Annotated in this window: 51 protein-coding genes, 4 pseudogenes and 1 riboswitch (2 of these 56 running past the window's edge); of the genes and pseudogenes, 36 read left to right on the forward strand and 19 right to left on the reverse strand. The window is 62.7% G+C overall.

Translation table 11 applies throughout. The features are described 5' to 3' along the window. Positions 1-289, forward strand: partial view of an NAD-glutamate dehydrogenase domain-containing protein gene (locus AC3WQS_RS10270; RefSeq protein WP_492712767.1) — the final stretch only. The gene continues 2918 nt to the left of window position 1, outside the view; the window shows 289 of its 3207 coding nt (coding positions 2919-3207); its start codon lies off the left edge, out of view; its stop codon occupies positions 287-289. On the opposite strand, the gene AC3WQS_RS10275 is transcribed toward AC3WQS_RS10270, so the two are convergent. Further along, complete coding sequence (locus AC3WQS_RS10275; protein WP_019746725.1) at positions 266-1783, reverse strand: PucR family transcriptional regulator; 1518 nt, start codon at positions 1781-1783, stop codon at positions 266-268. The two genes, AC3WQS_RS10270 and AC3WQS_RS10275, sit on opposite strands and share 24 nt — an antisense overlap. A 128-nt stretch (positions 1784-1911) precedes the next feature. Between AC3WQS_RS10275 and gabT the strand changes: the two genes are divergently transcribed. Both gabT and AC3WQS_RS10285 read left to right on the forward strand, forming a co-directional pair. Beyond that, positions 1912-3276 carry a 4-aminobutyrate--2-oxoglutarate transaminase gene (gabT, locus tag AC3WQS_RS10280; RefSeq protein ID WP_007727077.1) on the forward strand — a complete coding sequence of 455 codons (1365 nt, stop codon included), beginning with the start codon at positions 1912-1914 and terminating at the stop codon, positions 3274-3276. A gap of 1 nt (position 3277) precedes the next feature. Beyond that, entirely contained in the window at positions 3278-4723 is a 1446-nt protein-coding gene (locus tag AC3WQS_RS10285; RefSeq protein ID WP_020968315.1) for an NAD-dependent succinate-semialdehyde dehydrogenase, read from the forward strand. Between the two features lie 52 nt (positions 4724-4775). Here AC3WQS_RS10285 and dszD read toward each other — a convergent pair whose 3' ends face one another. From dszD to AC3WQS_RS10300, 3 genes are all read right to left on the reverse strand, one after another. Further along, positions 4776-5354, reverse strand: coding sequence for an NADH:FMN oxidoreductase DszD (gene dszD, locus AC3WQS_RS10290; protein WP_003941189.1), 579 nt, complete (start codon positions 5352-5354; stop codon positions 4776-4778). A 208-nt stretch (positions 5355-5562) separates the two neighbouring features. After that, entirely contained in the window at positions 5563-6036 is a 474-nt protein-coding gene (locus AC3WQS_RS10295) for a YbaK/EbsC family protein (protein ID WP_019746727.1), read from the reverse strand. A gap of 15 nt (positions 6037-6051) precedes the next feature. Then, positions 6052-7155: a membrane protein gene (locus AC3WQS_RS10300; RefSeq protein WP_003941129.1), complete on the reverse strand. Its 1104-nt coding sequence runs from the start codon at positions 7153-7155 to the stop codon at positions 6052-6054. 126 nt (positions 7156-7281) lie between these two features. Here AC3WQS_RS10300 and AC3WQS_RS10305 point away from each other — a divergent pair, with 126 nt between their 5' ends. The 3 genes from AC3WQS_RS10305 (at position 7282) to AC3WQS_RS10315 (ending at position 11840) form a co-directional block, all read left to right on the forward strand. Further along, positions 7282-7866, forward strand: coding sequence for a TetR/AcrR family transcriptional regulator (locus tag AC3WQS_RS10305; protein ID WP_029254386.1), 585 nt, complete (start codon positions 7282-7284; stop codon positions 7864-7866). A gap of 45 nt (positions 7867-7911) precedes the next feature. After that, a riboswitch (M-box (ykoK) riboswitch) is annotated at positions 7912-8085 on the forward strand. 347 nt (positions 8086-8432) lie between these two features. After that, entirely contained in the window at positions 8433-11126 is a 2694-nt protein-coding gene (gene mgtA / locus AC3WQS_RS10310; RefSeq protein WP_492712766.1) for a magnesium-translocating P-type ATPase, read from the forward strand. A gap of 9 nt (positions 11127-11135) precedes the next feature. Next, positions 11136-11840 (forward strand): MgtC/SapB family protein, encoded by a 705-nt coding sequence (locus AC3WQS_RS10315; RefSeq protein ID WP_003941187.1) that lies wholly within the window; start codon positions 11136-11138, stop codon positions 11838-11840. An 18-nt stretch (positions 11841-11858) separates the two neighbouring features. On the opposite strand, the gene AC3WQS_RS10320 is transcribed toward AC3WQS_RS10315, so the two are convergent. The 4 genes from AC3WQS_RS10320 to AC3WQS_RS10335 form a co-directional block, all read right to left on the reverse strand. Further along, complete coding sequence (locus AC3WQS_RS10320) at positions 11859-13220, reverse strand: lipase family protein (protein ID WP_041814613.1); 1362 nt, start codon at positions 13218-13220, stop codon at positions 11859-11861. A gap of 64 nt (positions 13221-13284) precedes the next feature. After that, entirely contained in the window at positions 13285-14229 is a 945-nt protein-coding gene (locus tag AC3WQS_RS10325; RefSeq protein WP_492712765.1) for a GNAT family N-acetyltransferase, read from the reverse strand. 174 nt (positions 14230-14403) lie between these two features. Continuing rightward, entirely contained in the window at positions 14404-15525 is a 1122-nt protein-coding gene (locus tag AC3WQS_RS10330) for a DUF475 domain-containing protein (protein ID WP_020906048.1), read from the reverse strand. A 137-nt stretch (positions 15526-15662) separates the two neighbouring features. Next, a complete protein-coding gene (locus AC3WQS_RS10335; RefSeq protein WP_020906049.1) occupies positions 15663-16238 on the reverse strand; it encodes a TerD family protein in 576 nt (191 codons plus the stop codon). Between the two features lie 243 nt (positions 16239-16481). Here AC3WQS_RS10335 and AC3WQS_RS10340 point away from each other — a divergent pair, with 243 nt between their 5' ends. The 9 genes from AC3WQS_RS10340 to AC3WQS_RS10380 all read left to right on the forward strand — a co-directional run bounded on the left by AC3WQS_RS10340 (position 16482) and on the right by AC3WQS_RS10380 (position 26731). Continuing rightward, the gene (locus AC3WQS_RS10340) at positions 16482-17627 is read left to right on the forward strand and encodes a hypothetical protein (protein WP_141487831.1); all 1146 of its coding nucleotides are present in this window, start codon (positions 16482-16484) and stop codon (positions 17625-17627) included. Positions 17628-17719: 92 nt separating this feature from the next. Beyond that, complete coding sequence (locus AC3WQS_RS10345; RefSeq protein WP_492712764.1) at positions 17720-18877, forward strand: HpcH/HpaI aldolase/citrate lyase family protein; 1158 nt, start codon at positions 17720-17722, stop codon at positions 18875-18877. Further along, positions 18874-20163 carry a phosphoribosyltransferase family protein gene (locus AC3WQS_RS10350; RefSeq protein WP_019746736.1) on the forward strand — a complete coding sequence of 430 codons (1290 nt, stop codon included), beginning with the start codon at positions 18874-18876 and terminating at the stop codon, positions 20161-20163. Before AC3WQS_RS10345 ends, AC3WQS_RS10350 begins: the two co-directional genes overlap by 4 nt. Continuing rightward, positions 20160-21269: a cysteine protease StiP family protein gene (locus AC3WQS_RS10355; RefSeq protein ID WP_019746737.1), complete on the forward strand. Its 1110-nt coding sequence runs from the start codon at positions 20160-20162 to the stop codon at positions 21267-21269. The genes AC3WQS_RS10350 and AC3WQS_RS10355 overlap by 4 nt, the downstream gene beginning before the upstream one ends. Continuing rightward, positions 21266-22123 carry a hypothetical protein gene (locus AC3WQS_RS10360; RefSeq protein ID WP_019746738.1) on the forward strand — a complete coding sequence of 286 codons (858 nt, stop codon included), beginning with the start codon at positions 21266-21268 and terminating at the stop codon, positions 22121-22123. The genes AC3WQS_RS10355 and AC3WQS_RS10360 overlap by 4 nt, the downstream gene beginning before the upstream one ends. A 27-nt stretch (positions 22124-22150) precedes the next feature. After that, a complete protein-coding gene (locus AC3WQS_RS10365) occupies positions 22151-23542 on the forward strand; it encodes a TerD family protein (protein ID WP_134998466.1) in 1392 nt (463 codons plus the stop codon). Positions 23543-23700: 158 nt separating this feature from the next. Then, a complete protein-coding gene (locus AC3WQS_RS10370; RefSeq protein WP_019746740.1) occupies positions 23701-24594 on the forward strand; it encodes an SGNH/GDSL hydrolase family protein in 894 nt (297 codons plus the stop codon). A 40-nt stretch (positions 24595-24634) separates the two neighbouring features. Further along, the gene (locus AC3WQS_RS10375; RefSeq protein WP_492712763.1) at positions 24635-26191 is read left to right on the forward strand and encodes a TerD family protein; all 1557 of its coding nucleotides are present in this window, start codon (positions 24635-24637) and stop codon (positions 26189-26191) included. A gap of 84 nt (positions 26192-26275) precedes the next feature. Beyond that, entirely contained in the window at positions 26276-26731 is a 456-nt protein-coding gene (locus tag AC3WQS_RS10380) for a tellurite resistance TerB family protein (protein ID WP_003941110.1), read from the forward strand. A 56-nt stretch (positions 26732-26787) separates the two neighbouring features. Here the strand turns inward: AC3WQS_RS10380 and AC3WQS_RS10385 are convergent, their stop codons facing one another. Together AC3WQS_RS10385 and AC3WQS_RS10390 are read right to left on the reverse strand one after the other, a co-directional pair. Then, positions 26788-27309: a 2-oxo-4-hydroxy-4-carboxy-5-ureidoimidazoline decarboxylase gene (locus tag AC3WQS_RS10385; RefSeq protein ID WP_092765452.1), complete on the reverse strand. Its 522-nt coding sequence runs from the start codon at positions 27307-27309 to the stop codon at positions 26788-26790. Positions 27310-27797: 488 nt separating this feature from the next. Further along, positions 27798-28004: a recombinase family protein gene (locus AC3WQS_RS10390; RefSeq protein ID WP_319802096.1), complete on the reverse strand. Its 207-nt coding sequence runs from the start codon at positions 28002-28004 to the stop codon at positions 27798-27800. 225 nt (positions 28005-28229) lie between these two features. On the opposite strand from AC3WQS_RS10390, the pseudogene AC3WQS_RS10395 reads away from it, so the two are divergent. Further along, a pseudogene (locus tag AC3WQS_RS10395) lies at positions 28230-29494 on the forward strand (IS256 family transposase). Between the two features lie 114 nt (positions 29495-29608). Here the strand turns inward: AC3WQS_RS10395 and trpS are convergent. The 3 genes and pseudogenes from trpS to AC3WQS_RS10410 form a co-directional block, all read right to left on the reverse strand. Continuing rightward, positions 29609-30649, reverse strand: a pseudogene (gene trpS / locus AC3WQS_RS10400) (tryptophan--tRNA ligase). An 813-nt stretch (positions 30650-31462) separates the two neighbouring features. Next, entirely contained in the window at positions 31463-31585 is a 123-nt protein-coding gene (locus AC3WQS_RS10405) for a hypothetical protein (RefSeq protein WP_003941095.1), read from the reverse strand. A gap of 10 nt (positions 31586-31595) precedes the next feature. Then, positions 31596-32045, reverse strand: a complete 450-nt coding sequence (locus tag AC3WQS_RS10410) for a hypothetical protein (protein WP_029254397.1) — start codon at positions 32043-32045, stop codon at positions 31596-31598. 519 nt (positions 32046-32564) lie between these two features. Here AC3WQS_RS10410 and AC3WQS_RS10415 point away from each other — a divergent pair. Continuing rightward, positions 32565-33568 (forward strand): annotated as a pseudogene (locus AC3WQS_RS10415) (NYN domain-containing protein). Between the two features lie 248 nt (positions 33569-33816). Here the strand turns inward: AC3WQS_RS10415 and AC3WQS_RS10420 are convergent. The 3 genes and pseudogenes from AC3WQS_RS10420 to AC3WQS_RS10430 form a co-directional block, all read right to left on the reverse strand. After that, a complete protein-coding gene (locus AC3WQS_RS10420; protein WP_029254398.1) occupies positions 33817-34023 on the reverse strand; it encodes a hypothetical protein in 207 nt (68 codons plus the stop codon). A 277-nt stretch (positions 34024-34300) separates the two neighbouring features. Next, positions 34301-34582, reverse strand: a pseudogene (locus AC3WQS_RS10425) (amino acid transporter); the annotation flags it as partial. A gap of 130 nt (positions 34583-34712) precedes the next feature. Further along, positions 34713-35531: a polysaccharide deacetylase family protein gene (locus tag AC3WQS_RS10430; protein WP_047889824.1), complete on the reverse strand. Its 819-nt coding sequence runs from the start codon at positions 35529-35531 to the stop codon at positions 34713-34715. A gap of 122 nt (positions 35532-35653) precedes the next feature. On the opposite strand from AC3WQS_RS10430, the gene AC3WQS_RS10435 reads away from it, so the two are divergent. The 3 genes from AC3WQS_RS10435 (at position 35654) to AC3WQS_RS10445 (ending at position 38484) form a co-directional block, all read left to right on the forward strand. After that, positions 35654-37183 (forward strand): LCP family protein, encoded by a 1530-nt coding sequence (locus AC3WQS_RS10435; protein ID WP_223257993.1) that lies wholly within the window; start codon positions 35654-35656, stop codon positions 37181-37183. Positions 37184-37316: 133 nt separating this feature from the next. After that, on the forward strand, positions 37317-37523 hold the full coding sequence (locus AC3WQS_RS10440) for a hypothetical protein (RefSeq protein ID WP_124568973.1): 207 nt from the start codon (positions 37317-37319) through the stop codon (positions 37521-37523). Positions 37524-37653: 130 nt separating this feature from the next. Then, the gene (locus AC3WQS_RS10445; protein WP_153211372.1) at positions 37654-38484 is read left to right on the forward strand and encodes a crotonase/enoyl-CoA hydratase family protein; all 831 of its coding nucleotides are present in this window, start codon (positions 37654-37656) and stop codon (positions 38482-38484) included. Between the two features lie 108 nt (positions 38485-38592). Here the strand turns inward: AC3WQS_RS10445 and AC3WQS_RS10450 are convergent, their stop codons facing one another. Next, entirely contained in the window at positions 38593-39084 is a 492-nt protein-coding gene (locus AC3WQS_RS10450) for an inorganic diphosphatase (RefSeq protein ID WP_020968339.1), read from the reverse strand. Between the two features lie 103 nt (positions 39085-39187). On the opposite strand from AC3WQS_RS10450, the gene dacB reads away from it, so the two are divergent. The 5 genes from dacB (at position 39188) to AC3WQS_RS10475 (ending at position 44605) form a co-directional block, all read left to right on the forward strand. After that, positions 39188-40597, forward strand: a complete 1410-nt coding sequence (gene dacB / locus AC3WQS_RS10455; RefSeq protein ID WP_029254401.1) for a D-alanyl-D-alanine carboxypeptidase/D-alanyl-D-alanine endopeptidase — start codon at positions 39188-39190, stop codon at positions 40595-40597. Further along, positions 40597-41670, forward strand: coding sequence for a zinc-dependent metalloprotease (locus tag AC3WQS_RS10460; RefSeq protein ID WP_019746776.1), 1074 nt, complete (start codon positions 40597-40599; stop codon positions 41668-41670). The genes dacB and AC3WQS_RS10460 overlap by 1 nt, the downstream gene beginning before the upstream one ends. Next, complete coding sequence (gene tilS / locus AC3WQS_RS10465; protein WP_492712762.1) at positions 41671-42648, forward strand: tRNA lysidine(34) synthetase TilS; 978 nt, start codon at positions 41671-41673, stop codon at positions 42646-42648. A gap of 3 nt (positions 42649-42651) precedes the next feature. Next, a complete protein-coding gene (gene hpt, locus AC3WQS_RS10470) occupies positions 42652-43206 on the forward strand; it encodes a hypoxanthine phosphoribosyltransferase (RefSeq protein ID WP_019746778.1) in 555 nt (184 codons plus the stop codon). Positions 43207-43990: 784 nt separating this feature from the next. Further along, positions 43991-44605, forward strand: coding sequence for a DUF2510 domain-containing protein (locus AC3WQS_RS10475; RefSeq protein ID WP_029537491.1), 615 nt, complete (start codon positions 43991-43993; stop codon positions 44603-44605). A 358-nt stretch (positions 44606-44963) separates the two neighbouring features. Here the strand turns inward: AC3WQS_RS10475 and AC3WQS_RS10480 are convergent, their stop codons facing one another. Both AC3WQS_RS10480 and AC3WQS_RS10485 read right to left on the reverse strand, forming a co-directional pair. Continuing rightward, entirely contained in the window at positions 44964-46373 is a 1410-nt protein-coding gene (locus AC3WQS_RS10480) for an acyl-CoA synthetase (RefSeq protein WP_492712761.1), read from the reverse strand. Between the two features lie 28 nt (positions 46374-46401). Next, on the reverse strand, positions 46402-47742 hold the full coding sequence (locus tag AC3WQS_RS10485) for an SLC13 family permease (RefSeq protein WP_003945503.1): 1341 nt from the start codon (positions 47740-47742) through the stop codon (positions 46402-46404). Between the two features lie 99 nt (positions 47743-47841). On the opposite strand from AC3WQS_RS10485, the gene AC3WQS_RS10490 reads away from it, so the two are divergent. From AC3WQS_RS10490 to panD, 11 genes are all read left to right on the forward strand, one after another. Further along, positions 47842-48489, forward strand: coding sequence for a FadR/GntR family transcriptional regulator (locus tag AC3WQS_RS10490; RefSeq protein ID WP_007727006.1), 648 nt, complete (start codon positions 47842-47844; stop codon positions 48487-48489). Positions 48490-48756: 267 nt separating this feature from the next. Continuing rightward, a complete protein-coding gene (gene ftsH, locus AC3WQS_RS10495) occupies positions 48757-51321 on the forward strand; it encodes an ATP-dependent zinc metalloprotease FtsH (protein ID WP_166501757.1) in 2565 nt (854 codons plus the stop codon). A gap of 59 nt (positions 51322-51380) precedes the next feature. After that, on the forward strand, positions 51381-51998 hold the full coding sequence (gene folE, locus AC3WQS_RS10500) for a GTP cyclohydrolase I FolE (RefSeq protein ID WP_019746783.1): 618 nt from the start codon (positions 51381-51383) through the stop codon (positions 51996-51998). 5 nt (positions 51999-52003) lie between these two features. Then, entirely contained in the window at positions 52004-52864 is an 861-nt protein-coding gene (gene folP / locus AC3WQS_RS10505; RefSeq protein WP_166502896.1) for a dihydropteroate synthase, read from the forward strand. Between the two features lies 1 nt (position 52865). Then, a complete protein-coding gene (gene folB, locus AC3WQS_RS10510) occupies positions 52866-53231 on the forward strand; it encodes a dihydroneopterin aldolase (protein WP_003945780.1) in 366 nt (121 codons plus the stop codon). Next, positions 53228-53731 carry a 2-amino-4-hydroxy-6-hydroxymethyldihydropteridine diphosphokinase gene (gene folK / locus AC3WQS_RS10515; RefSeq protein ID WP_030534807.1) on the forward strand — a complete coding sequence of 168 codons (504 nt, stop codon included), beginning with the start codon at positions 53228-53230 and terminating at the stop codon, positions 53729-53731. Before folB ends, folK begins: the two co-directional genes overlap by 4 nt. A 17-nt stretch (positions 53732-53748) precedes the next feature. Further along, positions 53749-54216, forward strand: coding sequence for a DUF3180 domain-containing protein (locus AC3WQS_RS10520; protein WP_153213529.1), 468 nt, complete (start codon positions 53749-53751; stop codon positions 54214-54216). Between the two features lie 68 nt (positions 54217-54284). Next, positions 54285-55397, forward strand: a complete 1113-nt coding sequence (locus AC3WQS_RS10525; RefSeq protein WP_279218985.1) for a DUF6779 domain-containing protein — start codon at positions 54285-54287, stop codon at positions 55395-55397. A gap of 110 nt (positions 55398-55507) precedes the next feature. Continuing rightward, complete coding sequence (locus tag AC3WQS_RS10530) at positions 55508-56449, forward strand: Rossmann-like and DUF2520 domain-containing protein (protein WP_492712760.1); 942 nt, start codon at positions 55508-55510, stop codon at positions 56447-56449. Then, positions 56442-57374 carry a pantoate--beta-alanine ligase gene (panC, locus tag AC3WQS_RS10535; RefSeq protein WP_170320391.1) on the forward strand — a complete coding sequence of 311 codons (933 nt, stop codon included), beginning with the start codon at positions 56442-56444 and terminating at the stop codon, positions 57372-57374. The genes AC3WQS_RS10530 and panC overlap by 8 nt, the downstream gene beginning before the upstream one ends. A gap of 27 nt (positions 57375-57401) precedes the next feature. Next, positions 57402-57671, forward strand: the 5' portion of a protein-coding gene (panD, locus tag AC3WQS_RS10540; protein WP_003945761.1) for an aspartate 1-decarboxylase. The gene runs 177 nt beyond the window's last position; only the first 270 of its 447 coding nucleotides appear in the window; the start codon lies at positions 57402-57404; its stop codon lies beyond the right edge, outside the window.

The following is a 57671-nucleotide window of genomic DNA, read 5'->3' on the forward strand; positions in this document are numbered from 1 at the left end:
GGTCATGGGCAGCGCTGCCGTCCACGCCAGGTTGACGGCGCGTTTCGCGGACCTCGTGTCCGGAGCGCTCGGAGAAGGTATTCCGGAGGTCGTCGAGTTGTGGACCGCCGCCAATCCGCAAGCGGTGCGCCGGTTCACGGCTTTGATGTCGAGCGTGAGCCGCAGTGGAGCGCTGGACACCGCCCGTCTCTGCACGGTCGACGCCGAACTCGAACTACTCGTTCGCGGTGCGTCCAGTTTCGCTTCGGTGCACGCCGCGGAGCGTTCAGCGACCCTCCCAGGCGAGTAGCGATAGCAGCAGTTCGGCTCTGACCCTGGCCTGTCCGAGGTCGCATTGCAGCAGTTCCTCGATGCGTGCGATGCGACCTCGGAGGGTGTGCCGATGAACACCGAGTTCGGCTGCGGCCGATTCCCATTGGCCGTTCGCCTCGAGATAGGCGCGCAAAGACGCGACCAGCGCGGTCCCGTGTGCCTGGTCGTGTTCCGTCAGCACCGGGATGGTGTCCGCAGCCATTGCGATCAGTGCCTCACGGGCAGGCTCGGATGCCAGAATCGTCGAACCACTCAGAGCGTCGAACTCGAGAATGCGGGCAGTGGCCGTCGTGAGATTGGCCGCGGCGCGGGCCTGGACGAGTGCGCGCGGTGCGTCCAGAAGACGGTGAGGGGTGCTGATTCCGGCACGCACCGTCTTCGCCTCGGTGGGGGAGAGCTGCGCCAGTAGTGTTTTGGCAGTGTCGATTGTGTCGGTTCCGCGAAGGAGGACGGTCAGCGAACCGTCCTCGGATTGCGCGAACAACGGCCGGCCTGCTCGCGCGAGAGCGTTGTCGAGTTCGCGAAGAACAGGGCCGAGTCCGGATCCGCGAACGTGGACGACACGGACATTGCCGTGCGTATCGCTCGCTTCGTCCAAGTACGACGGCACACCGTCCTCGGGGATTCGGCCGTCGAGTAAGAGCCCGAAAGCCATGGCGTTGAGTCGAGTTCGCTCGGCCCGTAGTCGAACCGGTTTCTCGAGTTCGAGAGTGAGCAGCGAGACCGCATGCCCGAGCAACACTCTGTCGATATTGCTCAGGGGCCCGGCGCCCGCCATTGCGAGGTAGCCGTGCCAGCTGTCGGTGACGCCGACGGGGGACAGTGTCAGCGTCCGTTCGGGTGTGCTCTGCGAGATCGACGCCGGAGCGTTGGGATCGCGGGTGGTCGCCGCGACCGCGCGAACCTCGGTGATCAACGACTTCTGGTTTGCCGGATGCACCGCGGTGATCCGATCTCCGACAAACGCCACCGAAGTTTTTGTGGCCGTGGCCAGTTCACGCACGATGGCAGACACGCCTCCGCGCAGCGCAACGCGGGTGATGCGTGTCTGTACTTCTGCCGCGCGGAGTACCGATTCGTATTCCTGCTGGCTCAGACGGGTCATCACCGCGCGCGTGACCGCCGCGAACGGGGTCGTGAACGGCACTTCCAGCAGGGGGAGCCCGCGACTGCGGGCGGCGGCAATCAGGTCTGCGGGCACACTCTCGTGGGAAAGGCCGGTCCCGAATCCCAGAGCCGATACTTCTGCGGCGGCCAGACGGTCGATGTACTCGCTGTAGTCGGTGGCGTCCGCGCCCACCAGTGCCAGCCCGGTGGTGAGCACCAATTCGCCGCCGGAAAGCCACGGGGTGGGGTCCGTCAGCTCTGTGGCCTGCGCAAACGTGACGGGGTGGGTGGCAGCTGCTCGGTCGGTGAGCAGAGCCAGCGAGAGGTGTTTCTGGCGCAAGAGCCACGAGATCGGAACCGTCACCTGATCCAGGCTAGCTGTCGTTGCCGATATGGAGTAGCCCTGAAGCTTCGGGTATCCATTTCGGCAGTGCTTGCGATGCTTCGCGCGTCGCATACTCGAATGCAATACACAACCGAGAGGGTGGTCACATGAGTGCAATCGAATACCGGCTTCCGCAGGAGCGTCGCATCGTCACGGAGTTCCCGGGCCCGCGCTCGGCTGCGCTCGCCGAACGCCGTAAGAAGGTCGTCGGCGCCGGCGTCGCATCCACCCTCCCGGTCTACGTCGCCGACGCAGACGGCGGAGTCATCGTCGACGTCGACGGCAACTCGCTGATCGACCTCGGTGCCGGTATCGCGGTGACCAGCGTCGGCGCTTCCAACCCGGCCGTCGTGTCCGCAGTTCAGGATCAGGTCGCGCACTTCACCCACACCTGTTTCATGGTCGCTCCGTACGAGGGCTACGTCGAGGTCGCCGAGCGTCTCGCCGAGCTCACCCCCGGTGACCACGAGAAGCGTTCCGTGCTGTTCAACTCCGGCGCAGAAGCCGTCGAGAACGCCGTCAAGATCGCCCGTCACGCAACCGGTCGCGACGCAGTCGTCGTCTTCGACCACGCGTACCACGGCCGCACCAACCTCACGATGGCACTGACATCGAAGTCCATGCCGTACAAGAGCGGCTTCGGTCCGTTCGCCCCCGAGGTCTACCGCGTCCCGATGTCCTACCCGTACCGCGAGGGCCTCAACGTCGACGGCTCCAAGATCACGGGTGAGCAGGCCGCACAGCGCGCCATCACGATGATCGAGAAGCAGGTCGGTGCTGCCAACACGGCCGCCATCCTCATCGAGCCCATTCAGGGCGAGGGCGGATTCATCGTTCCCGCAGAAGGATTCCTCCCGACGCTCGTCGCGTGGGCCAAGGAGAACGGCGTCGTCTTCATCGCCGACGAGGTTCAGGCAGGCTTCGCTCGTACCGGCGCCTGGTTCGCCAGCGATCACGAGGGTATCGTCCCCGACCTGGTCACTCTCGCCAAGGGCATCGCAGGCGGCATGCCGCTCGCCGCTGTCACGGGCCGCGCCGAGCTCATCGACGCCGTCCACCCCGGCGGCCTCGGTGGCACCTACGGCGGTAACCCCGTCGCCTGCGCCGCTGCATTGGCGTCCATCGACCAGATGCGCGAGCTCGACCTCTGTGGCCGCGCACGCACCATCGAGTCGACCGTCGTCGGCCGAATGAACGCACTGGCAAAGGAACTCGACGTCATCGGTGACGTTCGCGGTCGCGGCGCCATGCTCGCCATCGAGCTGGTCAAGCCCGGTGGGCAGGAGCCGGACGCCGATATCACCAAGAAGATCGCCGCCGAATGCCTCGCTGCCGGCGTCGTGATCCTCACCTGCGGTACCTACGGCAACGTCATCCGTCTGCTCCCGCCGCTGGTCATCTCCGAAGAGCTGCTCGACGACGCGTTGACCGTCCTCGAGACCGCTATTCGCACTGCAGCACAGGGGAACTGACATGTCCAACGTCTCGGATCTTCTCGACTCGGTACCCAAGGGTCTCTGGCTCGGCGGCAAGCTCGTCCCGGCCGAGAAGACCTTTGCGGTCTACAACCCGGCAACGGGTGAGGAACTCGCCCAGGTAGCCGACGCCACCGCTGCCGACGGTATCCGTGCGCTCGACCTCGCCGCTGCGGCGCAGGAAGACTGGGCGGCCACGCCGGCACGTGTACGCGGCGAGATCCTGCGCACCGCCTTCGAATTGCTGCACGCCCGCGCCGAGGACTTCGCGCTGATGATGACCCTGGAAATGGGTAAGTCGTTGGCAGAGAGCCGCGGTGAGGTCAACTACGGCGGCGAATTCCTGCGCTGGTTCAGCGAGGAAGCAGTACGCATCGGCGGACGTTTCACGCAGGCTCCGGCCGGCAACGGTCGCATCCTGGTCACCAAGGAAGCCGTCGGACCGGTCCTTGCGATCACCCCGTGGAACTTCCCGCTCGCCATGGGCACACGCAAGATCGGACCGGCGCTGGCTGCCGGTTGCACCATCATCGTCAAGCCCGCCGAGGACACGCCGCTGACCATGCAGCTCCTCGGTCAGGTGTTCGCCGATGCCGGTCTGCCCGACGGTGTGCTCTCGATCCTCCCGACGTCCGACGCGGCCTCCATCAGTGGACCGCTGATGGAAGATGCGCGTCTGCGCAAGGTCACCTTCACCGGCTCCACTGGCGTCGGAAAGTTGTTGGTGCGCAACGCTGCTGACAAGCTGCTCCGTACGTCGATGGAACTCGGTGGCAATGCACCGTTCATCGTCTTCGACGACGCCGACATCGACGCAGCTGTCGACGGCGCAATGCTCGCGAAGATGCGTAACGGCGGCGAGGCCTGCACCGCGGCCAACCGCATCTACGTCGCCAACTCGGTGCGCGAGGAGTTCACCGACAAGTTCACCGCCAAGGTTGCGGCCTTGAAGGTGGGCGCCGGTGACGCCGAGGGCACCAACATCGGACCGCTGATCAACACCAAGCAGCTCGCAACCGTCACCGGACTCGTCGACGACGCCGTGTCCAAGGGCGCTCGCGTTCGCACCGGTGGATCGGCGCCCGAAGGAGCCGGCTTCTTCTTCACCCCGACCGTTCTGGATCAGGTGCCCGCCGATGCGCGCCTGCTGAAGGAAGAGATCTTCGGACCCGTTGCGGCAGTGGTCGGTTTCGACACCGAAGACGAAGCGATCGCGGCTGCGAACAACACCGAGTACGGCCTCGTGGCGTACTTCTACACCCGCGACATCGACCGTGCGATGCGCGTCTCGGCCAAGCTGGACACCGGCATGGTCGGCGTCAATCGCGGCGCGATCTCCGATGCTGCGGCGCCGTTCGGTGGCGTGAAGGAATCGGGCTTCGGCCGTGAAGGCGGAACCGAGGGTATCGACGAGTATCTCGATACCAAGTACGTAGCGCTGTAACTTGCTGTGCGCCTTTATTAACCGCGGGCGGTTAATAAAGGCGCACAGTTGTCTATTGACCTAACGGAGTGGGGCGGTAGTACTTGCCCTCGTGGTAGAGCAGCGGTGCGGCAGCGGATTCGTCGTCCTCTTCGGCGTGAACCCGCGTGACGAGTCCGATGACCAGCGTGTGGTCGCCGACAGGGATCAACTGGTCGACCTTGACGCGCATCCAGCTGGGGGTGCCGTGCAGAACCGGCTCCCCGGTGTCGAGCACTGCCCACAGAGACTCGTCTGCAAAACGCTGATCGGCACTACGCGCAAAGCGCTGGGCCAGATGCTGCTGATGTTCGCCGAGAAGGTGGATAACCAAAGACTCGGCGGCCTTGAGTGCATTGATGCTCGACGACGTCTCCGCGATGTTGAACGAGACGAGCGGCGGCTCGAGGGAGACGGACGAGAACGAGGTGGCGGTGAAACCCACCGGGCCGGTACCCGAATCGAGGGTCACGACGGTGACACCGGCGGGGTGGCGGCGAAGCGCTGCACGGTAGTCACCGGCGCAGATGCCGGTGGACAACTCGGGCGTCGCTGCTACTTCGGGGACGTCGGGGGTGGTGTGGCTGGAAACGGCATTCGGCTTGTCAGACAACGGGAACTCTCCGGCTGGAACTCGAGGTGTGCGGTGTGGTCGAGGTGACTGCGCTCGGCATACACAGACATGCGTCGGTGCGGCACAGATCTACGTGTCGTCGACGCCAGTGGTTACCGGCCGGGGTCCTGGTTGCAGTGCACATGGTGCGTCCAACTATAGGTGGACGCACGTCTGAGTGGGTTCGGACCGGGTTGGCTGAAGTGCGTCAGTCCATGTCGACGGCGAGGCCGGCCGTGATTCGAAGGAGTTCGGAGTACGTCGTGCGAAAGACCGTGTTCGGGTGCCCGGCAGCAGCCCACAATTCGGGGTACTGCTCGAGGGCGGTATCGATGTAGGTGGGCAGGTTGGTGGGATGCCCGAGCGGAGCGACCCCACCGATCGGCTGGCCCGTTGCCGACTTCGCCATTTCCAGCGGCGCCCGCGTGAGCTTGCCTTCGAGGCGTTCGCCGGTGGCTTTCAGATTGACCTGATGTGCGCCGGAGACCAGCAGTAGGACCGGGTCGTCGTCGAGAAGGAACACGAGCGACTTGGTGATCGCGCCTACCTCCACCCCGACGGCCGCCGCTGCCTCGGCCGCGGTGTGCGTGGCTTCGGGCTGCGTGACGATGACGCCGTGGTGACCCCGTGAGATCAGTGTTTCGGCGACGTGCGAGGCGTTGGGGTGGAGGAGGCTCGTCATGAGTTCAGACTAGGACTAGTCGGCGTTCGCCACAGCTGGAGTCGGCGTCGTGTCGGTGGACTTTCGGTTACGACGGATCGTGAAGCCGAACAGCATGACCGCACCGATCAGCGCGTACAGGAAAAGCGTCAGAGCAGGCTGGCCGACGCCGACGTTGTTGAAGTAGACGATGCTCCGCACGCCTTCGGTGCCGGCGCCAGGTGTGATCCATCGGCCGATGGCGGCATAGAACGAGGGAATCACGTTGGAGCCGAATGCGCCTCCCGCACTGGGATTGCCGAGAATCACGAAGACGGCGATAGCCAGCGGGACTGCCAGAACGCCGATGGCAGCGCGCAATCCGAGTGTGAACATGGCGGTGCCGAACACCACGGCTGTTCCCAGGATCCACAGCGGGAACCAGTGGCCCGCGAAAGTTCCGAGCACGTGTGAGGTGATGAGTGCGCCGAGGGCTCCCGAGATGATCGAGTAGATCGCGATCACGCCCGTGTGCGCGCTTGCCTGGCGGAGGGTCTTCGGCGCACCGATGAACAGTCCGATGGCTGCCGCAAGGAGATAGCCGCCGACGACCCAGCCGACCGAGAGGTAGAAGCCGGAGAGGCCGCGGTTGTCGTGCGCTCCGACGGGGATCTCGTCGCGGACGACGAACTGTCGGTCCTGCGTCGCCTCGACCTTCGTGAACACCGCTTCGAGTGATGTCGCGATGGAGCTGCCGCCCGCGCTCGCGGTGATCAGGGTGTCCGGTCCGGCCGGATTGATGACAAACGCGCCCTGGATCTCGCGGTCGTTGATCATGCGGCGAGCGGTCGCCGTGCTGTCGACCACCTGAGCGTCGAGCGGGCTGCCGTCGATGGCATTGAGTTTGTCGGCGATCTGCTGATCCATGCCGTCCGGTGTGCCCTGATCGGCGATGACCGCGATTTCGATGTCTCGCGGAGTCGGCTGATGGAAGGCGGCGACGTAGCTGAGGATGAAGCCCATCTGCAGCAGGAGCACGCCGACGAACAGCGCGGCCATCACCTTGGGTGCGCCGTATTTCACGAGCAGATTGTCGTGGTGGTGTTCGTCGTGGGTGGAGCTGTTGTCTGGTGCGGCGTGTGCCGGATGCGTAGTGGTCACGAAAGAGTCCTGATCTTGTCGAAAGTAAAGAGCTTGTCAATACCCGAGGTATTGAATACTCTAGGTATCGTGACTGAATCTCGTCAACCGGACTGGACGCCGGTAACCCGCCCCGGACGTGACGTGGTGCGGCAAAGACTGCTCGACGCTGCGGCGGAAGAGTTTGCGGAGCGCGGATTCAGTGCTGCACGTCTCACTGAAGTTGCTCGCCGAGCGGGCTTCACCAAGGGGGCTGTCTACTCCAACTTCGAGTCGAAACAGGATCTGTTCGCCGAACTGTTCGCGCAACGGTCTCTCGAACTGGCCGGCCGTGTGCTCGCCGAGATCGCCGGGATGAACCCCGCCGACGCGGCGGGCAAAGGTGGCGAGGCCATTGCAACGTGGATGGTCGACGACCCGGGGTGGTCACTGCTCGTCCTCGAATTCGGAGTGCTCGCCGGACGTGATCCGCAGATCGCTCAGGCGTACTTACGTGAGCGTCGCCACTTGCGCAGTCAACTCGTGGAGTTGATCGGTGAACGTGCCCGCGAATGGGGAGTGGACGATTCCTTCGATGTGCGGACCACTGCAATCTCGTTGATGGCCTTGATATCCGGGCTCGTTCTCGAGCACTCGGTGGATCCGGAAGAAGTTGATCAGAGCGTGATGGGTGCCGCCGTGACGGCACTCTTCGCCGGCGCCGTCGCACGGGCAGGATTGCCCGCCGTCTGAGTTGCTCGGTTGACAGGCAACAGATTTGAGAACTACCCTCTGGGTGCAGTACCTCGTTAGGTGAGGCTTCTGCACGAACACAGGCCACTGATCTCACGACGTCGAGAGACGCCCAAGGTTAGGACAGATCTCCCCGGCTTAAGGGGTGATCCAAAGTGGCTTCCCGGTCTTGATCGGGACACGTCGTGCAGTGCCAAAACTCGGACGTGGAGGTGTTTTCGCAGCTTGATGCCGGTTTCTTCCGGCGAAGGCGAGAGTACGTCGATATTCGGTTCTCCTGGCGTGTGCTGTGCGCATGTACTTTGTGTGGCGTCAACGGACGCCCCGAACTTTCAGGAGGTGACCATCGTGGACGACCCGCCGAGTCGATATTCGACCCATCCTTCTGTTCTTACCGACGGTGCTCACCCCGGCATTTTGCTCGTCAGTCTCTGACCTTCGCACCCTCGGTTTCATCTGCGCGACTTTGTCGCGTCCGCTGACGACTTCCGTTGTCGTTCAGCGCATTCTGCTGCCCTCATGCACTGGCACTGTCCCGTGCACGCTGGCAGTCGAGGAGATTCGTCATGTCATTTTCCGTTCTCGCATTGCGGCCACGGCCCACGAGAAACAGTGCACAACAAACACCTTCAACGGTCCTGGCAAAAGAAAGCGCACAGGAATTGGTCGACTACTCGGCCTCGGACACGCGCACCGTTCTCGCAGATCTGACTACGACGGCCAACGGCCTTCGTGGCGATCAGATCGACGATCTTCGTCGGCGATACGGGCGCAACGATGTCCGCCACGACCGCCCGGCACCGGCGATCGTGCAGTTCGCGCAAGCTTTCAAGAATCCGTTCATCTTGATCCTGGTGTTCCTCGCCCTGATCATGGTCGGGACCGACGTGGTGTGGGCAGACCCGGAAGACGGTCCCTCCTACGAGGGCATCATCACCCTCGGGCTGATGATCTTTGTCAGTGTGTCCCTGAGGTTCTGGCAGGAATACCGTTCGACTCGGGCTGCCGAGGCACTCAAGGCCATGGTCACGACAACTGTCGCGGCCACCCGCAAGATCAACAACACCGTGGTCACGGCTGAGATTCCGATCGAGCAGCTACTGCCAGGTGATGTAGTCCAGCTTGCCGCCGGCGACATGATCCCGGCCGATGTCCGCATCATCCGGGCCAAGGATCTACAGGTCAATCAGTCAATGCTCAGCGGTGAGTCGATGCCGGCCGAGAAGTCGGCGGAACCGTCGACGGGGATCGACGTCGATCGGCTGCTCGAGGCCGAGAACATCGGGTTCATGGGTACTTCCGTCGTGTCGGGCAGCGGCACCGCCGTCGCGGTGCACACCGGCAAGCGGACTTACTTCGGTGCCATGACAGCACAATTGGCGTCCAAGCGACCCGAAACCAGCTTCGACGTCGGGGTGCGCAGTGTCAGCTACCTGCTGATCAAGTTCATGCTGATCATGGTTCCCGCGGTGTTCATCATCAACGGACTGACCAAGGACTGGAGCCAAGCACTACTCTTCGGCGTCGCCACTGCGGTGGGGTTGACCCCCGAAATGTTGCCGCTCATCGTGACTGCGAACCTGGCCAAGGGTGCGCTCCACATGTCGCGCAAGAAGGTGATCGTCAAGCAGATCAACGCGATTCAGAACTTCGGCGCCATGGAGGTTCTGTGCACGGACAAGACCGGAACTCTCACCGAGGACCGCATCGTTCTCGGTGAGCATCTCGATACTGCCGGACGCAAGTCCGAGGACGTATTGCGGCTAGCGGCAGTCAATTCCGTGAATCAGACCGGATTGCGCAGTCTTCTCGACGACGCGGTGATCGAGGCCGCCGGTCCCGAAGTGGTCGAGGAGATCTCGCGTCGGCACGGGTTGGTGGACGAGATTCCCTTCGACTTCAAGCGCCGTCGACTCTCCGTGGTGGTCGACCACGGCGACGCCGATCTGATCGTCACCAAAGGTGCAGTGGAAGAGCTCCTTTCGGTCTGTGAATCGGTGGAACTGGACGGGGTGACCCACCAATTGACGCCGGGATGGCTGGCCCGAGTCGACCGTCTGGTCGCGGAACTGAACGGTCAGGGCAAGCGAGTGCTTGCGGTGGCAACCAAGACAGTCGTCGAAGAGCAGCGCCGTGAGTACTCGACGGCCGACGAAGAGGGTATGACCCTGGTCGGACTGCTGGCCTTCCTCGACCCGCCGAAGGAATCTGCGGCCGGGGCGATCGAAGCCCTCGCGAGCCACGGAGTCGCGGTCAAGGTAGTGACGGGTGACAACGAACTGGTCACCGAAACCGTCTGCGGCAAAGTCGGTATCGACGTGGGAACTGTTGTATCCGGCGCCGAGATCGAAGCGTTGAGCGACGACGCCCTCGACGAGTTGGTGCAGCGGACAACCGTCTTCGCGAAGACGGATCCGATGCAGAAGGCACGCATTGTCGAATCGCTGCGCCGGGTCGGCCACACGGTTGGTTTCCTTGGTGACGGTGTCAACGACGCACCCGCACTTCGGGCGGCGGACGTCGGCATCTCCGTCGACACAGCGGCGGACATCGCCCGCGAATCCGCGGACATCATCTTGCTGGAGAAGGACCTCGGCGTACTCGAACAAGGAGTCATCGAAGGGCGTCGTACCTTCGGAAACATCCAGAAGTACATCAAGATGACTGCGTCGTCGAACTTCGGGAACGTCTTCTCGGTGCTCGTCGCCAGTGCCTTGCTGCCGTTCATCCCCATGATTCCCGTAGTTCTGTTGTTGCAGAACCTGATCTACGATCTCTCGATGCTCACGATCCCGTGGGACCGCGTCGACGACGACTTCCTCGCGAAGCCCCGCAAGTGGGAGACCAAGAGCCTTCGCCGGTTCATGGTGTTCATCGGCCCGATCAGTTCGATCTTCGACATCTCGACCTTCGCGCTGATGTGGTTCGTGTTCGCTGCCAACTCTCCCGAGCATGCAGCGCTGTTCCAATCGGGTTGGTTCATCGAGTCATTGATCTCGCAGACGCTGATCGTTCACATGATCCGCACCCGCAAGATCCCATTCATCCAGTCGCGTGCTTCGCTTCCGGTACTGCTCAGCACGGGCGCCGCCTGCGTCTTCGCGCTGGTGTTCCCGTTCACGTCCTGGGGCCATTCCCTCGGGTTGGTTTCACTGCCGTGGAACTACTTCCCGTGGTTGGTCCTCACTCTCGCGGCTTACTGCGTCATCACGCAGGTGGCCAAGGGAATGTTCATCCGTCGATTCGCGACCTGGCTCTAGGAGTTCACCGTGGAAATCCACGTCATCCTTGTGCGGATAGCGCTCGGACTCGTCCTCGGCGCTGCCGTCGGGATCGAAAGGCAATGGCGCGCAAGGATGGCGGGTCTGCGAACCAACGCGTTGGTGAGCTTGGGTGCGACGCTCTTCGTGATCATGGGCGCGTACGGGTTTCAGGGCCCGGACGCTGATCCGACACGCGTCGCAGCGCAGATCGTCTCGGGGATCGGCTTCCTCGGTGCCGGGGTGATCATGAAGCAGGGAGCCTCGGTCACCGGCCTGAACACCGCCGCAACCTTGTGGGCCACGGCCGCCGTCGGTGCGCTGGCAGGCGGCGGAATGTACTGGGTTGCGGTGTTCGGTGCCGGTGCAATCATGTTGGCGAACACGTTGTTGAGGCCGTTGGGCCGGATGATGGATCACCAGCCTGCCCGCACCGGGCGCGAGGAACCGCCGGCTGACTACACCTTCGAGGTGACCTGCCACGGTGACGCCGAAGCTCACATCAGAGGGCTTACCGTGCAGTCCATTTCGAGGCCGGAGTTCCAGCTCCGGTCAGTGCAGTCCTTCGACATCCCGGACAGCGACCGCGTACGAGTGGTCGCGGAATTGGCCGCAGCGGAGCGTGACGACGGACTCCTGGAATCCGCCGTCAGCCGGCTTAGCCTGGAACCGTTGGTGACTCACGTTCGCTGGGAGGTGGAGCCGTCGAAGTAGATTCGAGGTCTCGGTCAGCTAGCGTGCATGTTCCTGCGGCGCAAGAGAGTTCCCCGGTGCGATATTCGCGCAGTTCGACGGAGCAGGCTTGCCGGTGAATCGGTCGTCGATCCAGGTGAGCGCACCGGGGAGCCAGAGCATGGCGCCGAGGAAGTGGCTGATGGTGTCGTACTGGTCGTACTGAATCGGCAGGCCGGCGTCGCAATACTTGCGTGCGAGGGTACGGACGTCGCCCGTGATCATGACGCCGTCGCCCGCTCCGACGCCGGGGCCACCGGGTTGGGTGCCCTCGATGGTGCCGTTGGCTGCCTGGGCGATGAACATCGGAATCGTCGGTGTGGCTGCGGTGCCCATGTTGATCTTGTTCACGACATCGACGTACTCGGGAACCGTATTGGGATCGGCGTACTCGGGCTTGACCAGTTCCTGCCAGGTCAGACCGGGGTACTGTGCCAGCACATTGCCGATGGACGCGTCTTCGAGTCGAGCCATGACGTCGCGTCCACGGTCACTGAGATACTTTCCGAAATCGATGTCGTACGAACGCGCAACGCCGACGATTGCCATACCGACGACGCCGCCCCACCCGATGCTTCCGCTCGCGTAGCGAAGGTTGTTAGCCGGATTGACCAGCACGCCGCCCTGCGCGGCACCGATCAAGTTGTCGTTGATCTCCGGTGCGTACGCGGGAGCGAGGATCGAAGCCCAGTTGGTGGCGATCGCTCCGCCGGAGTACCCCATCAGCGCGATCTCTGCGTCGTCGGTGATTCCGGTTTCCGGGACATCTTTGGCCGCACGCAGAGCGTCGAGCGTCATCATCCCGTATTCGGGTCCGGCAGCGAAGTTTGCATCCGGGCCTTCGGTGTCCGGGACGACGATCGTGTAGCCGAGGGCGAAGAGCGGCCCGAACAAGGCTGCCTCGATGGACGTGAAGGTTCCGCCGACGTTGAAATTACGCCCACTCGGCGTCCAATCTCCGATCGGGGTGTTGCCCGCGATAGCCCGCGACGGACTGTCGTCGGGGTTCAGTGAATCGTAAAAGGATTGGTACGAAACAACTTTGTCCGGTTGAGCGTTGGCCGGGCGCAGGATCGAGGTGACGTTGGCCGACGGCTGACCGAGGGCGTCGGTTGATCGGTAGAGAACCTGCACTGCCTGTATCGGGGTCGGGATGTTGAGAATGGTGTACGGCACGGTGCGAGTCTCGAGGACCGCGCCTGGAGCGTACGACGAGAGAGGCGCCGCGCCCTCGTAGCTGTAGAAACTGTCATCAGGGGACTGGGCAAGAGCCGGCTGCGCGAGTGCTGCCGGTGCACCGACGCCTGTCAGTGCAACCGCGAGTACTCCGACAACTGTGCGAGATAAGACCCTTGACGACATACTCGTCCTCCACATTGGTGTGCCACGCCCCACCCTGAGATCGCGGTGTGACGACCACCATATATTACTCGCGGGTAATGTGGGGATCGGTCAGATCGGGCGCAGGCTCGAGGTCTCGGCGTAGGAAGATTTCGGAGGGCTCGCCTGGGAGTAACAGAACTCCCGCGTCGGTGTATCCCATTGCGCGATAGAAGTTCTGGGCTGATTCGTCGGCGAGTGTGGAGGTGAGGACTTGCGAGTGTCCCGCGCGGCTCATGCGTTTTTCCCAATCTGTGACCAAAGCGCGCCCGATGCCTTGGCCGCGGTTCGAAGACAGGACGGTCAGCATGTTCATGAACGGAATCTCGTCCCAGAACAAGCCCCAGCGGAGCCATCCGATTGGTTTCCCGCTGTCCTCGGCGACGAGTGTCCGGCCGCGTTGGACCACTGACGCGAGTTCCTCGGCTGAGATGTGTGAGTCGTGCTCACGTAAGAACGGCAAGTCTGTCTGCGCTGCGACGCGAATGTTCACCACAGAAGTCAGTATCGCCGTTCGGTCGGAGTTGATGGCGTTCGGCTTGGACAGGTAGACGACTCCGGGGATGTGGCTGGGGTCCGGCGGCAATTGGGAGTAGCCCGCTCGGGTGTACAGGCGAATGTTCCGCACGCTCTTGCTTCCGGTGAACAGCTCGAAACTTGTGGTGTGCTCCGGAGCGTTCTGTTCCACGTGCTGCAAGAGGCGTCGGCCGAGGCCGTTGCCCGCCAAGTCCGGTGCCACCATGAGGCGCCCTATCTGCCATGCGGTTCCGTCGGCTGTGCCTCGCACGGCCCCGACGAGCCGACCGCCGCGTCGTGCGGTCCAGACAGTCGACTCCTGAACCCAGGCCCGGACCGTGGGTAGGTCCTCGTGGAGCGGGGGTATGTCCATGCTGTTGTTGGAGATTGCTTCCGAGACCCAGCAACAGCGTTGTAGAACAAGGATTTCCGCGGCGTCCTCGTCCGCTGCGCGCTCTATGACTATCTCGTTCATGGTTTCCCTTACAAATAGGTTCTTCGCACCCGCAGGGCAATTGTTCACCCGCAGGCTGAATTTGGCGCGCGGCTGAACAATTGGCGCGCGGCTGTGAATGCAGAGAGTTTCAATTCAGGCATTACAAACAAAACGCCCGCAACCAATTGGTCGCGGGCGTTTCGAAAAAGAACGTCAGACAGTTGCCGGAGTGTTCTCGTCCAACTTCGGATCTGCGTTCGCGATTCGCTTGTTGCGAATGAGGCTGCTGATGAAAGCAGCGCCGATCAAGAAGACACCGACCAGGCCGGTGATGATCTCGTTGATGTGAACGCCGATGGACACCATCAAGATGACGGCCAGAGCGCCGATGGCCCAGTGCGCACCGTGTTCGAGGTAGACGTAATCGGAGAGCGTGCCCTTGCGGACCAGGAAGACCGTGATGGAACGGACGAACATCGCGCCGACGAAGCCGAGGCCGAGGGCGATGATGATCGGGTCTGCGGTGATGGCGAATGCGCCGATGACGCCGTCGAAGGAGAAGGACGCGTCGAGGACCTCGAGGTAGAGGAACAGGAAGAAGCCGGCCTTGCCGGTTGCCTTCGCGAATTCGGTGGGACCACCGGACTTGGTGGTCTCCTCTTCTTCGCCTTCTTCCGGCAAGTTGAACAGTTCACCCAATCCGTTGACCGCGATGTAGGTGATCATGCCCAGAACGCCCGAGATCATGACGGTGGAGACCTTGTCGTCAGCGGCGAGGAAAGAACCACTGAGAACCAGGACGATGCCGGCTACGACGACGGAGAGCTGATCGAGCTTGCCGATGCGAGCGAGGGGCTTCTCCAGCCAGGACAGCCAGGTAATCTCACGCTCTTCGAAGATGAAGCCGAGGAAGAGCATCAGCAGGAACATGCCACCGAAGGCAGCGATCTGCGGGTGAGCGTCGGTGAGGATGGTTTCGTAGCTCGGCTCGCCGTTGGCGAAGTAAGCGGCGTCGTCGGCAGGCGGGTTGAGCGCGAGGTCGAGCGCAGCAACGGGTCCGAGCCCGGAAGCAGCCCAGACGATCACGAGCGGGAACACCAGACGCATACCGAAGACGGCGATGACAATGCCGATGGTAAGGAAGATCTTCTGCCAGAAGTCACTCATTCTTCGCAGAACGGTGGCATTGATGACGGCGTTGTCGAAGGAAAGCGAGATTTCCAGAATCGACAGGATGATGACGAGGAACAGTGCCTCGGGTCCGCCGTAGATGAACGCGACGATCATCGCGATGATGGAGATCGCGATGGATAAACCGAATATTCGCAGTACCACGGAGCGTGGCCCTTTCTAGTTGGTCAATGCAGAGTGGTTACTGCAAGCGGTCTCTCACCGCATCCGAACGTGAAAACGGGGAGGGTTCCACAGACTACTGCGGAACCTTCCCCGAGTCAGCTCGTCGAGAGCGAAGATCAGACGTTGACGCCGTAATCGCGCGCGATGCCGGACAGGCCGGATGCGTAACCCTGGCCGATTGCGCGGAACTTCCACTCTGCACCGTTGCGGTACAGCTCACCGAAGACCATGGCGGTTTCGGTGGAAGCGTCCTCGGAGAGGTCGTAGCGAGCGAGCTCGTTGCCGTTCGCCTTGTCGACGACGCGGATGTACGCGTTGCGAACCTGGCCGAAGGACTGCGAGCGAGCCTCTGCGTCGTAGATCGAGACGGGGAAGACAACGCTTTCGATCTCGGCGGGAACCGCTGCGAGGTTCACGTCGATCTGCTCGTCGTCGCCTTCGCCTTCGCCGTCCGTGTTGTCACCCTTGTGCTCGATCGAGCCGTCGGGCGAGCGGAGGTTGTTGAAGAAGATGAAGTGCTGGTCGGAGAGGACCTTCTTGTTCGAGCCTGCGCCGATTGCGCTGGCGTCGAGGTCGAAAGCAGCGCCGGTGGTGGAACGCGCGTCCCAGCCCAGGCCGACGACCACTGCAGTCAGGTTCGGGGCCTCCTTCGTGAGAGAGACATTGCCGCCTTTGGTCAAGCTGACGCCCATTCAGGGGTCCTTTCAAGAGGAGAGACAAGGCCCACTACGACGCGAAGTCGTCTTGGGAGTGTGTTTACCTCCACCACCCTAACCGCAGTTCCGGTGTGTTCGCCGTAACAGCAGAATTACGAACCGAGAAGCGAAGTGCTGGACCCGTAGGATTCAATCGTGGTGGGAAGATGGTCGGAGCGCTTCAATCGGGGGGCAAGAGTGGGGGAGTCGGTCAGTCGTGCGCGGGAGGCGCAGACGGCCATGGTTTCGGCGTTCCTCGACATGGACAAGCGGCAGACCATCGCGTCGGCAGCAGTCGACGCTTCCGCCGAGCTGTATCCCGAGCGAGGGTTGCGCGCTGCGTGGGAACCCGTTCGGGATCGGTGCTTCCAGGCTGCGTCGGACTACCTCGACACCTCCGAGCGCTATGGCAACGATCAGGTACTCCACCAGAACCCGAACGGTGCTCGGGCGGCGTTCGAAAAGTCGGTAGCCGAACTCGTCGAGGCGGCGAAGGGCGTCGACGCCTTCTACAACGGGCATCGTGCGCACCTCGAGCAGGCGACGGTCACGATGTCCGCCATTCCCGTCCTCGGCCAACAGGCCCGAACCCTGGCAAACGCCGTCCGGGAAAAACTGGCTGCCACCGATCAGCGCTATCGCGAGTACCCGTCGGTGGTGACGGCCTCCGAACACCTCGACGACGCGGTTGCAGCGCTCGACAACGCGCGCTCATCCGGTCGCGCCGACGCAGTCCGCACGCGGTCCGAGAGTGTCCGCGAAGCGGTATCGGCGCTCGAGGAAGCATTGGCAGAAGCCCCGTCGACCCAGCACCGTGCCGAGATGACGATCTCCTCGGTCTCGACCAGGTTGTCGGCAGTGCGCACTCGAGTGGACCGCCTCGACCCGGCGTACTCCGCACTGCTGCGCGAGTTCAACGCCGCGAGTTCCGCTGACCTCGTCGACAACAGCAGTCGCAGTCGAGCGCATATCGATCAGGCCGACATCGATCTCAAGGAAGCGAAGCAGTCGCTGGCTGCGGGAAACCCCGAACATGCACTGGCTTTGATGGCCGAAGCACGTGTTCACCTCGCCGACGCCGAAGCGTGCGCCGATGCCGTGACGGACCGTCTCGCTACTCTGCGTGCAGTTCGGGCAGATCCGAGCCAAAAGGAACGTGAGGTTCGTTTCCGGCTGAAAGACGCCCAGATGTTCGCTGTTAACCAAGGGTTGGTGGCGGAGTGGGGCTCCGTACTCGATGCTCAACTAGCAAGGATCGAGCGAGCGAGTGCGTCACTGTCGGGAACTCATCCGGACTACTGGTCGTATGTATTACAGCTGGACTCGGTATCGACGTTCATCACCGAAGTTGTCGAGAAGATGCGGGCGCGAGCCGGCAAAAACTGAATGGTCGGGCCGATCGGGGGATCGGAGTTGCTCGACGCGTTGTCACAGGGGGTCGTTTCATGGACTTGATTGCGGTTACAGAGAGAAGAGAAATGCAGCACTTTCAACATCTCGAGGATGACGTGCGGGAGCAACTGTTCCTGCATGCGCCTCGGTCGTTCGCGGATTCCGACGAGAGGGATCTGCTCGCGATTGCTCTGGGTGCAACTCTCTACGTTCCTGCCACTCGAGCCGGGTTGGCCGACATCGTGGTCAAGCGTGCGTCCGAGGGCGTCAGCTCGATGGTGCTCGATCTCGAGGACGCCGTCGCTGATCACGAGGTCGAATCGGCGCGAGCGAACGCGGTTGACGCTCTCGACAAGATCGCGTCCACCGACGCCGTCGGCATGCTGCTGTTCGTGCGGGTTCGTGAAGTCGCGGACATCCACAAGGTCGCCGCGTCGTTGACCGAGGGGCGCGCCGCGCTCACCGGGTTCGTCATCCCGAAGTTCGGCAGCGAGTCCGGCCCCGTGTTTCTCGACGCCGTCGCGGACGCATCCGAGTTGCTGGGTAAGCATCTCTACGCGATGCCGGTACTCGAATCACCCGCGCTGGTTCACCGCGATACACGTGATCTCGAATTGCGCACCATCAGTGGGATTCTCGCGCAACACCGCGAGCGCATCCTTGCCGTCCGCATCGGCGCCACCGACATGTGCAGCACCTTCGGTATCCGCCGCGACCGCGATCTGACCATCTACGACGTGCGCGTGGTGGTCGACGTCATCGCCGACATCGTCAACTACCTCGGGCGTGCCGACGGTTCGGGTTTTGTCATCACCGGGCCGGTGTGGGAGTACTTCGCCGATCACGAACGCATGTTCCGGCCGATGCTGCGCGCCACCCCGTTCGAGGAACATGACGCCGTCCGGTTCCGTCAGCATCTCGTCAGCCGCGACCTCGACGGCCTGCTCCGTGAGATCGCGCTGGACCGAGCCAATGGAATCCAGGGCAAGACGGTCATCCACCCGTCGCACGTCGCGGCGGTCAATGCTCTCTCCGCGGTCACGCACGAGGAGTACCATGATGCCCTCGACATTCTCGGTGCCGATACCGGGGGAGTGCAGGCCTCCGGCTACCGGAACAAGATGAACGAGATGAAGCCGCACCGCAATTGGGCCCATCAGACTGCGCTCCGCGCTCACGTGTTCGGTGTGACCAACAAGGGGATCACGTTTGTCGAGTTGCTGACGGCGTTGGTCGATCGATGACAGAGGTTGTCCAGTCCCGGGACGTTCCCTGGGCTACAGCAGAATTCGGCTTGGACCTCGTTCACGGTGATTCGTCACTCGGGCATTCGGTGCCCGATCTGGTGATCCCGGGACTTCGGCGGAATCCGCGTCGCGCTCATCTGCTGGTGTCCACCGTGCTGGGAAAGCACGTGCCCACCGAGCCGTCCGTGGTCATCGGCGCTGCCGACGACCTCGGCGATCTGGTGCGGACAACCCTCGGTGAGGGTGTCGACGTCGTCGTGCTCGGGTTTGCCGAAACCGCAACAGGTTTGGGCCACTGCGTCGCAGCTCGCCTGCACGCTCACTGCTACCTGCACTCCACGCGCCGAGACGTACCAGGTGCCGCGACGCTCGCCGGATTCGAGGAGGGGCACTCGCACGCCACGAGCCATCTGATGCAGCCGACGTCCGCCGAACTGTTCGAGAACGACCTGCCACTGGTCCTCGTCGACGACGAGATCTCCACCGGCGCCACCGCGATCGATGCCATCCGGGCACTGCACGGGCAATGCCCGCGCAGCCGCTATGTCGTGGCCTCGCTGGTGGACATGAGAACCGAGGAACACCGAGCCGCCAGCGAAGCCGCGGCCACGGAACTGGGTGTACGAATCGACTACGTCTCTCTCGCTTCGGGTTCGACGGTCCTGCCCGACGGCCTGACCGAGCGCGTCACGGCGCTGGATGCTCCGGATCTCAACCCGATCGGTGATCGCCGCGGCACGCTGTCTCGGATGGATCTGCCGTGGCCCGCGCAAGTCCCCGACGGAGGCCGGCACGGTTTTCTCGATGGCGACACCGCGGCATTCGAGTCAGCCGTCGAGGCAGCGGTGTCCATTCTCGGATCGTCGATCGACGCGTCGCGTGCTGTGATCGTGATCGGTCACGAGGAGTTGATGTACCTGCCACTGCGCATCGCCGCGGGCTTGGAAAGCTCTGGGCGAGCGGTTCGGTACCAGACCACGACGCGTTCACCCGCCTACGTCGTCGACGTGCCGGGATACCCGCTGCGTCGCGGGTTCACCTTTCCGGCACCGGAACTGGGCGAGAACGAACCCCGATACGTCTACAACGCGCAGTGGCCTGACGCGGCGGTCGACGCCCTTGCCTTGCTCGTCGTGGACGAGCCCGCCGATACCGATCGGTTGACGGCGATGGACGGGGTGATCGAGGTGTTGCGGAACTCCGGCACCGACGTCCTGGTTGCCACCGTTCGCGGGGCCGATCCGTCGGCGCTGCGAGAATCCAGAGCAGGAGGCTCGTCATGAACGAACCATTGGTCGGGCCCGAATTCGGTTCGTACGCGCCGGGCGAAGTGAAGTGGCTGCTCAAGGATCTCTCGCACGTGGATCTCGAAGCGGATGTATCCGTGCGCGAGAAGCGTATTCAGTCGGGTGAGGCGCACTATGCCGAGTCTCTCCCCATCGAGTACCAACCCGATCAGGCATACCGGGATCTTTTCGAGACGGTGCTCGCCGAGAGCGCTCCACGGTTGGCGCGCGCTGTCGGGACCGTGATGGACCTGGTCTTGGCCGAGCGGGGGAGTGACATCACGCTGGTCTCACTCGCCCGGGCCGGAACACCGATCGGGATTCTGATGCGGCGCTGGGCCCAGCAGACCCGCGGGTTGACGTTGCCGCACTACGCGGTGTCCATCGTCCGTGGCAAAGGAATCGATTCCGTCGCACTCGATTATCTTGCGCACCATCACGACTCGGAGAACGTCGTCTTCGTCGACGGCTGGACGGGCAAGGGCGCCATCGCCCGCGAACTCGACACAGCGTTGACGGAGTACCACGAGGCAGGCGGAGCGAAGTTCGACTCCGATCTGGCTGTTCTCGCCGACCCCGGACACTGCGTGCGAACGTACGGAACCCGCGACGACTTCCTGATCGCGTCGGCGTGCCTCAATTCGACGGTGTCCGGCTTGGTCTCACGAACAGTCCTCAACGACACCCTCATCGGGCCCGGCGATTTCCACGGCGCCAAGTTCTACGCCGACCTTGCCGACGTCGACGTCTCCAACAGGTTGCTCGACGTGGTCTCGGCCGAGTTCGATTCGGTTCGCGGCGCCGCAGCGGATTCTCTTGCTGCAGTGCTTGATTCCGACCGGACGCCAACCTGGGCCGGCTGGGAGTCGGTGGAGAAGGTGCAAGCCGAGTACGGGATCTCGACGGTCAACTTCGTCAAACCCGGTGTCGGAGAAACAACCAGGGTGTTGCTGCGCCGGCTCCCCTGGAAGGTTCTGGTGCGTGAACTCGACGCCCCGGAGCATGCACACATCCGGTTGTTGGCGCAGGCCCGCGGGGTTCCGGTCGAGGTGGTACCCGACCTCGCCTACTCGTGTGTCGGGCTGATCAAGGACATCACGTGAGCCGTGCGGACACCGCTGCGTCCCAGGTCCTGATCGCTACGGATCTGGACCGCACGATGATCTATTCGCAGGCCGCGATCGGCGGCGATCCCAGTGGCTCCGACCTGGATTCGGCGCCGAGCCCGTTGTGCGTCGAGTACTACAACGGCGGTCCGCTCTCACACATGAGCGTCGAATCGATCGAACTGCTGACCGCGCTGAGCTCGCGGGTTCCGGTGATTCCGACAACCACCAGGACCATCGCACAGTTCCAGCGGATCGATCTTCCCGGCGGACCGTGGAAGTACGCCATTACGAGCAACGGCGGAAACATCCTGGTGGACGGCGAAGCCGATCGCGAGTGGCGAAACGAGATCGACCGTTCGACCAGCAAGTCCGGCGCCGAGTTGCCGCAGGTTCAGGCGGAACTGGAATCGCGGATCGACTCGAGCTGGGTCAGCTCCATTCGTGTTGCCGACGACCTGTTTCCGTACCTGGTCGTCGATCTGGCCGTGATGCCGAGTGAATTCGAAACCGAATGGAATCACTGGTGCGTGACGCGGGGCTGGAACGTTTCGCGTCAAGGCCGGAAGATCTACACGATGCCCGACGCCGTGTCGAAGTCACGTGCACTGGCAGAGGTGCGCCGCAGACTGGTCGAGTCGGGTGATCTGGATCAATCCGCAGTCGTGATCTCGGCAGGTGACGGCGCATTGGATGCGGACATGCTCGAATACTCCGATTTCGCGATCCGGCCGAGGCACGGTGAGCTGGAAGAACTGAATTGGCAACGGCCGACCGTTACTGTGACAGAAAGGTCCGGTATCGCAGCGAGCGCGGAGATATTGCGGTGGTTCTCTTCCGCGCTCGGGTAATACACGCTCTCTATGAAGGGGATTTAGTTGTCTGTATCGCTTGCCAAAGGGCAGAACGGCCCGCTGGACGTCTCGGATGTAGTTGTGTCGGTTCAGCTGGCTGCAGCCGCTGACCTGTCTGCGCTCCTCGTGACGAGCAACGGAAAAGTTCGTTCCGACGCCGACTTCGTCTTCTTCAACCAGCCGACCGGACCCGGCGTGCAATTGGTGCCCAACCCGGGTGGCATTGCCTCACTCCGAGTCTCGCTCGCCGGCGTCCCTGCCGATATCGAGCAGGTTCGCGCCGTGATCACGCTCGACGACGCTTCGTCGAACTTCGGGCGCAGCGCTGCACCCACCGCTCGGGTCTCCGACGCGGCCGGGAACGTGTTGTACGAGTACGTGATCGACGGTCTCACCACCGAGTCCATCGTCATCGCGCTCGAGGTGTACCGACGCCAGGGTGCGTGGAAGGTGCGCGCCGTCGGCCAGGGGTACGCGGGTGGATTTGCCGCGCTGGTCACCGATCACGGTGTGTCCGTCGACGATGCACCCGCGCCGCCGCCCACTCCGGTCGCGGCTCCGGCTCCGATCACGCCGCCCTCGTCCGTCGCTCCTACTCCGCCGGCGTACAACCAGCCGCCGCAGCAGCAGCCTTCGTACAACGCGCCGCCGGTTCCGCCGGCCCCGCCCGCATACAACCAGCCGCCCGCCTACAACCAGGGACCGACGCCGCCGGCCTACCCGCCGGCGCAGCAGCCTGCGTACAACCAGCAGCCGACGTACAACCAGGCACCCCCGGCGCCTCCCGTGCAGAACCAGCCGCCGGCGCAGCAGCCCGAGGTGAGCCTGGTCAAGGGACGCCCCGTCAGCCTGACCAAGGGCCAGAAGGTCACGCTCCGCAAGGAGGGCGGCGTCGCGCTCACCATGATCCAGATGGGTCTGGGTTGGGATCCGATCAAGAAGAGCGGTCTGTTCGGAAGCCGTACCGCCGACGTCGACCTCGACGCTTCGGCACTCCTGTACGCCGACGGCAACCTCGTCGACGTCTGCTACTACGGTCAGCTGACGTCCAAGGACGGCTCGGTCCGTCACATGGGTGACAACCTCACCGGCGACGGAGACGGCGACGACGAGGTCATGCTTGTCGATCTGCAGCGGGTCCCGGCTCACGTGACCACCGTGATCTTCACCGTGACCTCGTACCGCGGACACACGTTCGAGCAGGTCTCCAACGCTTTCTGCCGTCTCGTGGACAGCACCACCAACTCCGAGCTCGCTCGATACACGCTCCAGGGCGGCATGGCTTTCACCGGAATGGTGATGGCAAAGGTGTACCGCGCGAACGGCGAATGGAAGCTGCAGGCCATCGGTGAAGGTATCCAGGCCAAGCACGCAGGAGAAGCTGCGCCGCAGCTGGGACGTTTCCTCACTGCTTGAGTCGAGACTGCATAGTCGAGATGAATCCGGTTCGGCGGTAGGTGGTTTCGATCGCCGTCCGCCGAACCGGACATCGTTGTCCCCTCCGTGCGTTAACCTCATGCGGCATGTCGAGCCGTCAGTCGAGCGGCCGTGCGCGAGAGGACTTGGCACAGTAGATGATCACTCGAGGGAAACTTCTCGGTCGGGCGGCGGCCGTCGCAGGCGTTGTGCTGGCGCTCGTGAGCACCGGAATCGCGCAGGCTTCGGTACCCCAGTCGGCACCGCCGGCAGGTTTTTCCGAGACCGGGATCAAGTACGTCGCCCTCGGTGACTCCCGCGCCTCCGGTCCAAGGCTGGAACCGATGTACCCCGACGCCTGCTCGCGTTCGTACGAGAACTTCGCGGGCAAAATCTCGCGGGCGCTCGACGTGGCCGAGTTCGCTGATGTCTCTTGCAGCGCGGCACGCGCCGAGAACATCATCGACACCCCACAGTTGATTCCGAACTACTGGCCCGTCCAGCTCGATGCCGTTCACCCGGACACCGACCTGATTACCATCTCGATCGGCGGCAACGACTCCAACAGCATCTTCCTCGGCCCCCTGTGCGTCGCTCCGGGACCAGGAACCGATCGTGGATGTCGGTACGACCCGCTCGCGAATTCCGTCGCCCAGTCCGGAATCGACCGGGCTGCCGGAGAATTGGATCGCATCCTGACCGCGGTCACGCAGCGCGCGCCTAACGCTCGCATCTACCTGATCGGAGAGGGCGGCATGATCTCCACTCGCGGATGCTGGCCGAACATCCCGTTCTCAGACGCCGACGCATCCTGGTTCATGGACTACTTCGCTCGCTACAACACGAAGTTCGACGAGGTCGCCCACGCCCACGGTGTCCGTACCGTCGACATTGCGGCGGCGAGCATCGCCGGCGGGCACGATGCGTGCGCGAGTGCAGATCAGCGTTGGTTCGAAGGCCTGTTCTCGGAGTCGACGGCGCAGCGCTTGCACTTCACGGACGCCGGGATGACCGCGGTGGCCGATCTAGTGGTGGCGGACCTGCAAGGCTGACCGAGAGAGCCCGGTCATGGCATAGTTCGCTGCTGTGGGTATGACTTTTGTTCCCGGACAGAACGCGCCGCTGCAGGCGCCCGTGGTGACGTTTCGAGCCGAGAGCCAGACGCCGTTCGACGTGTCGGCGCTGGTAGCGGACGCGAACCTGCGGGCATTGACGTCCGAGGACTTCGTGTTCTACAACCAACCATCCACCGCTGGAGTGCAACTCGACCAGAGCGGCATCCGGGTGGAACTCGATCGACTTCACCCCGATGCCGCAGCAGTGTTGTGCATCGTCAGCGTGGATCCGGCAGCGACGGCCGCGGGAGCCTTTCGCACGGCCGGGCTCTCCGCCACCCTGAGCGATCAATCCGGTTCGGTCCTGGCCGAATTCGCGATCCCCACCGCAGGCACCGAGACAGCGGTCATCTGCTGGGAGCTGTACCGAAAGTCCGGTGCCTGGAAGATTCGGGCCGTAGGGCAGGGCTATGCGGGTGGTCTGGCGGAACTGATCTCGGTGCACGGCGTCGAGGTCGACGACGAGCCGGCACAACCAGCCCCGACAGCCGCGCCCGCGTGGGACTCCGCGGTGGAGCCGTTGGAGGTGGGCCGCGGCCTCGAGCGTGCGTGGATGATCTTCGAGGACGCCTCCCGATCTGCCGCTTCCTTCGTCTCCAGCAGTGAGTACGCGCTTGCCCGTTTGGACGAGGATCTGACCGCAGCCGTCGCAGATCCGTCGTTGCGGAACTCGGCAGCGGGAGTGGCGGCGCGCGATGCCGCACAGAAGCGTCACGACGACCTCGTCTCACTCGCGCGGGACAATCACGCCCGCGACAGCGCTCAGCTTGCGCACGAACTCGGCGTGATCGACGGCGTGCTCCCACGGTCGATGGCGTCGTGGAAGTCGGTGTCGTGGGCGGGTACAACCGATCCGGCCCAGATCACGGCCGTCAGCGACGGTATGCGTCTTGGCGAGCTTTCGGCTCCGGACCGCGGCACGCTCACCGTTCCCTACTGCGTCCCGCTCCCACTGCGTCGGCCCATCTGGGTGGACAGTACGTCGAGCAAAGCAGCGCTCGGTCTGATCAGTGCCGTCACCGTGCGCGTCATGGCCGCCGGCCCGATGCCGCTACTCGACGTCGTCGATCTGACCGGCTCGCTGACGCCACTGACCGACCGACTGGCACCGATGCTCGCGGGGCCGGTCATCACCGCTCACACCGAGATCTCGGCGCGCTTGCGGGCACTGGCCGAGGCCGTCGACATGGGCGAACTCGCGCGAATGAGTGGTGTCGCAGATGGCCCCAATTCCCTGCGCCTGTTGATCCTCAGCGATTTCCCGCACGGATACTCCGCCGAAGACGCACAGACCATCATGTTCCTCGCCGAACGCGGACCGGCAATCGGTTTGTCGATACTGATTGTCGGAGAGGACGAGTCGAACTTCGCGGAAGAATCCGTCGCCGCACTGTCCGAGGGGTGCCAACATCTTTCGGCAGCAGGGCAGACGGAGGTTCACGATCCGTGGACCCGCACGCAATGGCACTTCACCCCGGACGTGCTCGACCCGATCTCCGAGTCGCGAATTCTGGCAGTGTTCGACCGCACCTAGTGGCCGATGGCGGATTGCCGAGCGCACAGGCAGAGTGGTGGTACGACCACGCGCGGTGTGTGGCGGCAATACTCGAGGAGACTCATGGCATTCTGGGATCAGTTGAAGGCTAAGGCTCAGGAGATGAACGGCCAGCTCAAGACAAAGACCAGCCAGTTCCAGAACAAGGAATTCAAGAACGCGAGCATGGCAATGTGCGCGTTGATCGCCGCCGCAGACGGTTCGATCGATCCGTCGGAGCGTCAGAAGACCGCCGCGCTGATCATGAGCAACGAGTCGCTCGCGGTCTTCCCGCCGGACGAGCTTCGTGAGCAGTTCGACTGGTACTGCAGCAAGCTGTCCTCGGACTACGAGTTCGGCAAGGTCGAGGCAACCGCGACCATCGCCAAGCTCAAGTCGAAGCAGGATCAGGCCCGCGCGGTCATCCAGATCGGCATCATCATCGGCGGCGCGGACGGCAACTTCGACGAGCACGAGCGCGGCGTCGTACGCGACATGTGTTTTGCAGTCGGAATCTCTCCGGCCGAGTTCGATCTCTGATCGATTCAGAGCATGAAAGCGGGTGCGGCGCGAAAGCGCCGCACCCGCTTTTCTTTTCAGTACTCGGGATAACCGTCCTCGGGTCCCAGCATGCGCTCGATCCTCGTCCGCGTGATCTTGGCGAGCTCGTCGACGCAGACCTTGCGCTCGACGGACCGTTCGTTGGACATGCGCTGGCCGATGTTCTCGAGCAGGTCGTCGGCGTCGTGGCCGTGCGAACACCACAGATACCGGAAGCCGAAGTTCCGCTCGTACTCCTCGCCGGCGCGATAGATGGTTGCCATGACGGCGTCGTCCGGAACCCAGATCGAGCATTGCTCGAGGTGGGACGGCACGCTGTTCCTACGGACGCCGACCGGTGGATGGCATTGCAGGGCGCGTTCGACGTCGACGTCCGAGAGGTTGAGAATCGCGTCCTCGGCGCGCGAGAGGATCTCCGCGTGATCGGCAAACGGACGTCCGTCGCTGACCCACCCGGCCCACGTCAGCGAGCAGCAGCACTCGAACAGTGCGTGAACTGCCTTCTGCCGCGGTAGTTCGTTGAAGCGCCCCAACCCGATCGATTGATGTAGCAGCATGTGACCTCCCGGCCCGTTGTGCCTTCAGGCGCGCTCGACATGCCGCGCGGTAACCAGATGCGCGGCCACTTCGATAATCCGCCGCTTCACCTGGGAAAGGAAGGTTTGCTCACCAAGTTTTCAGATTCTTAACGCGGCGTAACGAGCTGACCCACACATCGAAGGAGCCCGACCCGCGGCAACCGGTGAGGCTCCAGACCGGGAGCCTCTGGAAGAAAAGACCCGATCGTGACTGACTTTTTTCTCCAGCCGGTGAGCTTGTCCGACGCACCTTTCTCTTCTCAGCAGCTGTCGCGGCGGCCAGGGCGTCACGAGTGCGGCCACGAATCAGATCCGACTCGAAACTCCGTCATCAATCCCCAGCAAGCCGATGAACATCTTCCCCATCGGATCGCGCGGGTCGTACAACTGACCGTCAATTGACAGCGATACACCTTCTCCGCGATCCGTTCTACCGGCTCATGCAGATCCTTCGCCGAGCGCGACAGTTAATGAGGCATCGTCACACAAAGGACGTCGCCGGCCCGAGCCGCGTTGATCGCATCATCCAAACCTGGCCGACGAGCCTGCCCGCCGCTGACACGATGATCGACATAAGCCTGGTCGCGATCCACACCCGCCTTCACCAGAAGATCAACCTGGATCCCGTGTTCTGCCGGCGGTGTTGCATCTCGACACCCGATCTTCACACCCACGTTCGCCGACGGGACACCCAATTGGAAACTTTTCGCTAAGTTTCTCCACGTCAGTCACGCCCAGAAGCCCGTTCCGTGCTGTCCGGTATGGCGATGGTCAAAACGCACACCCAAACCCGAAGAATCGCTCTGACGACTTACTCGCTAGTGAGGGGACTGTCAGATAAACGGTTGATCCGGTCTTGGTTCGACACGCCGAGCTGAGCTTGGTGGGAAGGATCGATCATGACCGAAAAACTGGATCCCATGGCGGACGAGGAGGATCAGAAACAGCTGGCCGAGCAACTTTTGGCACAAGCCAAGGAGCAGGGCGTGGAGCTGATGAGCCCGAACGGGCTGCTCAATCAGCTCACCAAGAACGTTTTCGAAATCGCGCTAGACGCGGAGATGACCGAGCACCTCGGCTACGAACGGCACGATGCTGCCGGCCGAGGTAGCGGCAGTTCCCGCAACGGCACGCGATCGAAGACCGTGCTCACCGAGATCGGGCCGGTCGAGATCGATGTCCCGCGGGATGTCGATTCCTCGTTCATGCCGCAGATCGTCAAGAAGCGGCAACGACGCCTGACGGGGATCGACGCGATTGTATTATCGCTTACTGCAAAGGGGTTGACGACCGGCGATGTGTCCGCGCACTTTCAGGACGTCTATGGTGCGACGGTCTCGAAGGACACCATCTCCCGCATCACCGACAAGGTTGTCGGCGAGATGACCGAATGGCAGAACCGGCCGCTCGATCTTGTGTATCCGGTGATGTTCATCGATGCGGTGCACGTCAAAGTCCGCGACGGTCAGGTCACCAACCGGCCGATGTTTGTCGCGATCGGGGTCACCGTGAACGGTGAACGCGACATCCTCGGGATTTGGGCCGGGGACGGAGGCGAAGGCGCCAAGTTCTTCGCTGTCGGTGCTCACCGAAATCAAGAACCGCGGGGTCGCCGACGTGTGCATCGTGGTGTGCGACGGCCTGAAAGGGTTGCCGGATGCGATCAACACCGTCTGGGAACTCGCGGTGGTGCAGACCTGCATCATTCATTTGATACGCAACACCTTTCGGTTCGCGGCACGGCAGTACTGGGACAAGATGGCCCGTGATCTCAAACCTGTCTACACCGCTCCGTCGGAGTCCGCGGCGAAGGAACGGTTCATCGAATTCTGCGGAATTTGGGGTGAGCGATACCCAGCGATCGTGCGGATGTGGGAGAACGCCTGGACCGAGTTCGTTCCGTTCTTGGATTACGACGAAAGAGATCCTGCGGGTGATCTGCTCGACCAATGCGATCGAGTCCGTCAACGCTCGTTACCGGCGTGCTGTGCGTGCTCGTGGGCACTTCCCGACGGAGCAGGCGGCGCTCGAATGCTTGTATCTGGCGACTCGGGCTCTGGACCCGACTGGGAAAGGTAAGGCGCGATGGGCGATGAGGTGGAAGCCAGCGCTGAACGCGTTCGCTATCACCTTCGAAGCACGCATCACCCTCAACAGTAATTAACCGATACCGAGGTCGGATCCACCGTTGATCAGACACTCCCGATGGCGGATTCCAGGGATCGTCGCAACCCGGTGAATGTCCAAACTACTGGAGTGCGCTATGGGTAGGAGTCGATCAGTAGATGGTGCCCATTGCGGTTCGGACTTCCTCGAGGGTCTGTTGGGCGATTTCGTTCGCGCGCTGGTTTCCGATGCGCAGGACGTCGGCGACATGGTGGGGGTCTTGGGCGAGGTCGTTTCTGCGTTGCCGGTGAGGGGCGAGGAAGTCGTTCCCGAGCGTGGTGGTGAGCTTTTTGAGTGCGCCTGCGCCGGCGTCGCCGATCTGGTCGGCGAGGTCATTCTCGTCGCGACCTGAGCACAATGCTGCTGTGGTCAGCAGTGCGGATACCCCGGGGCGGTTGATCGGGTCGAAGGTGATGCGGCGTTGTGAGTCGGTCGGTGCCTTGCGGATTGCCGCTGCGGTGTCGTCGGCGGTCATCGACAGTGTGATGGCGTTTCCGTAGCTCTTGGATGTCTTTCTGCCGTCGAGTTCAGGTACTTCGGGGCTCGAGGTAAGCAGCGCTTGAGGTTCGGGGAAGACCTGGCCGTAGCGGTCGTTGAAGCGTCGCGCGATGACACGGGTCATTTCGACGTGTGGGAGGTTGTCTTTCCCGACTGGAACGAGGTTGCCTTTGCAGAAGAGTATGTCCGCGGTCTGATGGACCGGGTAAATGGGCAGGAGACCGCTGAGGGCACGCCCGGATGCGGCGTGTTCGGCCTTGACTGTCGGATTGCGGTGCTACTCGGCCTCGGTGACCAGGCTCAGGAATGGCAACACGAGTTGGTTAAGTGCGGGTATCGCGGAGTGAGTGAAGATCGTCGCTAGTTGCGGGTCTATGCTTGCGGCAAGGTAGTCCAGCACTGCGCTGAACACGTTGTCGCGGACTTCGCCGATGGCGTCGCGGTCGGCGATGACCTGGTAATCCGCGAGGATGATGAACGTGTCGACGTCGCGTTGGTGCAGGCGAACCCTTACTGCGAGGGTGCCGAAGTAGTGTCCGAGATGCATTGGGCCGGTGGGGCGTTCACCGGTCAGGACTCGGTATCGGCTCGGGTTTTCGGCGATGTCGTCGCGTAGACGGTCGCTGCGTGCAGTGGTGATTTCGAGGGACGTCACTGTAAGGCTCCTGAATGGTCAGGGGCTGTACGAAACCTCGGGCTCGGCCAGGATCGACTTGCGCGTGGGCTGCATACAGCCCACGACGTGGTTAGACGGGCTGCGAGAGCAGCCGCCACCATGCCTGTCGAATCACGATCACCTGGTCAGGGTGGCAGTTCATCCGGCGTTGAACGATGGTGCAACTCGGTCGCGATGGTTACGGAGACAAGTTATAGAGCAAACCGCGGAGGCGATTTTCGGGCGTACTCCAACCGAGTATTTTGCGGGGCCGGTTGTTGAGCTCGGCGGCGACTGCATCGAGATGCTCGCGACTGTGCGATGCCAAGCACTCGGCGAGAGTTCGAAAAGCGCAGGTCCAGGCACCATTTGAAAGCACGTGAGCGTGGCCGGAATCCGGCCACGCCCACGCAGTCTCGCTTAGATCACTGTCAATTGCTACTCGCAGAGTCCAGACTAGACCATCCAGCCCCTTGTTTCGAGGCGGTGTCCAGTCCGACAACCATGACCGTTGTTAAACCTAGAACTAGGTTCACGAGACCATTCCAGTAGTTTCCTAGCATCATCCAGGTCCTTTCTTAGGAGAGTGCCAAGAGGAACATTCGTAACGGGTTCATGGAACCGATCCATGTTTTCCGCACAAGTGCCATCAAATCGACTGACGTTGCTTCAAGCGACATCGCGCTCTCCTTTTCTAGACCTTGAATCCCATGGATAGCTCCAATGGGGTCTGGATCAAAAACATGAACAGAGTGGGAACCATCTGAACTACGGTTTGACCCAATGACGAGGTCGCCTCGGCTACCGAACCCATCACAGACCACCATCCGAGTTGCTATTCATGGACATCGCGTTCAAGCCATCAAGTGAACCGCCGAGAACTGGGGTCAAACCGGTTACGAGAGCCTTGAGTGCACGCAGGAACTCTACTGACATTTATTCCTCCTTATGATGTAGTGAAGTTGAATCCGACCGCAGAGTTGTACGTGGAGTCGAGATGGGCCAAGAAGATCCACGTATCGATCTGGTTAGTTCCGAACGTGGTGGAGTACCAGGGGTTGGAGCTGGTAATCGTCTTGCCGGCGGGTGCGGTAGCGAAGATTTGGACCTTGGCGCCGCCGATGACATCATTGGCGAGGGTGGATGTGCCCTGGACGCAGTAGCTTCCGTTCGCATTCGTCGTGGCCGAGATCGGCATGGCCACCCCACCTACAGTGCCGTTGATGACAACGCCTGCTACGCCATTTCCTGCGGGATCTGAAGCCATTCCGCAGACCTGGTTGTCGGCGGTGGGAACGCCCGGCACGGCCGGGCCGGCCGATGCGAGCCCAGCGAAAGCGATGGCGGATGCTCCTGCGAGGGCGAGGGCGCCAGACGAAATCCTCTTGATGTTCATGTTCCGAACCTTTCTGTTCTTAACAAGGTCACCTGTATCTCGCTGTGCGGTCTGACAAAAAAGTCGGTTTGCACCCCACGAAAATTGGGCACTGAGGAGTCAGGTCGGAACGCGAGTAGCCGACGATGATCTGCAGCCATGAAGCCCAGCCAGCCCCGATGTGAGATTCCGAATGGACGTCGAGTGGCCATTAAATGTTTGATCGTAATCAAACCGGGCGTCTCAAAGCATTTTCGCGAACCTTGCATCTTTGGGGTGACGCGAATCACCATAGCTGATTATTCGGCGGGATGGAACCCGTTCTAGAAATTTAAAAATCGTGGACGTAGTGATCTGTTTCTGGTGACGGTTCCTGCAAATTCCCTACCATTCAGTAGGTTGAGAACTGAAGCTCTGAACTTTAGTACTACTACTTTAGTGCTAATCGCGGAAACTCTTTCTTGATGTATTGAATTGGCCTCAGTTAGTGGCTGATTGTGATTGGACGGGGCGGTGATTGGCTGCGTGCCATAATGTCGCATGCGGTCGACCTGCGCTCTTACATCGATGCCGGGTATCTCCTCGCCTCTGCTGCGACTCGTGTCACCGGCACTTCACTGCGAGGCGGCATCCATGTCGACTACTCGAAACTGATCGGCTCACTGTTGGCAGCTGCGGAAGTAAGGCAGGACTGCGATGCTGCGGGTGCATTGGTGCGACTCGGCCCGCAACGGGATTCCGGATGCACAGCAGGAACGCATCGGCGAGCTCCCCAAAGTGAAGCTCCGACTCGGACGGTTCGGTGTCAACGCTGAGCAGAAGGGGGTCGACCTTCGAATGGGCCTCGACCTCGTGGCCCAAGCACGCAACAGGGCATCCGACGTGTTCTTTCTCGTCTCCGGCGATGATGATCTCGCCGAAGCAGTCGAGGAAGCCCAGGTGCATGGAGTCCAGGTCCTGCTGCTCGCTGTACCGACTGTCGAGGGTAAAGCGCATGGTGTTAGTCGGCACCTAATCCGGCTGTCGATGAACTCGACAACATCGACGGCGCGGCGGTCGATGCAGCAGTGGTCGAAGTCGATCGCCAACCCGTGCCGGCGCCGATAGCCCCGCTCCAGTCGTCCACGTCAACCCCCGCCGTCGCGGCGGCGGCGCGGCCAACTGCCCGAACCCCGCTGGACCTCGCGAAGGTCCCGCACGTCCCGTCGGATCCACGACCGAAAAGTGTTCTGGCCTATAGCGTCTCGACGTGGTCCTCCGATCACAGCCCACCCGGGTACTGGGGCGACAATGACGAGCAAGGTCAACTGATCGATGACGTTGTCTCACGCGTTCTCGCAGCGTTTCACGAGAGCGCTACCGGTGACGACCAACTCGAACTTCGGCGTGCGAGGCCATCGATTCCACCAGACATCGACCGTGCACTTCTGCTTGATGCTTGCGAGGTCATCCAGAAGTGCGACCTGGACGAGAGGATCCGATATCGATTGCGGGCGCGTTTCTGGATGAAGTATGACGAGCCCTCAGCCGTGATGGGAATATGATAGGCCAATCTCACGGTCCGTCGGTTGAATCGGGCGGCGATGAAGAGGCTGGGAATGTAGCACGTTTCGAATACTGCACATCCGCCAGTCGACCTCCCCGGACACCACTGACCACCGGACATAACGGCAATCGGCGCCGAAACAGATGCATCAATGTTGCATTTGATGCAACCTCCGCTCAGCTTGCTTGACGGCCTCGTCGCCTCCGCGCTCTCGACGAGCCTTACCCGGGTTGACGTGGAGCCGAACTAGGCTGCGGGCGTGTCGGTTGCGGAGACTGTCACGCGTACGAGTCCGCGTCCACCGGTGTGGATGACGAACCGGCCTGCTCCGCTGTTCACCAACTGGGGTTCGGTGGGAAACCATTCTGGCGCGAGCGGTTCGTAGTCATCCGGTGATCGCAGGACGATCGTGTTGTAGAAGGAGTCCACCTCGATCGCGAACGGCTCCGGCATCTGTTTGCTCCTCGTGCACCAAGTCGGTATCGGTCGAATGTATACCCGATGTAATTCCGCTCAGTTTCTTCCGTACCCGTCATCGGAAATGCTGCCGGTCCAAAAATGGCAATCCCGCTCGCCAGGTCCGCGCACGATGAACCGTTCGAATCGTTCCCGTTCCGGATCGCCGGAAGCGTTAGGACGTCGGCCATCAGGACACGCACCTAACCCTAGTGAGATTTGCCGACGATTCGGCCGCGATTTCCCCCAACCGGGGGGGCACCTCCGGTTCGCGCAGAAGCACGAGAACGAAGATCTTGCCGCGCCACTTGGGTAGCAGCTTCTCGAGCATCGCGATCGAACCCTCGCCATGCGGACTCTCGCGAGCCACTCGCCGGTAGACCGGGAGCGCACCGAACAGCGTCAGTAGAATCAACACGACTGTCGCGATGGGAGCCAACGTGCCGGCCGCCAACGCCGCGATACCGGGTTGGTAACCGAGAGTGGAGAAGTAATCGACACCCGTCAGGCACATCACCTTCCACCACGGGTGGCGCTTCTCCTTCTTCGGCGCCATCCGGTGTGGCCCCAGATGTCCGGCGGGTTCCTCGGTGATGTCCGCGAGCAGCCAGGCCTCGGTGCGTTGTTTCACAGACGGAGCCCTGTTGTCGGCCGGAACCTCGTTGTCGGCTGAGGTCACCACGGCGTCACGGCTTCAAATAGACATCGTTGAGCGTGACGGTCCGCAGGTTCCGGCTTCGGATGATGTCCACCAGTTGCGGATACACGTGGGTCACGGGCAGATAGTTGAGGTGTCCGATCACGATGGCCCCCGGATTGAAGTACTGGTTCGCCATCTGCAGGATGTACTCCTCGGTGATCAACGAAGAATCCGACAGCGACCCGTACCAGAGGGTGGGTACGGTGTAGCCGACGCTCGCGGCCACGGAATCGACTGTCGCGTTGTGCCTTCCATACGGCGGCCGAAAGTACGGCGCCGCGTCCACGCCGTAGGTGTTGCGCAGGAACGTGCCGTTCTTCGTCAGCTCGTCGACAATCTGCTGCTTGGACACGGACGTCAGATCCGGGTGCGAGTAGGTGTGATTGCCGAGCTGAATTTGTCCGCTCTCGACCAGCGGTCTCAGAAGTCCGGCGTTTTCGGTCCACGAGTTGTATTGCCCGTTGACGAAGTACGTCAAACGGATGCCGGTGTCTTTTGCGAACTGTGTGTAGAGGCGGACGACTTCGGAACTGGCGCCGTCGTCAACCGTCAGTGCGAGCAGATCTCCGCCACCGGGCAGGGCGGTCAACGATCCGCCGGCGGGCAGCGGCACCCGGGCGGACGGCGGTGGAGGCGGGAACAGGGCAGGCGGGAGATCTGGGACAGGGACGGGGTCTGCTGGCTCGTCGGCTGCGGCGACCGCCGTCCCGACCGAACGTGACGAACAAGCGGTTCCCATGGTCACTGCGGCGGTTCCGGTCAGAGTTGCTGCTGCGAGGGCACTGAGGAAGCGTCGGCGGTCCACAGGGCGGAGCCTAGAGCAAATTCGCCCAATTCGGACTTCATTCTCAGCGTTCTTTCAGCGAATGACCAGCCGTGTCCGGTATCGACAGGTTCTACTCAGGAACGGTGGATAGCGTGTCGGCCGTGGAACCGCGACCTCGACACTCGGCAACCAGGCACAGGCGTAGGCGTCAACCGCAGCGGTCGACGCTCTCGGTAGGGCGCAAGCTGGCGGCGGCGTCCCTGTCGACGACGATTCTGGTGGGCGTCGGAATCGGGTGGTACGTGCAGTCGGATCTGACGTCGGGGCTGTACCGGTCGGATGCGCTCTCCGCCCTCGGTGAGGACGCCGGAAGTTCTCTCGACGGGGATACCAACATCTTGTTGATCGGACTCGACAGTCGCAAGGCGATGGACGGCAGTGACCTGCCGGCAGAGTTCGTCACCGACAAGTTGCACGCAGGGGACAGCGATGTGGGTGGGTACAACACGAACACGCTTATCCTGCTCCATGTTCCGGGCGATGGCGGCAAGGCCAGTGCAGTGGCGATTCCACGCGACGATTACGTCTCTGTACCCGGCTATGGAATGGCCAAGATCAAGGAAGCCTACGGAATGGCGAAGGCTGATGCGGACGCCAAACTCGTAGCGGACGGTGTGACGGATCCTGCTGCACGAGAACAGCAAGCGCGTGAAGTCGGTCGGCGGTCGACACTGACCACTGTGCAGAATCTGCTCAAGGTTCCGATCGATCACTTTGCCGAAGTGAACCTGATGGGCTTCTATGACGTCGTCTCGGCTATCGGCCCTGTTCAGGTGTGCCTCAACAATCCGGTGCAGGATGACTTCTCGGGCGCCAACTTCCCGGCGGGGGTTCAGACTCTCGATGCGTCACAGGCACTTTCGTTTGTCCGTCAACGCCACGGCCTGGACAACGGGGACTTGGATCGCACCCACCGGCAGCAGGCTTTCATCAGCGCGGTGATCGCCAACTTGAAGGGCTCCGGCGTCATCGGAAACATTCCGAAGATGACGGCACTGGCCGACGTGGTGAAGAAGGACGTGGTGATCGATTCTGCCATGGATCCCGTCCGATTCGCTTCTCAGGCAAGCGCTCTCGCAGGTGGGAACATCGACTTCTACACCCTGCCCATCGAGGGATACGAGACCGTCGACGGCCAGGACGTCAACATGGTCGATCCGGCGCGTCTGCGTAGTGAAGTGTCGCGGATCTTCGCGGGAGGTGACTCGGCATCTGCACCTGCGATGGACACTGCTGTCTCGACCGGGAACGAAGTTGTGGATATCCGCAACGGAACCGCGACGGACGGGTTGGGCGCCGCGTTGGCAGCGGCGATGAAAGCGTCGGGAGTCGAAGTCGGAGAGGTGAGCACCGCAGCTGCGACGGCAAAGTCGGTGGTCAGCTATGGAGTCGGCGCCAAAGCCGTCGCAGAGGCGCTGGCCGAGCAGTTGGGCGTGGCCGCAGTGCCTAACGAGCAGGCAGCGGCCGAATCAGTGTCTGTACTGATCGGTGAGGACAATGCGCAGACCGTGTTCTCGGCCGCTCCGGCGCAGTCGGACTCGTCGGTATCCGCCGGCACCGTTCCCGATACGGGAGCGCAGGGATCACCCATCCGGGCCGACGCGAATGGCGGCATTCCCTGTGTGGACTGACTCTCAGGTAATTCGCACGAAACTCACGCTGACTTCTTCGGTCTGCGGGTCTACATTGGAGAAGTCGAACTCAGTCGGGTACTTCACCTTTGGGGTACCTGACTGAGATTGCGTAGTTGAAAGGATCACCGACATGGCTACAACAGCAGCGGTACAGAATCCGACACGCTCACGTGCCAGGACCATGTCCTTGTCCGAGTACGTGGCAGAGCATCCCGCGCAGCGCGTTTTCCCGCCGACCAGTGAGCGGGCGGCCAGGATGGCGATGCTCATCATGTTCGCCCTGATGGCCGTCACGCTCGTAGTGCTCGTCCTGGACGAGGCAGGAATCTTCGGATGAAGGCAGCGTCTTCGATAGGGCAGCGTCTTCGATAGGGCAGCGCCTTCGATAGGGCAGCGCCTTCGATAGGGCAGCGCCTTCGATAGGGCGGGGTCTTCGGCTGAGCTCGACCTTTAGTTACTCTTGAGTAATGACTGAACTGAAGAGCTGGAATGCGTTCACCGTCGAGTGCGAAGACAACATCGCCCAGGTGACGCTGATCGGGCCGAGCAAGGGCAATGCGATGGGGCCGGATTTCTGGAATGAACTCCCCGAAATCTTCGCCGACCTCGACGCCGATCCCGAGGTGCGTGCAATCGTCATCGCCGGTTCCGGCAAGCACTTCTCGTTCGGACTGGACCTGCCGGCGATGAGCGGTGAATTCGGTGCCGTCCTCGCAGACAAGGCTCAGGCAGGTCCGCGCACCAAATTCCACGACATGATCAAGCGCATGCAGTCGGGTATCAATGCCGTCGCAGACTGCCGCAAGCCCGTCGTCGCAGCTGTTCAGGGCTGGTGCATCGGCGGCGGCGTCGACCTCATCACGGCGGCGGACATCCGCTACGCAAGTGCCGATGCCAAGTTCAGCATCCGCGAGGTCAAGGTCGCGATCGTCGCAGACATGGGCAGCCTCGCGCGTCTGCCTGCGATCATCGGCGACGGACACCTGCGTGAGTTGGCTCTGACCGGCAAGGACATCGACGCAGCGCGCGCCGAGAAGATCGGCCTCGTCAACGACGTTTTCGAAGATGCCGACGCTGTACTGGCCGCGGCGCGCGCGACCGCCAAGGAGATTGCGCTCAATCCGCCGCTCGTGGTCCACGGGATCAAGGACGTGCTCGATCACACCCGCAGCGCGAGCGTGAACGACAGCCTTCGCTACGTCGCAGCCTGGAACGCGGCGTTCCTGCCTTCGCAGGATCTGACCGAGGCCATCACCGCCGTCTTCCAGAAGCGCCCGCCAGTCTTCCAGGGTGAGTAGAAACTGCAAGGGTGAGTAGAAACTGCAAGGGTGAGTAAAAACAGCACACAAAAATCCCCGCACATCTTCCGATGTGCGGGGATTTTCGTAAGGCCTGAGAACTCGAGCTCAGTGACCGCCGTCGGCAGCGAGACGCTTGATCGAAGCCTCGATCTCGGCCTCTGCCTCGGCGCGGCCGACCCAGTTGGCTGCCTCGACGTGCTTGTTCGGCTCGAGGTCCTTGTAGTGGACGAAGAAGTGCTTGATCGCATCGAGCTCGAACTGTGAGATGTCACCCAGATCCTGGATGTGATCCCAGCGGGGGTCACCGGCCGGAACGCAGAGGACCTTGTCGTCTCCGCCGGCCTCGTCGACCATCTTGAACATCGCGACTGCGCGAGCCTCGACGATGACGCCGGGGAAGACCGACTCGGGGAGCAGGACCATGGCGTCGAGCGGATCGCCGTCCTCACCCAGGGTGTTTTCGATGAAGCCGTAGTCGGCCGGGTAGCCGAAAGCTGTGTAGAGGTAGCGATCGAGTTTGACGCGACCGGTTACGTGGTCGACCTCGTACTTGTTGCGCTGACCCTTGGGGATCTCGATGGTGACGTCGAACTCCACGCCGATTCCTCGCTGTCGTGTCGGTAATGATTCGTCGGAAGGATATCGGGTCAAGGATAAGGTTGCCTGACCACCCAGTAGGCAGAGCACAGACGGAGGGGCGTTGGCGGGCCAAGGAAAGAAGAAGATCGGCTCGTTGGAAGAGAGTCGACGGCGTAACTTCCGCATCCTTCTGGCGGTCGGTGCAGTGGTTGTACTGGCCGTCGCCGGAGTTGTCGTCGTGAAACTTGGTACGTCGAACGACACAGCCGGCAGCGCGACTGTGACTACGTCGCCGCAGCCTGCGCTCGTGACGCCGTCACCTCAGGTGGTGCCCGTCCCGACGGACGCACCGATCCCGAGCGCGTCGGGAATCGCAGCGGCGATCGGCCCGGCCGTGGCCAACCCGGATCTGGGGAAGTTCACCGGAGTAGTCGCTGATGCGCTCACCGGAAACATTCTGTGGAGCGCAGACCCGTCGACGCCGATGACGCCTGCGTCCACGACGAAGGTGCTGACCGCATCGGCGGCACTGCTGAAGCTGCCGCTCGACCACCGGCTGGCCACGACGGTGGTCCCCGGAGCGAGCCCCGGGCAGGTCGTTCTGGTCGGCGGCGGTGACCCGACGCTGACGGCGACGCCGAAGGGGCAGAGCGGGTACTACGCCAACGCAGCGCACATCGCGGATCTCGTCGACCAGATCAAGGCTGCCGGTACGCCGGTGACCAGCGTCGTGGTGGACTCGAGTTTGTTCAAGGGCGACAACATGGCCACCGGGTGGTTCCCCGCTGACATCGCGGCCGGTTACATCACCCCGATCGAATCGGTGATGATCGAAGGCGGTCGGTACGACGGCACTCAAGACGAGTCGCCGCGTTCGGAAACGCCCGCGTTGGACGCGGGTAAGGTGCTCGCTCAGGCCCTCGGTGTCGATCCCGCCAACGTGAGTCTCGGCGCGGCGCCTGCCGGTGCCAAGCCGATCGCCACCGTGCAGTCGGCGCCGCTGAGCGACCGGCTGCTGCAGATGATGGAACATTCCGACAACGTGCTCGCCGAGACCATCGGGCGTGAGGTCGCGATTGCCTCCGGAATCGAAGCCTCGTTCACCGGAGCCGTCGACGCGACCGGCAAGACCCTGCAGGCCGCCGGGTTCGACTACACCGGAGTTTCGCTGCACGATTCCAGCGGACTTTCCGTCGACGATCTCATTCCCGCTCAGGTACTCGATCGCGTCATGACGGCGGCGGCCGGTGACGGTGATCCGAAACTGCGTCCGCTGCTGGACTACCTTCCGGTGGCCGGCGGAACAGGAAGTTTGTCCGACCGCTACGCGTCCGGAAACCGAACCGGTGCGGGTTGGGTACGGGCCAAGACGGGAACTCTCTCGACGGCCAGCGCGTTGTCAGGGTTCGTGGTCGATCAGAACGGGCGAGTGCTCACCTTCGCACTGATGTCCAATGACCGGCCGCCAGAAGTGAGCCGTCCTGCCCTGGACGCGATTGCCGGAGCATTGAGGAATTGCGGGTGCCAATAGTGGCCGAAAAGACTCCACAAGATGATGAAGCCTCGGCTCCGCTCGGTGGTGCCGTCGACTGGAGTCTTGCCGCCAAAGCCGGGATAAAACTGGCGCGCGGCGGCCCCGCGATGTCTCGCTACACGGCCGAGACGGCAACCGCAGAACTCGCCGAGGCATCCAAGCGTGCAGAACTGCCGGTTCGTGAAGTGACCGGTTTGGCCGACGGTCTACCGGTCCCGGCCGCTGACGTGCTCGACCGGGCCGGGTGGATCACGGCGGCCTCGCGGTCGATGGCGCATCTCACCGGCGCCGACCCTGACGGCAGTGGCAATCTCATCGTCGGAAAGCCGGCGGGCTTGCAGGCCGGCGCCATGCTGGCGTACCTGTCTTCGGCGATCCTCGGGCAGTACGACCCGTTCACCGGCGAGCACGGCACCCTGCTTCTGGTCACACCGAACATCGTCTCCGTCGAACGGTCCCTTCGGCTGAACCCGAGTGACTTCCGGTTGTGGGTCTGCCTGCACGAGGTCACTCACCGGGTTCAGTTCTCGTCCTCACCGTGGCTAGCGGAGTACATGAAGGAATCCGTCGAAACGCTTGGTGCGACGGTGGACGAGTCGATGACCGACGTTGTCGGGCGCCTTGCTGCAGAGCTGCGCTCGCGGAAGGAACCCGACTCCAGTGACGGTGCGACGGCGGGCGGGATCATCGGCCTGCTGCGTGCTTCGCAGGCGGAACCCCAGCGTGACGCGCTGGATCGGATGCTCGTACTCGGCACTCTCCTCGAAGGGCATGCAGACCACGTGATGGACGCCGTCGGCCCCGCCGTGGTGCCGTCGGTGGCAACTATCCGCGCGGCCTTCGACAAGCGTCGGCAGCGCAAGTCCAACCCCGTGCAGCGGATCATCAAGATGCTTCTCGGCATGGACGCCAAGATGGCGCAGTACGTACGCGGCAAGGCCTTCGTCGACGCGGTAGTTCTCAAGGTCGGCATGGAGCAGTTCAACACCATCTGGACCGGGCCCGAGACCTTGCCGTTGCTCGACGAGATCGACAATCCCGACGCGTGGGTAAAGCGCGTTCTCGGCTAGATGCTGCTGCCTGAGACGCCTGCCCTACTGGCGCTGCGACAGGCTGTGCGGGCGTGGACGCTCGCATTCGAGCCACGACGCCGTGTGGTCGTCGGCCTGTCCGGGGGCGCCGATTCGTTGGCGCTGACCGCAGCAGCCGTGGCGGAAACCGATTCTGTCGACGCGTTGATCGTGGACCATCGGTTACAAGATGGTTCTGATGCCGTCGCGCGCTCGGCCGCAGACCAGGCGCTGGCGCTGGGTTGCCGGACCGCGACGGTGCTGACCGTCGACGTAGCGGAAGGTGGGAGCCTCGAAGCCGCTGCGCGTGAGGCTCGGTACAGCGCTCTGCGCGACGCCAGGACTGACCTCCCGGTTCTGCTCGGACACACGCTCGACGATCAAGCAGAGACCGTCCTTCTCGGACTGTCCCGCGGGTCCGGTGGGCGATCGATTCAGGGTATGGCTGCATTCGATGCTCCCTGGGGACGGCCGCTTCTCGGCATCCGTCGGTCGGTGACCAGGGCGGCCTGCGTCGACCTGGGCATCACGCCGTGGGAGGACCCGCACAACAACAATCCCGAGTTCACTCGCGTGCGTCTGCGGCACGAGGCGTTGCCGCTGCTCGAAGAAATTCTCGGCGGGGGAGTTGCCGAGGCGTTGGCCCGAACCGCGACGCAGTTGCGTGAGGACGGCGAGGCGCTCGACGAGTACGCCGAGGCCCTACTTCTACGGGCTGTCGTCGACGGGGAAGTGGAAGTGGACACACTTGCCGAAGCGCCCACCGCAATCCGCCGACGCGCTCTGCGAGCCTGGCTGCTGCAGGGCGGCGCAAAAGCATTGACGGACAAACAGTTACGGGCGGTCGACGCCCTGGTGATCGACTGGCGGGGGCAAGGCGGCGTCGCGATCGGGGGCGGAACACCGGAGGCGAGGTTGGTGGCGGCCCGGCGACGTGGCAGGCTGATCCTCGGATTCGAAGACCGACGAAGGGTTTGACGCGTGTACGAGGGCGACATCGCATCGGTACTGATCTCCGAAGAACAGATCCGTGCACGAACGGCGGAACTGGCTGAGGAAATCGCCAAGCGTTACCCGGCAGGCGCCCCCGAAGGGGATCTCCTGCTGATCGGCGTCCTCAAGGGAGCGGTCTTCTTCATGACCGACTTCGCCCGCGCCCTGCCGATCCCGTCGCAGATGGAATTCATGGCCGTGAGCTCCTACGGATCCTCGACCTCGTCTTCGGGCGTCGTCCGCATCCTCAAGGACCTCGACAAGGACATCGCCGGTCGCCACGTGCTGATCGTCGAGGACATCATCGACTCGGGCCTGACGTTGTCGTGGTTGATGCGCAACCTCAAGACGCGTAATCCCGCTTCGCTCGAGGTCGTCACCCTGCTCCGCAAGCCGGACGCCGTCAAGATCGACGTCGACGTCCGCGACGTGGGCTTCGACATCCCCAACGAGTTCGTCGTCGGTTACGGCCTCGACTACGCCGAGCGGTACCGCGATCTGCCGTACATCGGCACCCTGGACCCTGAGGTCTACGGCGGCTGAGCCTGCTCGCGCCTGGAGTGCGGCTCAGGCGCGGACCCTGGGCAAGACATCGTCGTGCTCCAAATGGTTTCGTGTCGGGGCGCTGAGCGGTTCGTTCCAGTTTTGTGTTGGGATCGGGATGGATTTGATTTCCGAGTTGTGAACTGACGTGGATAACGCAGCTGCATCCCTGCGTGGCATACCAAATTGCTGTGAAGTGGTTCAATTCGCAGATCAGCGAATGGTGTCCCGGCGATTTCCGTTGAGGCATCTCGAAGTTCCTGCTGACGTGTCCACGGCTACGGCTACGGCCACAGACTCGAAGCATGGCGATGTCACGTGTCTCCGACAAGTAGCCGCGATGCTTGAACGTACCCATAAAACACGCAAATTCCGCGTCGACGGATTGATCTCTCGATCAATCGCCGATGGTAGGCGTAGCGATGCGCTTTCGACGGCTCCTCATATTTTGGCCGTGCTGGCAAGTTCATCGACGGCGTACGGCTGAAGTCGGGGTACTCGCCGACTAGGTGCTGCGGTTAGGTGAGTTTCGTTCTGGAAAAGGCGAGGTAGTAGGTCCAAGGCTCGTCCTTTGTTCCGATAGGGTGGCGCTCGATCTCCAAAACTGGACGGTTTGTCGGTATCACTCTCTATTCTGATTGAACTAACGAAATCCGTTTCAGCGGACCGGTCCCGAACGCGTTGCATTCAAGATTTATGGATGGGACAGATTCGCTAATTTTGGCAATTTCCAACCACACCCACCAGTGTGATCGGTTCTATCCAGGAATGAAGGAGCACGACGATGTCCGAGCCATCTGACCAGATACCCGCGGGCTGGTACCCAGATCCAGCGGGCGGTCAACGTTACTGGGATGGGACAAAGTGGCTACCCCTGCCTGCGCCGGATTCGAAGGACTCGCCCACATCGCGAAAGCGGCCACCGAAGAAGGTTTTGATAGCGGCGCTGGCGATTGTTCTTCTCGCGGCGGTCGGCGGGACAGTCTGGAAACTGTCCCATGATTCCAACGTGAAGGCTGAGCGGGATGCAGCGGCAGCGGCGGTTCAGTTGGCGGCCGATGAAGAAGCTGCCCGCGTTGCCGCCGAAAAATCCGCTCAGGAGAGTAAGGATGCTAGCGAACGCGCCCGACGTATCTTGGCGGTGACCAATATTGAAAGCAGCGTCAAGACAATGGCTGAGGATCACGTTACGAAAGGGTTTATGGACGGTCCGATTATTTCGGTGTCCTGTTCCCCTGTCGGGGGTGGTTCGACTGATGACCTATCTGAAAAAACCACGGTCTTTGAGTGCTTCGCAGCCAACGAGAATAAGGGCGACGGCATGATGAGTGGATACAAGTACCACGCGACGATGAACTGGAGTTCTGGAGAGTTCACCTACGGACTTGGGAAGCCCTGATTCGTAAGGCATCGAATCCCTTGGACGCTTACCGTCGAAGAGATGCTGCAATCGAGTTCACGGGCGGTAGGTAGTTATCTAGCTCAGCTTCGTTTGGTTTCAAGGTTGATGGCTGACTTTGACCTACGCAGGGAGCTGGCAAGGTAACCATCCTCGTAGAGGGTGCGATCGGGTCCTCGGCGATTCGTGAAAACGAAAAGACTTCCGCGAGTGACGGGGCAGCCTGGCGGCAAACTGTGCGAGTGCGAGTGAGAACCTTGAGGCGCATCGGTGCTGTACCGCCGTCTCGATGCTGGTATCGGGTGCGGTCGTGCAGAACTCACGACCGCACCGCGTCGATTGCGCAAGCGAGTTGCCTTCAGAGCGTCAGCAGCTTCTTCTGGACTTTGCCCATAGCGTTGCGGGGCAAGCTGTCCACCAGACAAACCTGACGAGGGCGCTTGTGGATCGACAGTGATTCGGCGACGAAGTCCGAAACCACCGCGCAGTCGGCTACGTCTCCGACGATGAAGGCGACTATGCGTTGGCCGAGGTCGTCGTCCGGCACACCGACGACGGCGGCCTCGCGAACACCGGGGTATGCCAGAAGTGCCTGTTCCACCTCGCCTGCACCGATGCGGTATCCACCGGACTTGATCATGTCGACCGACTCGCGGCCGACGATGCGGTGGAATCCGCTGTCGTCGATCACCGCGATGTCGCCGGTGCGGAACCAGCCGTCCTCGGTCATGGATTCCGCTGTCTTCGAGGGGTTCCCGAGGTACTCGTCGAAGAGCACGGCTCCCGCAACTTCTAGTTGCCCAAGCTGCTCTCCGTCGTGCGCCGACAATTCGCCGTTCTCGCCGCGCAACCTCGTCCTGACTCCGGGAACAGCGTGCCCGACCCAACCCGGGCGACGTTCGCCGTCGTGTGTCGTGCTGACGGTGATGAGGGTTTCACTCATTCCGTAGCGCTCGACGGGAGCCAATCCGGTCAGCGATTTCATCCGCTCGAACAATGGAACCGGAAGTGGTGCACTTCCGGACACGAGCAAGCGTGCGGATCGCAATGCTGCTGCCGCCGAGGGATCACCGCACACGCGTGACCAGACGGTCGGAACACCGAAGTACAACGAGCCACCCGCTGCGGCATACGAATCCGGAGTTGGTCTGACGGTATGAATCAGCGGCGAACCGACGCGCAAGGCGCCCAACACGCCGAGAATCAACCCGTGGACGTGGAAGAGGGGCAGTCCGTGGACGAGTGTGTCCTCCGGAGTCCAATTCCACACGTGGGCAAGTGCGTCGAGATCTGCTGCGATCGCTGCTCGCGAGAGGACGACGCCTTTCGGCGCTCCTGTGGTTCCTGAGGTGTACATGATCAGTGCGGTAGCTGCCGCGCCCGGTTCGGGATAGGACGTCGCAGATCGCGCGTGAATATCGATGGGAATCAACGGGATACTCGAATCCGACGGTCCGTCTCCGAGTATCAGTTCGGCCTGGGAATCGGCGATGATGTGCTGACGTTCGAGCGGGCCGGAGTCCGGTGGGATCGGGACCACGGCAACACCGGCGATCAGCGCGCCGGCGACGGCGACCACTGTCTCGAGGCCGGCGGCGGCTTGTACTGCCACTCGCTGTGCACCGTGGATTCGATCGGCGACCGCGGTGGCGGCGGCCAACAGGTCGGCGCGAGAGAGGGTTGCGCCTTCGCCGAAACTGACCGCCGCTCCGTGATCGTCGAATGTGTGGGGGTCGAGGGAGCGTAAAAGTGTGGATTCGCTGTTCATCGCGAGTTCCCTTTCTTTGAGCGAAGATTCAGACGGACCAGGGAACAACGAACAGCAGCCAGGCGAGGATCGGCGTCACGACCATGATGGTCATGCCCCACCGCATCGTCAGCCCGAACACCACGTCGCGTTCTTCCGGAGCGGCGTTCGCCACCACCAGCGCGCCGTTGGTCGAGAACGGACTGCAATCGACCAGAGACGACGAGATTGCCAGTGCGATAACCAGGCCGGTTGCATTGACCTGGCCGGTCATGAGGAAGGGAATTGCCAAAGGGATTAGTGCGCCGAGGATTCCCGTGGTGGATGCAAACGCCGACACGATCGCGCCGATCAAGCAGATCAAGAAGGCTGCGAGAAGTGGAATGCCCACGTGTGCAACCGAATCCCCGAGCCACTGGACGGTGTTTTGGTTCTGCAGAAGTGCGACGTATGTGACGATTCCGCCGATGAGGAGCACGGTGCCCCAGCTGATCTTGTCGACGGCCCCGCGGGCGGAGGCCGGGAAGATCAGGGTGAGAAGTACCGCGACGGTCAGTGCGGTGAATCCGACGTCGAGGTCGAAGACCAAGGCGCCGAGTGCAAGCGACGCCAGTCCGAGCAGGGTGAGTCGCCGCTCGAGATTGAGTGCTCCCTCGTGCGGAGCGGTCCCACCCGAGGACTTGCCGCCACCCTTCGAGCTGTCGCCGGAACCCGAACCGGTGATGGTGTCGCCACCGCCAGACGCGTTGCCGACTGCGCTGACAAGCACGCGCTCCGAGGCGCCGCGTGCAATCAATGCGCGACCGCCGAACGAGACGTACGCGATTGCGGCAACAACGGCTGCGGCCGCGAAGGTCGAGACGAACAGCAAGGCCGGGCTGGACGGGAGGCCGTTCTGCCGCATGACGTCGTTGGTGATCACACCGAAGATTCCGATAGGGGAGAAGCTGCCCGCCGTTGCGCCCTGGACGACCATGAAGCCCATCAGCATGGGGTGGATCCGGTAGCGGGTGGCGAAGCCCATTGCCACGGGCGCGATGATGGCGACGGCAGCGGGACTGACCGCGCCCATGGCGGTGACGGCCGCGCACACCGCGAACATCGCCCACGGCACGAGGGCTACTCGTCCTCTGACCGCACGGACCGCCGCGTGAATGATCCAGTCGACCGTGCCGTTGTTTCTGGCCAGCGCGAACAGGTAGGTGACGCCGACCAGGATGACGAAGAGGCTGGCCGGGAAGCCGTCGAGGATCTCGCTGGTATCGACAGTGAAGACCAGTGTTCCGACGACGAAGGCAGCCACCAGGGCAAGCGCACCCATGTTCACCGACCTCACGGTGGATATGACGAACACCAGGACAAGTACTGACAGGGCTATGACATTTGCCATCGAACTCTCAATCCGTTCGCGACCAGCTTGTGGTCTGCATCACTTGGAATTGGCCTAGCCTCTCTGCCACTGCTCCATTTGTCAAGTACACTCCGAGGCATGAATTCGACGTCATCGCCCGGCTCGCGCTCGGGCCTGCCCGGACGATTGAAGCGTCCGCGTCTGTATGAGCAGTTGGCCGAGCACATTTCGAATTTCATCGAGGCTCAAGGCCTTTCGCCCGGCGATCGGCTTCCTCCCGAACGCAGCCTGGCTGCCGAACTCGGCGTGAGTCGCGCGTCGCTGGCTCAAGCGCTCGTGGCCCTCGAGATTCGGGGCAGAGTCGAAATTCAGCACGGTAACGGAGCGGTGATTCGCGAAGCTCCCACGCCCGACGCGGGTAGGTCTGCGGATTCGGGAGTGCGGTTGCAAGACCGAACTGTCGACGAACTGACTGCTGCCAGGGAAGCGATCATGGCCGGCCTGGCTCGGGCGGCGGCGTCGAATCCCAACGCTGCGCTTCGGGTCGCGATGTTGACCGACGACGGGACCGCGAGAAACTTCGCCGAGACATGGCGCTGCGTCAGGCACCTGGCCGGCGGCGGCTTATTGGCTGATCTCGACGACACCATCGCCAAGCAGGCAGACGTGCCCGAGTCCTCGGCGCGACTGTCTGCGCGACTCGATCAGCTCGCGCACCGGATCATCGACGGTGACCAATCGGGCGCCGCTGACGCTGTTGCGGGAATCCTCTCCGAAACGGCCTGACGAATAACGACGGACGAGCGTCGGAAAAGCGCACGATAACCACTATGAGCATGTTCGCTCACAGGAAACTGTGCTGCGACGTAGCCCGGGAACCTGATCGGCAATGCGCACGTTGAACACAGTGACGACCGTTCCAACCAAGCGGCACGGCCGCTGGCGGGCATCGATGGGGCCGATCGCGGTAACCTGCAGGTGTCCGGTTGGCAGCCGGAAGGCGACCTGGCAGACCCGCACTCTCGAAAGGACCGGCCACATCGGCCGACCTGTATGAACCGTAAGACTGTGTTCCGTAACGTGCTACTCGTAGCCGTCGTGCTGTTGGTGATCTATGCCTTCAGCTACTTCAGCAACGACACCCGCGACTTCAAGACCGTCGACACCTCGGTCGCGATCTCCCAACTCGACGCCAAGAATGTTGAGTCGGCGCAGATCGACGACCGTGAGCAGCAGGTTCGTCTGTGGCTCAAGAACGGCAACGACGCCACCGACGGTAAGACGCAGATCCTGGCGAAGTACCCCGCGAGTGCGTCGGAGCAGATCTTCGACAAGGTCGAAGGCGCCGGAGCGGACAAGTTCAACACGACGGTCACTCAGGAGAGTTGGCTGACGTCGATCCTTCTGTTCGTGCTGCCGATGATCATTCTGTTCGGCATCTTCTTCTTCGTCATGAACCGGATGCAGGGCGGCGGTGGTCGCGGCGGAGTCATGGGATTCGGTAAGTCGAAGGCCAAGCAGCTCACCAAGGACATGCCGAAAACCACGTTCGCCGACGTCGCCGGTGCGGACGAGGCTGTCGAAGAGCTGTACGAGATCAAGGACTTCCTGCAGAACCCGGCTCGCTACCAGGCGCTCGGCGCCAAGATTCCGCGCGGTGTGCTGCTGTACGGCCCTCCCGGAACCGGTAAGACGCTGCTCGCTCGCGCTGTCGCAGGCGAAGCCGGCGTCCCGTTCTTCACCATCTCCGGTTCGGACTTCGTCGAGATGTTCGTCGGTGTCGGTGCTTCGCGCGTTCGCGACATGTTCGAGCAGGCCAAGCAGAACAGCCCCTGCATCATCTTCGTCGACGAGATCGACGCAGTCGGTCGTCAGCGCGGCGCAGGACTGGGCGGCGGACACGACGAGCGCGAGCAGACGCTCAACCAGCTGCTCGTCGAGATGGACGGCTTCGGTGATCGCACCGGCATCATCTTGATCGCCGCAACCAACCGCCCCGACATCCTCGACCCAGCACTGCTGCGTCCGGGACGCTTCGATCGCCAGATTCCGGTCGGCGCCCCCGACCTCGCCGGTCGCCGTGCGATCCTGCGAGTGCACTCGCAGGGCAAGCCGATCGATCCCAACGCCGATCTCGAAGGCCTCGCCAAGCGGACCGTCGGAATGTCGGGCGCCGATCTTGCCAACGTCATCAACGAGGCTGCGCTGCTCACCGCACGCGAAAACGGGACCGTCATCACCGAAGCCTCGCTCGAGGAATCGGTGGACCGTGTTGTCGGTGGACCGCGGCGTAAGAGTCGCATCATCAGCGAGCACGAGAAGAAGATCACGGCGTACCACGAGGGCGGTCACACGCTGGCTGCTTGGGCAATGCCTGACATCGAGCCGGTCTACAAGGTCACGATCCTCGCTCGCGGTCGCACCGGCGGTCACGCGATGACCGTGCCCGAAGACGACAAGGGTTTGATGACGCGTTCCGAGATGATCGCCCGTCTCGTCATGGCAATGGGTGGACGCGCCGCCGAGGAGCTGGTGTTCCACGAGCCCACCACCGGAGCGTCGTCCGATATCGACATGGCGACCAAGATCGCACGCGCGATGGTCACCGAATACGGCATGAGTGCCAAGCTCGGCGCGGTTCGCTACGGACAGGAGGGCGGGGATCCGTTCCTCGGCCGTTCGATGGGCGTTCAGTCCGACTACTCGCACGAGATCGCCCGCGAAATCGACGAGGAGGTGCGCAACCTCATCGAGGCGGCGCACACCGAAGCGTGGGCCATCCTCAACGAGTACCGCGATGCGCTCGACCTCATCGCTACCGAACTGCTCGAGCGTGAGACGTTGACTCGCAAGGACCTCGAGAAGATCCTTGCCGGCGTCGAAAAGCGTCCGCGCATCACGGCTTTCAACGATTTCGGTGGGCGCACGCCTTCGGATCGTCCGCCGGTGAAGACTCCGCGCGAACTCGCGATCGAGCGCGGCGAAACGTGGCCGGAGCCCGCTGCTGCACCTGTTCTCGTCAAGGCAGGCGCACCCAACAGCGGTGCACCCAACGGCGGTATCCCCAACAATGGTGGTCTTCCCAACAACGGCAACCAGGGACCCTCGAACGGCTACGCACAGCCCTCGTACCCGCAGCCGAGTGCTCCGCAGCAGACTCCGCAACCGGGAACACCCGACTACGGAGCGCCCGCCGGATGGTCGGCACCGGGTTGGCCTCCGCGTGAGAACCCGTCGCCGACGTACCCCGGACAGCAGTCGGGTGGGTACACCGGTGGACAGAATCCGACCCCGCCGAACCAGTCGCAGGGCCAGTACGGTCAGCCCCAACACGGTCAGCCCCAGCCCGATCAGGGGCAGTACGGTCAGCCGCACCCGGGACAGCAGGCGTACCCCGAGCAGCCGCACCCCGGCCGCCGTTACCCCGCGCAGCCCGATTACCCGGTGCAGTACCCGGACGGTGGACCCTTCGCCGATCCGAACCGGGGAAACCCGACCGGCGAAAACCAGTGGCAGAGCCCCGCACCGGAACAGCCGCAGACTCCGCCGCCGCATCATTCGGCTGAGGACGACGGCCCGAGCACCGCTCGCTGGGACGGACCGGACGGATCCCGCTGACCTTGCGCCACTAGGCTCTGCGGCGGGGGACCTGTGAACAATTCTCGAGGAGAGTTCGGTTGTCGGTGAATGATGTGGCCAGTGAACTGGTGTCGCTCGGAACGGGCCGCCCGTTCGATCAGGCGCGGGCAGAGGCTGCCGTACGGGAATTGTTGATCGCGGTCGGTGAAGATCCGGAGCGCCCAGGCCTGCTCGATACGCCGGCCAGGGTTGCGCGCTCGTACAAGGAGATCTTCGCGGGTCTGTACTCCGAGCCCGACGACGCGTTGAACACAACTTTCGACGAGGGTCACCAGGAATTGGTGCTCGTGCGAGACATTCCGATGTTCTCGACGTGCGAGCACCACCTGGTGTCTTTCCATGGTGTTGCTCACGTTGGCTACATCCCGGGTAAGTCGGGCAAGGTCACCGGTTTGTCGAAGCTCGCGCGCGTCGTCGATCTGTACGCCAAGCGTCCGCAGGTTCAAGAACGCCTGACCAGTCAGATCGCGGATGCTTTGATGCGCAAGCTCGATCCGCGTGGAGCCATCGTCGTCATCGAAGCCGAGCACCTCTGCATGGCGATGCGCGGTATCCGCAAGCCTGGAGCCAGCACGACCACGTCTGCGGTTCGTGGGCTCCTGCAATCCAGCGCGGCCTCACGGTCCGAAGCGCTGGACCTCATCCTTCGTAAGTGAGCGAGATGTCCGCGGCTCCCGTTGCAGGTAGCGATCCGGCCCGGATGGTCGTGATGGGGATTCTGAACGTCACCGCCGATTCGTTTTCCGACGGCGGTCAATTTCTCGATCGTGACGCGGCGATCGCTCGCGGGCTCGAACTGCAACGCATAGGCGTCGACATCGTCGACGTCGGCGGCGAGTCGACGCGCCCCGGAGCCACCCGCGTCGATCCGAAACTCGAGGCGGACCGTATTGCCCCGGTGATCGAAGAACTCGTGGCAGCCGGAATTCGCGTCAGCGTCGACACGATGCGTGCTTCCGTGGCCGCCGCCGCGATCGAAGCGGGCGCATGCATCGTCAACGACGTATCGGGCGGTCGCGCAGACCCCGACATGGCATCCGTTGTGGCTGACGCCGGAGTGCCCTGGATCCTCATGCATTGGCGCTCGGCCGGTGACTACGTCCATCGTGGCAGCGCCGATCACTACGACGACGTGGTCCGCGACGTCCGTGACGAACTGCTGTCGCAGGTCGATCTGGCGTTGAAGGCTGGGGTCGATTCGTCGTCGATCATCCTCGACCCCGGCCTCGGGTTCGCGAAGAACGCCGACCACAACTGGGCACTGTTGCGTGCACTACCCGAGTTCAACGCGACCGGATTCCCGGTACTGGTCGGCGCTTCCCGAAAGCGGTTCCTCGGGTCTCTGCTCAGCGATCCCGACGGCAATCCCCGTCCGCCTGGTGGCCGCGAGACTGCGACGGCCGTGGTCTCGGCCCTTGCAGCACGTGAGGGTGCCTGGGGAGTTCGGGTGCACGACGCACAAGCCTCGCTCGACGCCATTGCCGTGGTCGACGCCTGGAACCGTGGACGAGAAAGGGCCTGACATGGGGGACCGAATCGAATTGCGCGGGCTGAAGGTTCGCGGCAATCACGGAGTGTTCGACCACGAGAAGCGTGACGGTCAGGACTTCTTCATCGACATCACCGTGTGGATGGACTTGGCTCCCGCCGCGGCGTCGGACGATCTGACCCAGACCCTGCACTACGGCGAGTTGGCGGAAGCCGCCGCAGCCATCGTCGCCGGCCCGTCGCGCGATCTCATCGAGACTGTCGCCGCTGAGATCGCCGACGACGTCATGAAAGATTCGCGAGTCGAGAGCGTCGAGGTCGTGGTCCACAAACCGTCGGCACCGATTCCGCTGGTTTTTGCGGACGTCGCCGTCGTCGCACATCGGACCAGATCGGCATGACGCGCGCTGTTCTGTCGATCGGTTCCAACATCGGCGACAGCGTGGCTCACCTGCAGTCCGTTGTCGACGGGTTGGGCAGCGCCGTCGTTGCTGTCTCACCGGTCTACTCGACGGCGCCGTGGGGTGGCGTCGAGCAGCAGGATTTCTTCAACGCGGTGGTGGTGGTCGACGATCCCGAGGCCGACGCCGCTGAGTGGCTTCGCCGGTCGCAAGCTCTCGAAGAAGCTGCAGACCGGGTGCGCGAACAGCGTTGGGGACCCCGGAGCCTGGACGTGGACGTGGTCGATTGCGAAGGCGTCGTCAGTTCCGATCCCGTGCTCACCCTTCCGCATCCGCGAGCGCATCTACGGGCATTCGTGCTCGTTCCCTGGCTGGACGTCGAGCCTGACGCGACGCTGATCGTCGACGGCCAGAAGTTGTCGGTGGCACAAATTCTCGACGGCCTCGATCGCACTGAGCGTGAAGGTGTGCGCACTACCGATGTGGTGCTTGCGCGGTGACCGAAGAAGGCAAGGGTTTGAAGCCGACCCGGATCAGTGAACTCGCGGTTCTGGCTGCGGTTGCTGCTGTGGCGACCTGGATTCTGATTCGCGTGTTCTACGGTTCGATGCCGCCCATCCCCGTTTATGCGGGAGCGTCGCTGTACTTCGTGGCCGTTGCCGAGGCCGTCTTCGCTTTTGTCATTCGTTCACGCGTCAAGAACCGTCAGGTCGGAGACGGGCTCAGACAGCTTCATCCCATCACCGCCGCCCGAGCGCTGGCATTGGCCAAAGCATCCGCTTTGGTCGGTTCAGCTACCGTCGGTGTCTGGGTCGGAGTGCTGGTGTATCTCATCCCACAGCGCTCGGTTCTGCAGGCCGCAGCCTCCGACACGCCGGGCGCGTGGGTGGGGTTGGGCGCCGCAATTGCGCTGGTAGCGGCAGCTCTGTGGCTCGAACATTGTTGCAAGACGCCGGAAGATACACCTGACGAGCCCGCGCACTGACAGCCTGGTCGGCAAATCACCCACCGAGGTACGTGGCGACCCCGGTCTCGGCAAGTACCCTGGCAACCATGACAAATTCTGGTCGATCGAAGTCTGCGCGCCGAAGCAAGCGCAGCGCGAGCCAGATGATCATTGCTGCTCTTCTGGCACTTGCTGTCATTGCTTCGCTGTTTCTGATCTTCAGCAACAGCGTTCAGCTTCTTCGGGTGGGACTGGTCGTCGCTCTGTGGGCAGCCACCCTCGGCGCTATCGCCATGACCAAGTATCGGCGTGAGTCGGCACTGGACAAAGCCAAGGTTGCCGATCTGCAGACCGTGTACGAACTGCAGCTCGAACGTGAAATTTCGGCTCGACGTGAGTACGAACTGAGCGTCGAAGGTCGCGTGCGACGTGAGGTGACCGCGGACGCTGAGGAACTGGCCGGGCTGCGCGCCGAATTGGTGGCGCTGCGCCGAAACCTCGAAGCACTGTTCGAAGGTGGACTGCTGCCCGAACAGACCGCGCTCAAGACCGATTCCACGCGAGTACCGGAACTTGGCGGTAGTTCGTACGGCGCGTACCAGCCGGCACCGTCGGGGTTGTACGTTCCCGGCGCCGGCCAGAACGGACCCAGCCAACCGGCACCGAACGTCGGCGGCTTGGCATCGCCCAACGACGATCCGGTGACTGCTGAGACAACCGTCGTGTTCGCGGAGACGTCGTGGCGTGACAGCAGCTTCGTGGCGCCGCGCGTCATACCGACGCAGAAGCCACAAGAGACGCAGAAGCCACAAGAGACGCAGAAGCCGCAGAATCAGAGCGGGAACCAGGCACCGAAGAGTTCCCCGGTGGGTTCCACACAGGCACGAACGGTGAAAGGCGTTCCGGTGGAGAAGGATCCGGAACCGGTAGCGCCGGTCGAGCCTGAAATCAAGGCTCCCACCCAGGCCCCGAACATCGAAGACGCCGTCATCGAAGACGCTGTCGTCGAAGAGGCGCCCGAGGTTGTTCCCGAGATTGTCGCGGAAGCTGAACCCGCTGCGGAGCCTGACGCAGAGCCTCGCCGTCGTCGTCGCGCTGCCCCGGAAGATGCCGCGAGCGGTGCTCATTCCAACGGGTTGACCGTCGCCGAAATAATGGCGAACCTGAGTTCGAACAACCCGTCCGAAGGCTCCGGTCGACGTCGTCGCCGAGAGGACTGAGTCGCAGATCACTCGCCCGGCCATGGCATGACGGTTCGGGCGAAGGATATCCTCGGACGCAGAACGTCTGGTACCCGCCGAGCGGGACTGGAACGAACGAGAGGAATCCGGTGACTTCCTTCGGGATCACTAATGGGCCTGCACCTGCGCGATTGACGGTAGGAATTGTCTCAGCAGGACGGGTCGGAACAGCTGTCGGTGCCGCATTGGAGCGAGCCGGTCATGTTGTCAGCGCTTGCTCCGCCGTCTCCAGTGCCTCGGTCGCCCGCGCTGTGAAGCGGCTTCCCGATACCGAAATTCTTCCGGCTGCCGACGTCGCAGCTCGCTCCGAACTGCTGATTCTTGCCGTTCCTGACGACCAGCTTGCGGATCTTGTTCGAGGTCTCGCGGCCACCCAAGCGGTCAAGCCGGGCACGCTCGTCGCCCACACGTCCGGTGCCAACGGGATCGCGATCCTGACTCCACTCACCGAACTCGGCGCGCTGCCCTTGGCTATCCATCCGGCGATGACGTTCACCGGTCACGACGAGGACACCGCACGGCTGTCGTCGGCATGCTTCGGAATCACTGCTGCCGACGACATCGGTTACGCGATCGCGCAGTCGCTGGTCCTCGAGATCGGCGGCGAGCCCGTCCGAGTGCGCGAGGAGAACCGCGCGCTCTACCACGCGGCACTGGCTCACGGCAGTAATCACCTGGTCACGCTCGTGGTCGACGCCGTCGAGGCGCTGCGAGCGTCGTTGCAGGGTGACGAGCTGCTCGGTCAACAGTTGGTCGACGGAGATCCGGGTGGAGTGGCCGAGCGTGTCCTGCAGCCGCTGCTGTCGGCAGCCTTGGACAACGCGCTACGACGCGGTCCCTCGGCGTTGACCGGCCCGGTGGCACGCGGCGACGCTGCTGCTGTCGACACACATTTGCGCGTACTGACAGAACTGGATCCGGAGCTCGCTGCCGGCTATCGGGCGATGTCCTTGCGATCGGCCCAGCGGGGGGGCGCCCCCACCGAATTGTTCGACATCTTGACTGAAACGGGAGGTGACCGTCGTGAGTGATCTGCAGGGCGGATACAAGCGCGGCGAACTGACGGTGCACCACGATCCGGACAAGCTTCGGCGCGTCTCGCGGGCACTGCGAGGTGTCGGGCGTCAGGTGGCGCTCGTTCCGACGATGGGTGCGTTGCATGCGGGCCACATCGAATTGGTTCGTCAGGCCAAGGTCACCGGCGCCGTCGTGATCGTTTCCATCTTCGTGAACCCGCTCCAGTTCGGTGCGGGCGAAGACCTGGACGCGTACCCGCGCACTCTCGATGCGGATCTCGACCTGCTTCGTGCCGAGGGCGTCGAATTGGTGTTCGCGCCGAGCGCCAAGACGATGTACCCGCGGGGCCAGCGCACCACCATCGTGCCGGGTCCGTTGGGTAGCGAACTCGAAGGCGGAGCGCGCCCCACTCACTTCGCCGGAATGCTGACGGTTGTGGCGAAGCTGCTGCAGATCGCGGCACCCAATCACGCGTACTTCGGTGAGAAGGACTACCAGCAGCTGACGCTCATCCGTCAGATGGTGTGGGATCTCAACTTCGATGTACAGATCATCGGAGTTCCGACGGTCCGCGAGTTCGACGGCCTCGCGTTGTCCTCTCGCAATCGCTACCTCGACGAGGGCCAGCGCGCTGCAGCGGTCGCGCTGTCCGCTGCTCTGATCGCCGGTGCACACGCGGCGTCCGGGGGAGCGGAAGCAATTCTGGAAACCGCACGCGCTGTTCTGGCAGCTGTTCCGGAAATCGAGGTCGACTACCTCGAGGTTCGGGGCGTCGATCTGGGCCCCGCGCCCGAGCGAGGTGACGGCCGACTGTTAGTGGCCGCCAAGCTCGGAACCACCCGTTTGATCGACAACGTCGGTGTCGCGGTGGGAACCGGTTTCCTCGAGCGTGACACCGACCCATCCGCCGACGCCATCGACGACCTGCTGTCTCACTGAGCACTTTTCACGAGTAAGGACCTGGATATGTTTCGCACAATGATGAAGTCGAAGATCCACCGCGCCACCGTGACTCACGCCGACCTGCATTACGTCGGCTCCGTCACCGTCGACCAGGATCTGATGGACGCCGCAGACCTCCTCGAGGGCGAACAGGTGTGCATCGTCGACATCGACAACGGTGCGCGTCTCGAGACGTACGTCATCGCCGGCGAGCGCGGAACCGGTGTCATCGGAATCAACGGTGCGGCAGCGCATCTGGTCAAGCCGGGCGACCTGGTAATCCTCATCGCCTAT

The organism is Rhodococcus sp. FW305-130, assembly GCF_058788335.1.

Excerpts from the sequence above, each read along its gene's own strand:
- AC3WQS_RS10325 (WP_492712765.1), bottom strand. The coding sequence starts at position 14,229 with ATGAACGAGATAGTCATAGAGCGCGCAGCGGACGAGGACGCCGCGGAA.
- AC3WQS_RS10445 (WP_153211372.1), top strand. The coding sequence starts at position 37,654 with ATGACTGAACTGAAGAGCTGGAATGCGTTCACCGTCGAGTGCGAAGAC.
- ftsH (WP_166501757.1), top strand. The coding sequence starts at position 48,757 with ATGAACCGTAAGACTGTGTTCCGTAACGTGCTACTCGTAGCCGTCGTG.
- AC3WQS_RS10380 (WP_003941110.1), top strand. The coding sequence starts at position 26,276 with ATGGCATTCTGGGATCAGTTGAAGGCTAAGGCTCAGGAGATGAACGGC.
- AC3WQS_RS10420 (WP_029254398.1), bottom strand. The coding sequence starts at position 34,023 with ATGCCGGAGCCGTTCGCGATCGAGGTGGACTCCTTCTACAACACGATC.
- AC3WQS_RS10285 (WP_020968315.1), top strand. The coding sequence starts at position 3,278 with ATGTCCAACGTCTCGGATCTTCTCGACTCGGTACCCAAGGGTCTCTGG.
- gabT (WP_007727077.1), top strand. The coding sequence starts at position 1,912 with ATGAGTGCAATCGAATACCGGCTTCCGCAGGAGCGTCGCATCGTCACG.
- AC3WQS_RS10385 (WP_092765452.1), bottom strand. The coding sequence starts at position 27,309 with ATGCTGCTACATCAATCGATCGGGTTGGGGCGCTTCAACGAACTACCG.
- AC3WQS_RS10440 (WP_124568973.1), top strand. The coding sequence starts at position 37,317 with ATGGCTACAACAGCAGCGGTACAGAATCCGACACGCTCACGTGCCAGG.
- AC3WQS_RS10345 (WP_492712764.1), top strand. The coding sequence starts at position 17,720 with ATGCAGCACTTTCAACATCTCGAGGATGACGTGCGGGAGCAACTGTTC.
- AC3WQS_RS10295 (WP_019746727.1), bottom strand. The coding sequence starts at position 6,036 with ATGACGAGCCTCCTCCACCCCAACGCCTCGCACGTCGCCGAAACACTG.
- AC3WQS_RS10485 (WP_003945503.1), bottom strand. The coding sequence starts at position 47,742 with ATGGCAAATGTCATAGCCCTGTCAGTACTTGTCCTGGTGTTCGTCATA.
- AC3WQS_RS10475 (WP_029537491.1), top strand. The coding sequence starts at position 43,991 with ATGTCCGAGCCATCTGACCAGATACCCGCGGGCTGGTACCCAGATCCA.
- AC3WQS_RS10335 (WP_020906049.1), bottom strand. The coding sequence starts at position 16,238 with ATGGGCGTCAGCTTGACCAAAGGCGGCAATGTCTCTCTCACGAAGGAG.
- AC3WQS_RS10480 (WP_492712761.1), bottom strand. The coding sequence starts at position 46,373 with ATGAACAGCGAATCCACACTTTTACGCTCCCTCGACCCCCACACATTC.
- AC3WQS_RS10320 (WP_041814613.1), bottom strand. The coding sequence starts at position 13,220 with ATGTCGTCAAGGGTCTTATCTCGCACAGTTGTCGGAGTACTCGCGGTT.
- AC3WQS_RS10355 (WP_019746737.1), top strand. The coding sequence starts at position 20,160 with ATGAACGAACCATTGGTCGGGCCCGAATTCGGTTCGTACGCGCCGGGC.
- AC3WQS_RS10525 (WP_279218985.1), top strand. The coding sequence starts at position 54,285 with ATGACAAATTCTGGTCGATCGAAGTCTGCGCGCCGAAGCAAGCGCAGC.
- AC3WQS_RS10340 (WP_141487831.1), top strand. The coding sequence starts at position 16,482 with ATGGTTTCGGCGTTCCTCGACATGGACAAGCGGCAGACCATCGCGTCG.
- AC3WQS_RS10375 (WP_492712763.1), top strand. The coding sequence starts at position 24,635 with ATGACTTTTGTTCCCGGACAGAACGCGCCGCTGCAGGCGCCCGTGGTG.
- AC3WQS_RS10350 (WP_019746736.1), top strand. The coding sequence starts at position 18,874 with ATGACAGAGGTTGTCCAGTCCCGGGACGTTCCCTGGGCTACAGCAGAA.
- folB (WP_003945780.1), top strand. The coding sequence starts at position 52,866 with ATGGGGGACCGAATCGAATTGCGCGGGCTGAAGGTTCGCGGCAATCAC.
- AC3WQS_RS10490 (WP_007727006.1), top strand. The coding sequence starts at position 47,842 with ATGAATTCGACGTCATCGCCCGGCTCGCGCTCGGGCCTGCCCGGACGA.
- AC3WQS_RS10405 (WP_003941095.1), bottom strand. The coding sequence starts at position 31,585 with ATGTCAGTAGAGTTCCTGCGTGCACTCAAGGCTCTCGTAACCGGTTTG.
- mgtA (WP_492712766.1), top strand. The coding sequence starts at position 8,433 with ATGTCATTTTCCGTTCTCGCATTGCGGCCACGGCCCACGAGAAACAGT.
- folP (WP_166502896.1), top strand. The coding sequence starts at position 52,004 with ATGTCCGCGGCTCCCGTTGCAGGTAGCGATCCGGCCCGGATGGTCGTG.
- tilS (WP_492712762.1), top strand. The coding sequence starts at position 41,671 with ATGCTGCTGCCTGAGACGCCTGCCCTACTGGCGCTGCGACAGGCTGTG.
- AC3WQS_RS10370 (WP_019746740.1), top strand. The coding sequence starts at position 23,701 with ATGATCACTCGAGGGAAACTTCTCGGTCGGGCGGCGGCCGTCGCAGGC.
- AC3WQS_RS10410 (WP_029254397.1), bottom strand. The coding sequence starts at position 32,045 with ATGAACATCAAGAGGATTTCGTCTGGCGCCCTCGCCCTCGCAGGAGCA.
- folK (WP_030534807.1), top strand. The coding sequence starts at position 53,228 with ATGACGCGCGCTGTTCTGTCGATCGGTTCCAACATCGGCGACAGCGTG.